The organism is Streptomyces microflavus (assembly GCF_014650075.1).
GTDB classification, from domain to species: Bacteria; Actinomycetota; Actinomycetes; order Streptomycetales; family Streptomycetaceae; genus Streptomyces; species Streptomyces microflavus.
In genome coordinates this window covers 1-57,671 of the sequence record NZ_BMUG01000004.1, presented here as the reverse complement: position 1 = coordinate 57,671, position 57,671 = coordinate 1, and the positions used below count along the sequence as shown (strand labels likewise).

Annotated in this window: 46 protein-coding genes, 2 tRNA genes and 1 pseudogene (1 of these 49 running past the window's edge); 16 read left to right on the top strand and 33 right to left on the bottom strand. The window is 72.2% G+C overall.

The window, feature by feature from the left end; translation table 11 throughout:
- The 6 genes from IE264_RS12565 to IE264_RS12540 all read right to left on the bottom strand — a co-directional run.
- Positions 1-393: the 5' portion of an HD-GYP domain-containing protein gene (locus IE264_RS12565; protein ID WP_032757876.1), read on the bottom strand. 897 nt of this gene lie to the left of the window's left edge; 393 of the gene's 1,290 nt are visible here — the first part of the coding sequence; it begins with the start codon at positions 391-393; its stop codon lies beyond the left edge, outside the window.
- 50 nt (positions 394-443) lie between these two features.
- A complete protein-coding gene (locus tag IE264_RS12560; RefSeq protein ID WP_032757875.1) occupies positions 444-1,832 on the bottom strand; it encodes an HD-GYP domain-containing protein in 1,389 nt (462 codons plus the stop codon).
- Between the two features lie 96 nt (positions 1,833-1,928).
- Positions 1,929-2,249: a mycothiol system anti-sigma-R factor gene (rsrA, locus tag IE264_RS12555; protein ID WP_015611246.1), complete on the bottom strand. Its 321-nt coding sequence runs from the start codon at positions 2,247-2,249 to the stop codon at positions 1,929-1,931.
- Positions 2,246-2,902, bottom strand: a complete 657-nt coding sequence (locus tag IE264_RS12550; protein WP_018510075.1) for a sigma-70 family RNA polymerase sigma factor — start codon at positions 2,900-2,902, stop codon at positions 2,246-2,248. Before IE264_RS12550 ends, rsrA begins: the two co-directional genes overlap by 4 nt.
- A gap of 308 nt (positions 2,903-3,210) precedes the next feature.
- A complete protein-coding gene (locus tag IE264_RS12545; protein ID WP_015611244.1) occupies positions 3,211-3,852 on the bottom strand; it encodes an alpha/beta hydrolase family protein in 642 nt (213 codons plus the stop codon).
- Between the two features lie 49 nt (positions 3,853-3,901).
- Entirely contained in the window at positions 3,902-4,717 is an 816-nt protein-coding gene (locus IE264_RS12540) for an SOS response-associated peptidase (protein ID WP_015611243.1), read from the bottom strand.
- Between the two features lie 53 nt (positions 4,718-4,770).
- Here IE264_RS12540 and IE264_RS12535 point away from each other — a divergent pair, with 53 nt between their 5' ends.
- From IE264_RS12535 to IE264_RS12520, 4 genes are all read left to right on the top strand, one after another.
- Positions 4,771-5,484 (top strand): M50 family metallopeptidase, encoded by a 714-nt coding sequence (locus IE264_RS12535; protein ID WP_032757874.1) that lies wholly within the window; start codon positions 4,771-4,773, stop codon positions 5,482-5,484.
- A gap of 156 nt (positions 5,485-5,640) precedes the next feature.
- Positions 5,641-6,981 carry a 3-phosphoshikimate 1-carboxyvinyltransferase gene (gene aroA, locus IE264_RS12530; RefSeq protein WP_032757995.1) on the top strand — a complete coding sequence of 447 codons (1,341 nt, stop codon included), beginning with the start codon at positions 5,641-5,643 and terminating at the stop codon, positions 6,979-6,981.
- A 3-nt stretch (positions 6,982-6,984) separates the two neighbouring features.
- On the top strand, positions 6,985-8,001 hold the full coding sequence (gene rsgA / locus IE264_RS12525) for a ribosome small subunit-dependent GTPase A (protein ID WP_032757873.1): 1,017 nt from the start codon (positions 6,985-6,987) through the stop codon (positions 7,999-8,001).
- A gap of 146 nt (positions 8,002-8,147) precedes the next feature.
- Positions 8,148-8,471: a DMT family transporter gene (locus IE264_RS12520; RefSeq protein ID WP_015611239.1), complete on the top strand. Its 324-nt coding sequence runs from the start codon at positions 8,148-8,150 to the stop codon at positions 8,469-8,471.
- A 443-nt stretch (positions 8,472-8,914) separates the two neighbouring features.
- Here the strand turns inward: IE264_RS12520 and IE264_RS12510 are convergent.
- A pseudogene (locus IE264_RS12510) lies at positions 8,915-9,427 on the bottom strand (TetR/AcrR family transcriptional regulator); the annotation flags it as partial.
- Between the two features lie 123 nt (positions 9,428-9,550).
- Between IE264_RS12510 and hisN the strand changes: the two are divergent.
- Positions 9,551-10,351 carry a histidinol-phosphatase gene (gene hisN / locus IE264_RS12505; protein ID WP_032757872.1) on the top strand — a complete coding sequence of 267 codons (801 nt, stop codon included), beginning with the start codon at positions 9,551-9,553 and terminating at the stop codon, positions 10,349-10,351.
- A gap of 178 nt (positions 10,352-10,529) precedes the next feature.
- Positions 10,530-10,940, top strand: a complete 411-nt coding sequence (locus IE264_RS12500) for a CBS domain-containing protein (RefSeq protein ID WP_032757871.1) — start codon at positions 10,530-10,532, stop codon at positions 10,938-10,940.
- Between the two features lie 60 nt (positions 10,941-11,000).
- Here the strand turns inward: IE264_RS12500 and IE264_RS12495 are convergent, their stop codons facing one another.
- Entirely contained in the window at positions 11,001-12,470 is a 1,470-nt protein-coding gene (locus tag IE264_RS12495; RefSeq protein ID WP_015611235.1) for a catalase, read from the bottom strand.
- Between the two features lie 127 nt (positions 12,471-12,597).
- Here IE264_RS12495 and IE264_RS12490 point away from each other — a divergent pair, with 127 nt between their 5' ends.
- Positions 12,598-13,017 carry a Fur family transcriptional regulator gene (locus IE264_RS12490; protein WP_015611234.1) on the top strand — a complete coding sequence of 140 codons (420 nt, stop codon included), beginning with the start codon at positions 12,598-12,600 and terminating at the stop codon, positions 13,015-13,017.
- A 128-nt stretch (positions 13,018-13,145) separates the two neighbouring features.
- Here IE264_RS12490 and IE264_RS12485 read toward each other — a convergent pair.
- The 4 genes from IE264_RS12485 to IE264_RS12470 form a co-directional block, all read right to left on the bottom strand.
- A tRNA-Met gene (locus IE264_RS12485) sits at positions 13,146-13,219 on the bottom strand.
- Positions 13,220-13,301: 82 nt separating this feature from the next.
- Positions 13,302-15,500, bottom strand: coding sequence for a tetratricopeptide repeat protein (locus IE264_RS12480; RefSeq protein WP_032757868.1), 2,199 nt, complete (start codon positions 15,498-15,500; stop codon positions 13,302-13,304).
- Between the two features lie 211 nt (positions 15,501-15,711).
- Positions 15,712-15,785 (bottom strand) — tRNA-Met (locus tag IE264_RS12475).
- Between the two features lie 42 nt (positions 15,786-15,827).
- Positions 15,828-18,800, bottom strand: a complete 2,973-nt coding sequence (locus tag IE264_RS12470; protein ID WP_032757866.1) for a UPF0182 family membrane protein — start codon at positions 18,798-18,800, stop codon at positions 15,828-15,830.
- A 137-nt stretch (positions 18,801-18,937) separates the two neighbouring features.
- Between IE264_RS12470 and IE264_RS12465 the strand changes: the two genes are divergently transcribed.
- Positions 18,938-19,498, top strand: coding sequence for a PPA1309 family protein (locus IE264_RS12465; RefSeq protein ID WP_233277148.1), 561 nt, complete (start codon positions 18,938-18,940; stop codon positions 19,496-19,498).
- 70 nt (positions 19,499-19,568) lie between these two features.
- Here the strand turns inward: IE264_RS12465 and IE264_RS12460 are convergent, their stop codons facing one another.
- The 3 genes from IE264_RS12460 to IE264_RS12450 all read right to left on the bottom strand — a co-directional run bounded on the left by IE264_RS12460 (position 19,569) and on the right by IE264_RS12450 (position 22,812).
- Positions 19,569-20,678, bottom strand: a complete 1,110-nt coding sequence (locus tag IE264_RS12460) for a YlbL family protein (RefSeq protein ID WP_032757864.1) — start codon at positions 20,676-20,678, stop codon at positions 19,569-19,571.
- A 401-nt stretch (positions 20,679-21,079) separates the two neighbouring features.
- Positions 21,080-21,541 carry a molybdenum cofactor biosynthesis protein MoaE gene (locus tag IE264_RS12455; protein ID WP_015611228.1) on the bottom strand — a complete coding sequence of 154 codons (462 nt, stop codon included), beginning with the start codon at positions 21,539-21,541 and terminating at the stop codon, positions 21,080-21,082.
- A gap of 113 nt (positions 21,542-21,654) precedes the next feature.
- On the bottom strand, positions 21,655-22,812 hold the full coding sequence (locus IE264_RS12450) for an SDR family oxidoreductase (RefSeq protein ID WP_032757862.1): 1,158 nt from the start codon (positions 22,810-22,812) through the stop codon (positions 21,655-21,657).
- 190 nt (positions 22,813-23,002) lie between these two features.
- Here IE264_RS12450 and IE264_RS12445 point away from each other — a divergent pair, with 190 nt between their 5' ends.
- Together IE264_RS12445 and IE264_RS12440 are read left to right on the top strand one after the other, a co-directional pair.
- Positions 23,003-24,475, top strand: a complete 1,473-nt coding sequence (locus IE264_RS12445) for a zinc-dependent metalloprotease (RefSeq protein WP_032757861.1) — start codon at positions 23,003-23,005, stop codon at positions 24,473-24,475.
- Complete coding sequence (locus tag IE264_RS12440) at positions 24,472-25,011, top strand: NUDIX hydrolase (RefSeq protein ID WP_032757859.1); 540 nt, start codon at positions 24,472-24,474, stop codon at positions 25,009-25,011. Before IE264_RS12445 ends, IE264_RS12440 begins: the two co-directional genes overlap by 4 nt.
- A gap of 78 nt (positions 25,012-25,089) precedes the next feature.
- Here IE264_RS12440 and IE264_RS12435 read toward each other — a convergent pair whose 3' ends face one another.
- The 4 genes from IE264_RS12435 to IE264_RS12420 form a co-directional block, all read right to left on the bottom strand.
- Positions 25,090-25,845: an AIM24 family protein gene (locus tag IE264_RS12435; protein ID WP_015611224.1), complete on the bottom strand. Its 756-nt coding sequence runs from the start codon at positions 25,843-25,845 to the stop codon at positions 25,090-25,092.
- A 16-nt stretch (positions 25,846-25,861) separates the two neighbouring features.
- Entirely contained in the window at positions 25,862-26,542 is a 681-nt protein-coding gene (locus tag IE264_RS12430) for an AIM24 family protein (protein WP_015611223.1), read from the bottom strand.
- 11 nt (positions 26,543-26,553) lie between these two features.
- Positions 26,554-28,161, bottom strand: a complete 1,608-nt coding sequence (locus tag IE264_RS12425; RefSeq protein ID WP_032757857.1) for a TerD family protein — start codon at positions 28,159-28,161, stop codon at positions 26,554-26,556.
- A gap of 138 nt (positions 28,162-28,299) precedes the next feature.
- The gene (locus IE264_RS12420) at positions 28,300-28,923 is read right to left on the bottom strand and encodes a M48 metallopeptidase family protein (protein ID WP_032757856.1); all 624 of its coding nucleotides are present in this window, start codon (positions 28,921-28,923) and stop codon (positions 28,300-28,302) included.
- Between the two features lie 321 nt (positions 28,924-29,244).
- Here IE264_RS12420 and IE264_RS12415 point away from each other — a divergent pair, with 321 nt between their 5' ends.
- Positions 29,245-30,381 carry a ThiF family adenylyltransferase gene (locus IE264_RS12415; protein WP_032757855.1) on the top strand — a complete coding sequence of 379 codons (1,137 nt, stop codon included), beginning with the start codon at positions 29,245-29,247 and terminating at the stop codon, positions 30,379-30,381.
- 63 nt (positions 30,382-30,444) lie between these two features.
- On the top strand, positions 30,445-31,818 hold the full coding sequence (locus tag IE264_RS12410) for an ABC1 kinase family protein (protein ID WP_032757854.1): 1,374 nt from the start codon (positions 30,445-30,447) through the stop codon (positions 31,816-31,818).
- Positions 31,819-31,844: 26 nt separating this feature from the next.
- Here the strand turns inward: IE264_RS12410 and IE264_RS12405 are convergent, their stop codons facing one another.
- The 5 genes from IE264_RS12405 to IE264_RS12385 all read right to left on the bottom strand — a co-directional run bounded on the left by IE264_RS12405 (position 31,845) and on the right by IE264_RS12385 (position 35,847).
- Positions 31,845-32,048 (bottom strand): hypothetical protein, encoded by a 204-nt coding sequence (locus IE264_RS12405; RefSeq protein WP_015611218.1) that lies wholly within the window; start codon positions 32,046-32,048, stop codon positions 31,845-31,847.
- A gap of 195 nt (positions 32,049-32,243) precedes the next feature.
- On the bottom strand, positions 32,244-32,603 hold the full coding sequence (locus IE264_RS12400) for a putative WhiB-interacting protein (protein WP_031123062.1): 360 nt from the start codon (positions 32,601-32,603) through the stop codon (positions 32,244-32,246).
- Entirely contained in the window at positions 32,600-32,968 is a 369-nt protein-coding gene (locus tag IE264_RS12395) for a WhiB family transcriptional regulator (protein ID WP_015611216.1), read from the bottom strand. Before IE264_RS12395 ends, IE264_RS12400 begins: the two co-directional genes overlap by 4 nt.
- Before the next feature lie 162 nt (positions 32,969-33,130).
- A complete protein-coding gene (locus IE264_RS12390; RefSeq protein ID WP_015611215.1) occupies positions 33,131-33,460 on the bottom strand; it encodes a hypothetical protein in 330 nt (109 codons plus the stop codon).
- Positions 33,461-33,627: 167 nt separating this feature from the next.
- Complete coding sequence (locus IE264_RS12385; RefSeq protein WP_015611214.1) at positions 33,628-35,847, bottom strand: ATP-dependent DNA helicase UvrD2; 2,220 nt, start codon at positions 35,845-35,847, stop codon at positions 33,628-33,630.
- A 249-nt stretch (positions 35,848-36,096) separates the two neighbouring features.
- Here IE264_RS12385 and IE264_RS12380 point away from each other — a divergent pair, with 249 nt between their 5' ends.
- Positions 36,097-36,351, top strand: coding sequence for a glutaredoxin domain-containing protein (locus tag IE264_RS12380; RefSeq protein WP_015611213.1), 255 nt, complete (start codon positions 36,097-36,099; stop codon positions 36,349-36,351).
- Between the two features lie 72 nt (positions 36,352-36,423).
- Here IE264_RS12380 and nudC read toward each other — a convergent pair whose 3' ends face one another.
- The 5 genes from nudC to IE264_RS12355 form a co-directional block, all read right to left on the bottom strand.
- Complete coding sequence (gene nudC / locus IE264_RS12375) at positions 36,424-37,380, bottom strand: NAD(+) diphosphatase (RefSeq protein ID WP_015611212.1); 957 nt, start codon at positions 37,378-37,380, stop codon at positions 36,424-36,426.
- Between the two features lie 66 nt (positions 37,381-37,446).
- Positions 37,447-38,844: a dipeptidase gene (locus IE264_RS12370; protein WP_032757853.1), complete on the bottom strand. Its 1,398-nt coding sequence runs from the start codon at positions 38,842-38,844 to the stop codon at positions 37,447-37,449.
- A 10-nt stretch (positions 38,845-38,854) separates the two neighbouring features.
- The gene (locus tag IE264_RS12365) at positions 38,855-42,319 is read right to left on the bottom strand and encodes an ATP-dependent DNA helicase (protein WP_032757852.1); all 3,465 of its coding nucleotides are present in this window, start codon (positions 42,317-42,319) and stop codon (positions 38,855-38,857) included.
- Between the two features lie 50 nt (positions 42,320-42,369).
- Positions 42,370-45,834 carry an ATP-dependent helicase gene (locus tag IE264_RS12360; protein WP_032757851.1) on the bottom strand — a complete coding sequence of 1,155 codons (3,465 nt, stop codon included), beginning with the start codon at positions 45,832-45,834 and terminating at the stop codon, positions 42,370-42,372.
- 232 nt (positions 45,835-46,066) lie between these two features.
- Positions 46,067-46,486 (bottom strand): MGMT family protein, encoded by a 420-nt coding sequence (locus IE264_RS12355; protein WP_031123071.1) that lies wholly within the window; start codon positions 46,484-46,486, stop codon positions 46,067-46,069.
- 221 nt (positions 46,487-46,707) lie between these two features.
- Here IE264_RS12355 and IE264_RS12350 point away from each other — a divergent pair, with 221 nt between their 5' ends.
- The 3 genes from IE264_RS12350 (at position 46,708) to IE264_RS12340 (ending at position 53,013) form a co-directional block, all read left to right on the top strand.
- Positions 46,708-49,584, top strand: coding sequence for a lysylphosphatidylglycerol synthase domain-containing protein (locus tag IE264_RS12350; RefSeq protein ID WP_032757849.1), 2,877 nt, complete (start codon positions 46,708-46,710; stop codon positions 49,582-49,584).
- Positions 49,585-49,716: 132 nt separating this feature from the next.
- Positions 49,717-51,315 (top strand): alpha/beta hydrolase, encoded by a 1,599-nt coding sequence (locus IE264_RS12345; RefSeq protein WP_032757848.1) that lies wholly within the window; start codon positions 49,717-49,719, stop codon positions 51,313-51,315.
- A 117-nt stretch (positions 51,316-51,432) separates the two neighbouring features.
- The gene (locus IE264_RS12340) at positions 51,433-53,013 is read left to right on the top strand and encodes an alpha/beta hydrolase (RefSeq protein WP_032757847.1); all 1,581 of its coding nucleotides are present in this window, start codon (positions 51,433-51,435) and stop codon (positions 53,011-53,013) included.
- 78 nt (positions 53,014-53,091) lie between these two features.
- Here IE264_RS12340 and moeZ read toward each other — a convergent pair whose 3' ends face one another.
- The 4 genes from moeZ to IE264_RS12320 form a co-directional block, all read right to left on the bottom strand.
- Positions 53,092-54,270: an adenylyltransferase/sulfurtransferase MoeZ gene (moeZ, locus tag IE264_RS12335; RefSeq protein WP_015611204.1), complete on the bottom strand. Its 1,179-nt coding sequence runs from the start codon at positions 54,268-54,270 to the stop codon at positions 53,092-53,094.
- Positions 54,271-54,355: 85 nt separating this feature from the next.
- Complete coding sequence (locus tag IE264_RS12330) at positions 54,356-55,180, bottom strand: spherulation-specific family 4 protein (RefSeq protein ID WP_032757845.1); 825 nt, start codon at positions 55,178-55,180, stop codon at positions 54,356-54,358.
- On the bottom strand, positions 55,168-56,133 hold the full coding sequence (locus tag IE264_RS12325; protein ID WP_031123076.1) for an NAD-dependent epimerase/dehydratase family protein: 966 nt from the start codon (positions 56,131-56,133) through the stop codon (positions 55,168-55,170). The genes IE264_RS12330 and IE264_RS12325 overlap by 13 nt, the downstream gene beginning before the upstream one ends.
- Positions 56,134-56,306: 173 nt before the next feature.
- On the bottom strand, positions 56,307-57,539 hold the full coding sequence (locus IE264_RS12320) for a hypothetical protein (protein ID WP_352396414.1): 1,233 nt from the start codon (positions 57,537-57,539) through the stop codon (positions 56,307-56,309).
- Between the last annotated feature and the right edge of the window lie 132 nt (positions 57,540-57,671).

Here is a 57,671-nt window from a genome sequence, read left to right as displayed (position 1 = left end):
CACGGTGAGCACCCGCCGCGCCGCCCGGTCCAGGTCCGGCCCGCCGCCCCGGGCGAGCTGCGGCACGGCGGCCACGAGCTGCGCGGCGACGACCACGGTGACCACCTGGAGGGGCCCGTGCCCGGTCGGCTCCCCCGCGCTGTCCCCGAGCAGGGCGTACGCGAGGGCTCCGGCGGCGGCGAGCGGCGCGGGCTCCCGCTCCCCGGGCGCCCCGCCCCGGCGGGCCAGCTCCCCGAAGGCGACGAGGAGCCCGAAGGCGAGGGCGTGGCCCGGTTGGGTGAGGCCGTATCCGAGGGTGTGGGCCGACGCGGCGAGGGTGAGGCCGAGGGCGGCGCCGCGCAGGGCGAGGAGGGCGGGCGGGGTGCGGCCTCTCCACGGCGTGATGGGCTTCATGGGCGTGCGGCCCTTGGACGGCGTGCGGCGCTCCGACGGCGTGCGGCTTCTCACGGCGACCGGTCCGGGGCGGGTCGGCGGTCCCGGGCCGGCCGACGGTGCTGACCCCGGGCCGTAGGCACCCCGGCCCCCACCCCCGCCCCCGTCTCGTCCGCCGTGACCGCGGTGTCGGCGCCGCTCCAGCCGTGCCGGTCCAGGGCGCGGACGAGCGCCCGCACCATCCGCGGGTCGAACTGGCTGCCCGCACACCGCCGCAGCTCGGCCAAGGCGGCGGTGACGGGCCGCGCGCGCCGGTAGGAGCGGGTCGAGGTCATGGCGTCGAAGGCGTCGGCGACCGCGACGATCCGGGCGGACTCGGGGATGGAGGCGCCGCTGAGCCCGTACGGATAGCCGGTGCCGTCCAGCCGTTCGTGGTGGTGCAGGATCGCGGCGCGGGCCTCGTCCAGGAAGCCGATGGACCGGACGATCTCGTGCCCGTACTCCGGGTGCAGTTCCATGACCCGGCGCTCGTCGGGGGTGAGCGGGCCGTCCTTGCGCAGCACCCGGGTGGGCACGCCCAGCTTGCCGACGTCGTGCAGGATCCCGGCGAAGCGGAGCGCCTCCAGCCGGCCGGGGTCCATGCCGAGCTCACGGGCGATCAGGACGGAGGCCCGGCCGACCCGCTCGCTGTGGCCGCGCGTATAGGTGTCCTTGATGTCGACGGCCTGGACCAGTGCGCGGATGGTGGCGCGGTGGGCGGTGTCCTCGCGGTGGTACTGGGCGAAGACCCAGCTGGAGATGTACATCGGCAGCAGGACGAAGAGCGCCGAGAGCGGCCCGTACGAGCTGCGCCAGAGCACGGCCATCATCAGCCCGGCGAGCGCGTGCACCAGGTGGGGTCCCAGGGCGCGCGGCAGCAGGGTGCGCCAGGAGCGGAGTACGGGCTGCCCTTCGGCCGCCGCGAGGATGAGGCAGTCCAGGGCGGTGAGCACCAGGGAGAAGGTGACGGCGGCCGCGCCCACGGGCAGCAGGGCGTACGGGAGGTCCGGCGTGGCCGCGCCACCCAGGGTCGCGGGGCCGCCGAGCAGTGTGTGGGTCCAGGAGGCGGCCCAGCAGGCGAGGGCGAGCTGGGCGGCCCGCCAGGTCCTGCGGGCCGCGAAGGGCGGCCGGTCCACCCGGCCGGCCAGTGACGCCACAGCCGCGACCAGTGCGGCGGCCGGGGGCGGCAGCAGAAAGGCGGCGGCGGGCAGCAGGGGGAGGAACGATCCGGCACCGGTCCGGACGGAGCCCGGGTCGAAGCGGCGGCCCACCGCCTCGCAGGCGAGGCAGAGGGCGGCGAGCAGGGCCGCCGTGCGCCAGGGGACGGTGGCCTCCGGGCGCAGGGCCGGGAGGGCGCAGCAGGCGGCGCAGACCACCGCCGCCAGGATGCAGACGCGCGCCGCCGCCGGTGTGCCTCTCACGCCCGCACTCGCCCCCCGCTGGTCGCTGGAGGCGCCACGTTAGCGACGCGGCGGGCTCACCGAGCCGCAACGGGGGTGATTAGCACATTCGGGTGACTATTCGCGCGCTGTGGCGGCCTGATCCGTCCCGGCGACGGTGATGTCCTGCTCGGGCACGGCCTCGCCGGCCCTGATCAGGTCGATCCGGCCCATCACCTTGGAACGCAGGTCGGTTGGGACCTCGTCCTGTCCGCAGCACCGCTTGACCAGCTTCTTCACGGCCTGTTCCAGGCCGTACTTCTCCAGGCACGGCGAGCACTCCTCGAAGTGCACCTCGAACTTGGTGCAGTCGCCCTCGGGCATCTCCCGGTCGAGAAACTCGTAGAGATGGTCGAGGACCTCCGAGCAATCCGTCTCGTGCGGCTCTCCGCAGCTCATGAGGTAGAGCCCTTCCGATCGTCCGAGTCACCGGCACCGGCCGCGACGAGCCCGCGCTCACGGGCGTAGTCCTCCAGCATGCCGCGCAGCTGACGGCGGCCGCGGTGCAGCCGGGACATCACCGTACCGATGGGAGTCCCCATGATGTCCGCGATCTCCTTGTAGGCAAAGCCCTCTACATCGGCGAGATAGACGGCGATGCGGAACTCTTCGGGAATCGCCTGGAGCGCCGACTTCACGTCGGAGTCCGGCAGGTGGTCGAGGGCCTGGGACTCGGCCGAACGCAGACCGGTCGACATGTGCGACTCGGCGCGCGCCAGCTGCCAGTCCTCGATCTCCTCGGCGGCGCTGCGCTGGGGCTCACGCTGCTTCTTGCGGTACGAGTTGATGAAGGTGTTGGTGAGGATGCGGTACATCCACGCCTTGAGGTTCGTGCCCTCACGGAACTGGTGGAAGGAGCCGTACGCCTTCGCGTAGGTCTCCTGGACCAGGTCCTCGGCATCGGCGGGGTTGCGCGTCATGCGCAGCGCGGCCGAGTACATCTGGTCGAGAAAACCGAGGGCGTCCCGCTCGAAGCGCGCGTTGCGCTCGGCGGTCGTCTCCGGTGCACGGCCGTCGTCGGTCCCTGTGTCGGTCCCAGTGACCGGACCCACCTCCTCCAACGATGTGGCGGAGCCGAAACCGGACCCGCTCGCCTCGGAGAATAGTCGACCTTGCTTCGAGACGGGCTGTCGATCCTGCTTCGTGGCAGGCTGCCGATCGGATCCGCCCATGGACCGCTCAGGAGTGGTCCTCGCCGCATGCAGCACGGTCCACTCCAGTTCAGCGGCGTTCGAGCGGCTCGGGCAGATGGTCGAACCCATGCGACGGACTCCCTCTCCACGTACGACGTTGTTGTACCGACGTCCCGAACAACAGCGCCCCCGTACGCCGCATTCCCGGGGTCCGGGTCACCCGGGGCTCACCCCAGTGCGGCGAGCCACTTCGCCACCGCGCCGGTCAGGACGCCCATCGCCCCGGCCTCGTCCAGCCCGGACTTCTTCGGTACGGCGAAGCCGTGGTCGCCGTACGGCACCTCCCGCAGCTCGTACGGGCCGGGCGGGAACTCCTCCGGTCGGCCGAACGGGTCGTTGCCGCCCTGGACCACCAGGGTGGGCACGCCGGTGGAGAGCAGCTCGTCCGCCCGGGACTTCTCGGGCCTGCCCGGCGGGTGCAGCGGGAAGCTGAGGGCGAGGACGGCCAGGGCGCCCAGCTCGGCGGCGGTCCGGCAGGCGACCCGGGCCCCGGCGCTGCGCCCCGAGGAGACGACCGGGAGCCCGGGGGCGGCCAGGGCGGGCCACACTCCGCGCCAGCCGGTGTCCAGGGTCTTCGGGGCGGGGGCCATCTTCTTGCCGGCCACCCGCCAGGGCTGCTCCACCAGGGCGACGGTGACCCCGTGTCCGGGCAGGGCGGCGGCCAGGGCCTTCAGGTCGCGGGCCTCGATGCCGCCGCCCGCTCCGTGGCTCGTGGCCAGCAGGAGACGGGGCTCGGGCGCGGGGAACCAGGTGATCCTGGCCTCACCGGCGTCGGTGGTGACGTTCTGCGTACGCGGTTGAGGGCTCACCGCGCCATCCTCTCCCGCACGCCGGTGAGAACAGCGTGGACTCCTCCGTTCAGAACAGCGTGGACTCCTCCGGCGCGGCCAGCTCCTCCAGCAGTTCGGGCCCGTTGTTGCGGACGTTGCTGACGGCGGTGGCGACCGGGTAGGCGCGCATCAGCCCGCCGGGCGGCGGCTCCAGCAGCGCGCGCAGCTCGTCGAGGCCGGTGTGCGTGGGGTCGAGCCAGGTGTCCCAGCGGTCCGGGGTGAGCATCAGCGGCATCCGGGGGTGGATGTCGGCGAGCGCGCCGGGGCCCTCGGCGGGGGCTACGGCCAGGGGCGTGGTCTCGGCCTCGGTGGTGATCACCGAGCACGTCACCCACCAGGCGTTCGCGTGGTCGCCGGGGAGGGTCGGGTCGCGCCAGAACTCGTACAGTCCGGCCATCGCGAAGACCGAGCCGTCGGCGGGGGTGACGAAGTAGGGCTGCTTCCGCGCCCGCTTCTTGCCCTTCTTCTCCTCCAGCTGCCGTTCCTCTGCGCCGGTGACCCACTCGTAGTACCCGTCGGCGGGCAGGATGCAGCGGCGCTGGGCGAAGGCGCGGCGGAAGGACGGCTTCTCGTGCACGGTCTCCGCGCGGGCGTTGATCATCCGGGCCGCGCCCTCGGGGGTCTTCGACCAGGAGGGGACGAGCCCCCACTTCAGGGCGCGCAACTGGCGAACCGGACGCTGGTCGTCCGCGTCCTTAACAGGACGCTCCAGTACCGCGTAGACCTCTTTGGTCGGCGCCACGTTCCAGTCCGGCTCCAGGGTCTCGGTGGGTTCCCACTTCTCGACACCGAAGAGTCCGGTCAGGTCCTCGGGCCGCCGACTCGCTGCATACCGTCCGCACATAAGTGCCAGACTGCCACGACCGCCCGCCCCCGCCGCAAGGAGTCGCCCGGCCGATGAACAGCACCGAACTGGGCGATCTGTGGGATCGCCTCACCGGCACCCAGTCGGCCCCCGAGCAGTGGCTGGTGGTGGTGACGGCCGCCCTGGCGCTCATCGCGGTCGTGCCGAACCCGATATGGCGGCTCGCCCGCAACACCATCACCATCGCCCACGAGGGCGGCCACGGCCTGGTGGCCCTGCTCACCGGGCGTCAGCTCTCCGGCATCCGGCTGCACTCGGACACCAGCGGGCTGACCGTGAGCCGCGGCAAGCCCACCGGGATCGGCATGATCCTCACCGCGGCGGCCGGCTACACGGCCCCCTCGCTGCTGGGCCTGGGCGGTGCCTGGCTGCTGACCAACGGCCGGATCACGCTGCTCCTGTGGATCGCGACGGCGCTGCTCGCCGCGATGCTGGTGATGATCCGCAATGTGTACGGGGCCCTCACCGTCATCCTGACCGGCACGGTCTTCCTGCTGGTGTCCTGGCTGACCTCCTCCGACGTGCAGTCCGCCTTCGCGTACGCGGTGGTCTGGTTCCTGCTGCTGGGCGGAGTGCGGCCGCCCTTCGAGCTCCAGTCGAAGCGGCGGTACGGAGGTGCGCCGGACTCCGACGCCGACCAGCTGGCCCGCCTGACGCACGCCCCGGCGCCGCTGTGGCTGTTCCTCTTCCACGCGGTGTCGCTGTGCTCGCTGATCGGCGGCGGGCGCTGGCTGCTGGGCTGGTGATGCCCGGACCGGGGGGACCGGGGCTGCGAGATCCTGGAGACAAGGGTTCCGAGGCCCTGAAGGGCGACTCCGGTCCGTACCAGTCTTTCGTTACGAGCCGGTTTCCGCCCTTTTCCGCAGGATCCAGGTTCACCCGGAACCACTAAAGTGATGGCCATGACCGAGAGTTCCGTGCACCCTGCCCTCTGGCCCGCCCCTCACGCGAGCGGAGCCGTCGACGCGACCGTCACCGTGCCCGGATCGAAATCGGTCACCAACCGGGCGCTCGTCCTCGCCTCGCTCGCCTCCGAGCCGGGCTGGCTGCGCCGCCCGCTGCGCTCCCGCGACACCCTGCTGATGGCCGAGGCGCTGCGCGCCATGGGCGTCGGCATCGAGGAGACGATCTCCTCCAGCTCCACCGCCTCGGGCGAGCCCGGGATCACGGGCGAGGCCTGGCGGGTCATCCCGGCGGGGCTGCACGGCCCGGCCACCGTCGATGTCGGCAACGCCGGCACCGTCATGCGCTTCCTGCCGCCCGTCGCCACCCTCGCCGACGGCCCGATCCGCTTCGACGGCGACCCCCGCTCGTACGAGCGGCCGCTGACCGGCGTGATCGAGGGGCTGCGGGCGCTGGGCGCGCGGATCGACGACGACGGGCGCGGCGCGCTGCCGCTGACGGTGCACGGCGGCGGGGCGCTGGACGGCGGCCCGGTGGCGATCGACGCGTCGTCGTCCTCGCAGTTCGTCTCGGCGCTGCTGCTGTCGGGGCCGCGCTTCAACCAGGGCGTGGAGGTCCGGCACACCGGCTCCACCCTCCCCTCGATGCCGCACATCCGGATGACCGTCGACATGCTGCGGGCCGTCGGGGCGCAGGTGGACGAGCCGGAGACGGGTGGCGAGCCGAACGTCTGGCGGGTCTCCCCCTCCGCGCTGCTCGGCCGGGACCTGACGATCGAGCCCGACCTCTCCAACGCCCAGCCGTTCCTGGCCGCCGCGCTGGTGACGGGCGGCAAGGTCACCATCCCCGACTGGCCCGAGCGCACCACCCAGCCGGGTGACGCCCTGCGCGAGATCTTCACCGCGATGGGTGGCAGCTGCGAGCTGACCGAGCGCGGGCTGACCTTCACCGGTACGGGCCGGATCCACGGCATCGACGTGGACCTCGGCGAGGTCGGCGAGCTGACCCCGGGCATCGCGGCGGTCGCGGCACTGGCCGACTCCCCCTCCACGCTGAGCGGCGTCGCCCATCTGCGGCTCCACGAGACGGACCGGCTGGCCGCGCTCACCAAGGAGATCAACGAGCTGGGCGGTGACGTCACCGAGACGGCCGACGGGCTCCACATCCGCCCGCGCCCGCTGCACGGCGGCGTCTTCCACACGTACGACGACCACCGCATGGCCACCGCCGGGGCGATCATCGGCCTCGCGGTCAAGGGCGTGGAGATCGAGAACGTGGGCACGACCGCCAAGACCCTGCCGGACTTCCCGGACATGTGGACCGGAATGCTCGGGGCCTAGGACATGCGCCGCTACGGGAAGAACCCCGACGAGGACGACATCCGCGTCCGCCCCAACCGCAAGGGCAACCGGCCGCGTACGCACATCCGGCCCAAGCACGAGGACGCCGAGGACGGCATGGTCCTCACCGTCGACCGGGGCCGGCTCACCTGCCTCGTCGACGGCCGGACCGTGGTGGCGATGAAGGCCCGCGAACTGGGCCGCAAGGCCGCCGTGGTGGGCGACACCGTCTCCATCGTCGGGGACCTCTCGGGCGAGAAGGACACCCTGGCCCGGATCGTGCGCATCGCCTCACGCCGTACGGTGCTGCGCCGCACGGCCGACGACGACGATCCCTACGAGCGCGTGGTCGTCGCCAACGCCGACCAGCTGGCGATCGTGACCGCGCTGGCCGACCCGGAGCCGCGCCCGCGCATGATCGACCGCTGTCTGGTGGCGGCGTACGACGGGGGCCTCACCCCGCTCCTGGTGCTGACCAAGTCCGACCTGGCCTCGCCGGACAAGCTGCTGGAGGCGTACACGCCGCTCGGCGTCCCGTACATCGTGACCAACCGCGAGGAGCTGGAGAACGGCGGCGCGGCGGACCGGGTGCGCGAGCAGTTGAACGGCAAGATCACAGCCTTCGTCGGGCACTCGGGGGTCGGCAAGACGACGCTGGTCAACGCGCTGGTCCCGAAGGACCGGCGGCGGACCACCGGCATCGTCAACGCGGTCACCGGCCGCGGTCGGCACACCACCACCTCCGCGCTCGCGCTGCCGCTGCCCGACGGCCGCGGCTGGGTCGTCGACACCCCCGGCGTACGGTCGTTCGGGCTGCACCACGTCGACCCGTCGCGCGTCATCAACGCCTTCCCCGACCTCCAGCCGGGCACCGAGAACTGCCCGCGCGGCTGCACCCACGACGAGAACCAGCCGGAGTGCGCGCTGGACGCCTGGGTGGCCGAGGGGCACGCCGATCCGGCCCGGCTCGACTCCCTGCGCCGGCTGCTCTCGACCCGGGAGCGGCGCGAGGGCGACTGACCCGGCCCCGGCGCACCGGACCGGCCGCGGTATGACTGCATCCGGCCCTTGCGCTCCGGGCGGGTTTGCGAGAGTTTCAACGATCGGTAAAGGCATAATCGCACCGAACGTGATCCCTCAGTCACCTACGCAGGAGGCAACGGACGATGGCATGGCTGCTGGTCGTGGTCGCCGGACTGCTGGAGACCGGTTTCGCCGTCTGTCTGAAGCTCTCCCACGGGTTCACCCGGCTCTGGCCGACGATCGCGTTCGCCGCTTTCGCCCTGGGCAGTTTCGGCCTTCTGACGCTGGCCCTGAAGAAGCTGGACGTCGGACCGGCGTACGCGGTGTGGACCGGCATCGGAGCGGCCGGTACAGCGATCTACGGCATGGTCTTCCTCGATGACGTGGTCTCGACGCTGAAGCTGGTGTCGATCTCGCTGGTCATCCTCGGAGTGATCGGGCTCCAGCTGTCCGGCTCCACGCACTGACGCCGCCGTCAGCCCTGGGCGGCGGCCTCCCGGATCAGCGGCTCGAACTCGTTCCGTACATAGGTGTCGAACGGCTCCCTCAGCGCGCCGTCGATCACCCGCCGCACCCGGTGCTCCGCGGCGAAGGCCCTGATCGCCGAGCGGGAGGCCGGGCCCACGCCCCCGCCGATGATCAGCACGCCGAACTCACCGGTCCGCAGCAGCGTCAGGGCCTCCTCGTCGGTGCTCACCCCCTGCGCGTCGAAACCGTCCGCGCGCAGCGTGGCCAGTACCGCCGTCACCCTGGCGGGCGTCCTTCCCAGCACCAGCGTCCTCATGGTCGTTCCTCTCCCGTGGGTCGGCATCTGCGCCCCTGAACCTAGAGGCTCAACCGGGCTTGAGGTCAACCCCTGCTCCCCTGTCGTGGCAGCGGCATGGTGCGCCGGGCAGGGCCGGTTACGGCACGGCACGACCACGCAGGAGAGCGCGAGCCTCAGCACGAGCTCGCAGCGCTCCGCGGCCCTGCCCGCCGCCTCGGCCGAGCCCGGCTCCGTAGTCGAGTCCGGCTCCGCGACGGGAAGCGACGCCGCCGCCATCCGGTCCTGCGCCAGTCCCAGCAACCGCGCCGGGCCCGGGACATCGTGGCCGGGGCGCGGCAGCCCTTCCTCCCAGAGCCCCGTGAGCAACCCCTTGACCAGCGGGTCCTCGCGGGCGGCCCGTACGGTCCAGACCGCCACGGCCGCCGAGTGCTCCGGCGCGGGCGCCGTCAGTGCGCGGTCCACGCCGGTCAGATAGCCGTCGGCGGCCTGCCGCAGCAGGGCGGTGGCCAGCCCGTCCTTGGTGCCGAACTCGTTGTAGAGGGTCTGCCGGGAGACACCGGCCAGCGCGGCGACGTCGACCATCCGCACCGTGCGCCAGGGCCGGTCGGCGAGCGCCCTGAGGGCGGCGTCCAGCAGGGCTTCTCGCGCTGTCGGCATCGCCGCCTCCCGCACCCAGGGGCCTGCGGTTCAGAGTTGAGGCGCACATGGCGACTGTCAAGGGTCCGCGTACGGGACGGGGGCCGGTGGCCCCTGCACCGTACGGCTGGATACTGTGACGGCATGCCCGACTACCACGATGATCTGCGCCTCGCCCACGTACTGGCCGACGCCGCCGACGCGGCGACGATGGACCGGTTCAAGGCTCTCGACCTGAAGGTGGAGACCAAGCCGGACATGACGCCGGTGAGCGAGGCCGACAAGGCCGCCGAGGAGCTGATCCGCGGCCACCTCCACCGGGCCCGCCCACGGGACGCGATCCTGGGCGAGGAGTACGGCATCGAGGGCACCGGACCGCGGCGCTGGGTGATCGACCCGATCGACGGCACCAAGAACTACGTACGCGGTGTGCCGGTGTGGGCGACGCTGATCTCGCTGATGGAGGCGGGCGAGAACGGTTTCCAGCCGGTGGTCGGGGTGGTCTCCGCGCCGGCGCTGAGCCGGCGCTGGTGGGCGGCGAAGGGCGCGGGCGCCTTCTCCGGGCGGAGCCTCACCTCCGCGAGCCGGCTGCACGTGTCGAAGGTGGAGACGATCGCGGACTCCTCGTTCGCGTTCTCCTCGCTGACCGGCTGGGAGGAGCAGGGCCGCCTCGACGGCTTCATGGACCTGACCAGGGCCTGCTGGCGGACGCGGGGGTACGGGGACTTCTGGCCGTACATGATGGTCGCCGAGGGTTCCGTGGACATCTGCGCGGAGCCGGAGCTCTCGCTGTGGGACATGGCGGCGAACGCGATCATCGTCCAGGAGGCGGGCGGCCGGTTCACCGATCTCGACGGGGCCGACGGTCCCGGTGGCTCCAACGGGGCCGCTTCGAACGGTCTGCTCCACGACGAGCTGCTGGGCTACCTCAACCAGCGCTACTGAGACCCCTGCCGGTCACCGGGCGCCCCGGGGAGTGCCGCGCGTGCTTGCGCACTCCCCCGGTACGCGCCCGGTCCACCCCTTGTCGACCCGCCCCAAGGGTGCAACTCTGAGAGTCCCCCCACTTGTGAACTTGTGAATCGACTCACAGAGTCGGCGCACCGAGGAGGTGGCTCGTTTCATGCTCGTCCGTGACGCCATGAGCACGGTGGTCCTCACCATCGGCCCCACCCACACGCTCCGCCAGGCCGCCCGGCTGATGTCGGCCCGCCGCATCGGGGCCGCCGTCGTCCACGACCCGGACACCTGTGGGCTCGGGATCATCACCGAGCGCGACATCCTCAACGCGATCGGGGCGGGCCAGAACCCCGATCTGGAGACCGCGTCCGCCCACACCACCACCGATGTGGTGTTCGCCGCCCCGGCCTGGACCCTGGAGGAGGCCGCGGAAGCCATGACGCACGGCGGGTTCCGGCATCTGATCGTGCTGGACGGCAACGGGCCGGTGGGCATCGTGTCGGTGCGCGACATCATCCGCTGCTGGGCGCCGACCCGCCGCCGTACGGTGGCCACCGCCGGGTCGGCGCAGTGACGGCCGATGGGCCGGACCCCCGTGAGGGGATCCGGCCCACCGTCGACGGCAGGCGCCCGGTCAGCCGCGAAGGGCCTGGACCGCGGCTTCCAGCCGCTTGCCGAAGTCGCCGTCCGCCTGGCGGAAGTTGTTGATCGCGCGCTCGGCGATGTCGTCGCGCGAGACCTGGGAGATGAACCCGGCGAGGTTCTCGACCAGCCGGCCCTTCTCGTCCTCGCTCAGGAGCCGGTAGAGGTCGCCGGCCTGCACGAAGTCGTTGTCCTCGGCGTGGCTGTAGGCCTCGTGGTTGCCGGTGTCACCGGTGACCGGCGTGGACTGCCAGAGCGGGCGGTCCGTCTGGAAGGGGCCGCCGAAGCTGTTCGGCTCGTAGTTCTTGGTGCCCTTGTGGCGGCCGTCGTAGAGGTAGCCGTCCCGGCTGTTGGTGCGCGCCTCGGTGGCGTGGGGGCGGTTCACCGGCAGGTGATCGGCGTTGATGCCGACGCGGTAGCGGTGGGCGTCGCCGTACGCGAAGAGACGGCCCTGGAGCATCTTGTCCGGGGACGGGCCGATGCCCGGCACGAAGTGCGCGGGGCTGAAGATCGACTGCTCGACCTCGGCGAAGATGTTCTCCGGGTTGCGGTTGAGCTCCAGCTTGCCGATCTCGACCGGCGGGTAGTCCGCGTGCGGCCACACCTTGGTGAGGTCGAACGGGTTGAAGCGGTACGTCGCCGCGTCCGCCGCCGGCATGATCTGGACCTGCACCGTCCAGGACGGGAACTCACCGCGCTCGATCGACTCGCGCAGATCGCGCTGGTGCGAGTCCGGGTCGACGCCGGAGAGCCGGACGGCCTCCTCGGTGGTGAGGTTCTTGATGCCCTGGTCGGTCTTGAAGTGGTACTTGACCCAGAAGACCTCTCCGGCCTCGTTGTTCCACTGGAAGGTGTGCGAGCCGTACCCGTTCATGTGGCGCAGCGTGGCCGGGATGCCGCGGTCACCGAAGAGCCAGGTCACCTGGTGCGTCGACTCGGGCGACAGACCCCAGAAGTCCCAGACGTTGTCCGCCTCCTGCGAGCCGGTGTACGGGTCGCGCTTCTGGGTGTGGATGAAGTCGGGGAACTTGATGGCGTCCTTGATGAAGAACACCGGGGTGTTGTTGCCGACGAGGTCGTAGTTGCCCTCCTCGGTGTAGAACTTCAGCGCGAAACCGCGCGGGTCGCGCACGGCGTCGGCGGAGCCGAGGTTGCCGGCGACCGTGGAGAAGCGCAGGAACGTCTCCGTCTCCTTGCCCACCTCGGAGAGGAACTTCGCCCGGGTCCACTGCGAGACGTCGCGGGTCAGCGTGAAGGTGCCGTACGCGCCGGCGCCGCGGGCGTGCACGACGCGCTCCGGGATGCGCTCCCGGTTGAAGTGGGCGAGCTTCTCCAGCAGCGCCTGGTCCTGGACCAGGACCGGACCGCCGACGCCTGCGGTCTCGCTGTTCTGGTTGTCGCCTACCGGCGCCCCGGCCTCCGTGGTGAGCGGTCCCTGCGTCACGTGCGCCTCCTGCGTCATGTCTTGTACAAGCCTGTCCCTTGGCGAATGCCGGTCTCGATCCTACAATGGACAATGTCTAAGTCAAGTGAGCATCCAACTTCACACCCGATCGGGACTCGGTCCCCCCACTGTTAGGCTGGGCTCCATGAGCGACCTGCTGGAACGACTCCGTGGACGCGGCTGGCGCATGACGGCGCAGCGGCGTGTCGTGGCCGAGGTCCTCGACGGGGACCATGTGCACCTGACGGCTGACGAGGTCCACGCGAGGGCCGTCGACAGGCTGCCCGAGATCTCCCGCGCCACCGTCTACAACACCCTCGGCGAGATGGTGTCCCTCGGCGAGGTGCTGGAGGTCTCCACCGACCGCCGGGCGAAGCGGTACGACCCGAACGCGCACCGCCCGCACCACCACCTGATCTGCGGCAAGTGCGGCGCCATCCGCGATGTGCACCCGGCGGGCAATCCGCTGGCGGACCTGCCCGCGGACGAGCGCTACGGCTTCACGGTCTCCGGCGTCGAAGTGACGTACCGGGGACTCTGTCCGAGCTGCGCCGCCACTGCCTGAGCACGCCGGGCCCGCCTGTCGAACAGGCGGGCCCGGATCTTTCGGTCCGACGGTTGTGATGGTTGCGGTGATTCCGGACATGACGAAGGCCCGGATCTCTGATCGAGATCCGGGCCTTCGTTCTTCAGTAGCGGGGACAGGATTTGAACCTGCGACCTCTGGGTTATGAGCCCAGCGAGCTACCGAGCTGCTCCACCCCGCGTCGGTGAATGCAACATTACGTCAGCAGGTCGAACGGCGCAAATTCATTCACACCGGCCCCTGGAGGCCGGATTCTCCCAGTGTCACGCGGTGAGCTCCTGGTGCAGGGCGTCGCGCAGCCGGGCCGCACGCTCGGACACCTCGGCCGGGCCCAGCTCCACGGCCCGGGCGCACCAGCGCTGCCCCTCGGTGAGCTCGCCCCGGCGGGCAGCGAGCAGCGCCAGCCGCAGCGCGGCCCGGCCGTGACCGGCGTTGGCGGCGCGGCTCCACCACAGGGCGGCCTCGCGCTCGCTGCCCTCGCGGGCGAGCAGCAGCCCCAGGTTGAAGGCGCCGTTGCGGCTGCCCGCCTCGGCGGCCTCCCGGTACCAGTGGGCGGCGCTCTCCACGTCCCCCCGGGCTGCGGCGAGCATGCCGACCCGGACCTGGGCGCGGCGGTGCCCCTGCTGCGCGGCCCGCTCGTACCACTCCTCGCACTCGGTCTTCTCCGGCATCGGCTCGCCCAGCGCGGGCGGTCCCGGCGGCGGCTGGCGTGCGTCGAGCACCCCGGCCAGCCGGAACGCCGCCTCGGCGCTGCCGCCGCCCGCGGCGCACCGCAGATGACGCTCGGCCTCACGGTCCTCGCCGTCGCGCAGCAGGGCCATGGCGACCTGGAGCGCGGCGTCGGTGTGCCCGGCCGCCGCGGCCCGCTGGTACCAGCCGAGCGCCGTACGGTCCTCGTCACGCCCGGCGTGCAGGATGCCGAGGTTGAAGGCGGCGTCCACACTGCCGGCCTCGGCCGCCTTGGAGAACCAGGGCTCGGCGCCGGTGTGGTCCCCGGCCTGGAGAAGGAGCACGGCGAGCGCGTTGGCGGCCTCGCGGTGCCCGGCGTAGGCGGCGCGGCGGTACCACTGCTCGGCCTGCGGCGTACGGTCCTGGGCGGCGCAGAGCAGCCCGAGGTTGTACGCGCCGTTGACGTCACCGGCGTCCATGGCGGCCCGGTACCAGCGCTCGGCGGTCTGCTGCTCGCCGCGCGCCGCGTGCAGGGCACCCAGCGCGTTGGCGGCGTTGCCGTCGCCGTCCTGGGCAGCGCGCAGCCACCACACGGCGGCGCTCTCCTCGTCGCCCGCGTCGCGCAGCAGGAAGCCCAGGGCGCAGGCGGCCCGGGCCTCGCCGTCCTTGGCGGCGGTGAGGTACCAGCGGCCCGCCTCCTTGAGCTCGCCGCGCTGCTCCAGGATCGCGCCGAGGTGCAGCGCCGCGCGCCGGTGCCCCCGGGCGGCGGCCCGGCGGTACCACTGCTCGGCCTCGCCGACCCGGCCCGTCGCCGGACCGGCGACGGGGCTGTCGCCGCTCTTTCCGCCCTTCGCGCCTGCCGCGCCCGCCGCACTCGGTGTACGGGCGTCGGGCGCGGCCGGGTCGCCGGGGAGGCCGAGGCCGGGCGTGCTCCGGCCGGTGCCGGTCCCCCGGCCCAGGCCGAAGGCGTCGTGCGGGTCCTCGACCGCGTTCCGTTCCAGGGTGCGGGCCAGCCGGTAGGCGGCCTCCCGGTGGCCCTGCTCGGCGGCGGCGCGCAGCCAGCGCTCGGCGCCGATGTCGCCGCGGTGCTCCAGGAGGTCGGCGAGCGCGTAGGCGCCCAGCGCGTGGCCCTGCTCGGCGGACTGCCGCAGCCAGTACTCCGCGCCCGGCTCGTCCCCGCGCTCGCGGAAGTGGCGGCCCAGCGCGTGCGCGGCGGCGGCGGAGCCGGCGACGGCGGCGATGCGCCACCAGCCGGCGGCCTCGTCCGGGTAGCCCCGCTGGTGGAGCAGGACGCCCAGGTTGTTGGCGGCGGCCCGGTCGCCGTCGGCGGTGGCGGCGCGGAGGTAGGTCTCGGCCCCGTCCAGCTCGCCGCGGCGCAGCAGCAGGGCGCCCAGCACGCTCATGGACGCGGTGTCCCCGGCCTCGGCCGCCCGTCGGTGGCGCGCCTCCGTCTCGGCGCTGTCCGCCGCGTCGACGGCGTCCGTGGTACCCGCGTCCGGCGTGGTCACGCCCGTGGCGCCGGTGGCGTGCACGGCGTCCGCGTCCACGTGCCCCACCGTCGCGGTGGTCTCGCTCGTGGTACGCCCCCTGCCCCGGGCCGGCGCCTCGACGGCGGGCCCTGCTTCACCGGCGGTGGTGGCGTCCCGTGGTCCGGGTGTGCTCGCGCCCGCTCCGGCCGCCCCGGCGATGACTGCAGCGAAAGCCGCATCTGCCATCTTGTCCGCCTTCTGGCCGCGCCGCTGCACAAACCGCCCTGTCTCCAACAGAGTTGCCCTGTCCCCCATAAATACCATCGTCGCACCACCTGTAACCCGCGTACACCTGGTATATCGCGGCCAGTGAGGTCACTTCAGCGTTTTGTCGACATGCCCACAGAGAGACAAGTCAAACACGTCGGAACCCAACTGGTGCCCAGCGAACCGCACTTCACGCCCACGGACCGAGAAAGACACGACGACACGACGAAGGCCCGGATCCCATAGGATCCGGGCCTTCGTCTTTCAGTAGCGGGGACAGGATTTGAACCTGCGACCTCTGGGTTATGAGCCCAGCGAGCTACCGAGCTGCTCCACCCCGCGCCGTTGTGTTGAAACCGTACCACGGCGCGGGGTGGCTCCTTCTCAGCTGCCCTGGTCGGCGACCTGCTCGGCCTCTTCGCCCTTCTCGGGCTTCTTGGCCGCGTCGGCTCCGGCGTCCTTCTCCGGAGCCGCGACCTTGTCGCCCTCGGCTCCGGCCTTGGGCTGGGCCGCGGCTGCCCGCTCCAGAGCCTCCTGGAGCGCGTCCTGGGCCTTGCCGTAGGCGGGCCAGTCCTGCTCCTTCAGCGCCGCCTCACCGTCGTTGTACGCCTTCTGGGCGTCCGCGATGGCCTGCTTGAGCGCGTCGCTGCCGGTGGCCGGCGGCTTGGTCGTGTCACCCGGCGGCTCACTGGGGTCCGGCGGTGTGGTGTCGGACTCGCCGTCGACCCCGAAGACCGCGTTGAGCGCGTCTCCCAGGTTGTTCTCGAAGACGATCTTCGAACCGTACGAGGCGGCCACCTTGCGCAGCAGCGGGTAGTTCTGCGTGCCACCGCGTGTGTAGACGGGCTCGATGTAGAGGAAGCCGCCTTCGAGCGGCACCGTGAGCAGGTTGCCGTACTCGATGTCGGAGTCCGTGCCCTTGAGGTTCCTCACGAACTCGGCGACGTCGTCGTTGCCGTTGAGCTCACTCTGTACCTGGCCCGGGCCCTTCACCGTGGAGGTGACCCGGAGCAGTCTCATCGTGCCGTAGTCCTTGCTGGCCGCGTCCGCGTTCACCGCCATGAAGGCGCCGAGGTTCGGGCGCCCCCTGGGGGTGAACGTGGTGGTCAGGGAGAACGCCTGCTGGTCCTGGCCCGGCATCTTCATGGACAGGTAGTACGGCGGGACCGAACCCGGCTCCTTGTTGGTCGGGTCGTCCGGCACCTGCCACGCGTCGGAGCCGCTGTAGAACTGCGCGGGGTCCTCGACGTGGTAGCGGGTGAGCAGCTCGCGCTGGACCTTGAAGAGGTCCTGCGGGTACCGCAGGTGGTCCATGAGCGTCTGCGGGATCTTCGAGCGGGCTTCCACCGTGCCCGGGAACGCCTTGCGCCAGGTCTTGAGGACCGGGTCCTTGGTGTCCCACTCGTAGAGCTTGACCTTGCCGTCGTACGCGTCGACGGTGGCCTTCACCGAGTTGCGGATGTAGTTGACCTGGTTCTGCTGGGCGACGACCGCGCGCTGATTGGTGGTCAGCGAGTCGGCCGTGGTGTCACCGAGCGTCGTACGGGAGGCGTACGGGTAGCCGTTCGTCGTGGTGTAGGCGTCGACGATCCACTGGATCCGGCCGTCGACGACCGCCGGGTAGGCATCCCCGTCGATGGTCAGCCACGGGGCGACGGCCTCGACGCGCTCCTTGGGCGTGCGGTTGTACAGGATCCGCGAGCCGTCACCGATGGCTCCCGAATACATGATCTGCGGCTCGCTGAACGAGACCGCGTACGCGGCACGGTTGAAGGTGTTGGAGAGGCTGACCCCGCTGCCGCCCTTGTAGCTGGTGGTCTTCTCGCCGTCCTCCTCGTAGTCGAGCTCCTTCTGGGGCCCGCCGACGATGGAGTACTGCTCGGTCTTCTCGCCGTAGTAGATGCGCTGCTCGTACTTCCCGAACTCACCGGTGGACGGCAGACCCGACTCCGTGAAGTCCGGGGACCCCGTCGGGTTGGTGCCGGTGGTGGTGCCGCGGGCCGCGATGGCGCCGTAGCCGTGGGTGTACGTGAAGTGGTCGTTGATCCAGTTCCGCTTGGGCAGGCCCTGGATGTTCAGCTCACGCAGACCGATGACCGTGTCCTGCTCCTTGCCGTCCGCGCCCTTGTAGCGGTCGACGTCCAGCGTCTTGGGGAACTGGTAGTAGTTCCTGCGCTGCTGGAGCTGCTGGAAGGCCGGGGAGACGACGTTGGGGTCCATCACGCGGTAGCTGGCGGCCGTGTTGGCGGCGGCCCGCAGCTTGGTGTCGTCGCCCGTGGTGGCCTGGCCCGAGTAGTCCTCCATCTCCGCGTCGGCGATGTCGTACGCATCGCGTGTCGCGTCGATGTTCTTCTGGATGAACGGGGCTTCCTTGGCCTGCTCGTTCGGCTGGACCTGGAACTTCTGCACGATCGCCGGGTAGAGCCCGCCGATCAGGATCGCCGAGAGCACCATCAGGCCGAAGCCGATGACCGGCAGCTGCCAGGTGCGGCGCCACAGCGTCGCGAAGAACAGCACGGCACAGATCGCCGCGATGAAGAACAGGATCGTCTTCGCCGGGAGGTAGGCGTTCGCGTCGACGTACCGCAGGCCCGTCCAGTTGTCCGCGGCCTTGAAGTCACTGGACTTCACCGCGAGCCCGTACCGGTCGAGCCAGTAGGCCACGGCCTTCAGGGAGACGAAGATGCCGAGCAGCACCGAGAGATGACCGGTGGCCGCGGCGGTGGCGCGGGCGCCGGGGCTCGTGATGCGCAGCCCGCCGTACAGATAGTGGGTCAGTGCGGCGGCGATCAGCGAGAGCACCGTCGCCGCGAAGCCGAAGCCGAGCAGGAAGCGGTACCACGGCAGGTCGAAGGCGTAGAAGGAGACGTCCAGCTTGAACTGGGGGTCCTTCGTGCCGAACGGCACGCCGTTGACGTACATCAGCCAGGTGCGCCACTGGCCGGAGGCGGATGCTCCGGCGATCAGACCGACGAGCGCGGTGACGGCGAGCAGCACCCACTTCTTGAAGGGGGCGACGCTCATCCGGTAGCGGTCCAGGCTCTGCTGCTCCAGCGACATCGCGCTCAGCGGCGGCCGGAGCCGGTGCGCGAGCCAGATGTTCAGGCCGATGGCCAGGGCCATCAGCAGTCCGAAGACGAGGAACAGCCCGATCTTGGTCCACAGGGTGGTGGTGAAGACGGAGGAATACGCGACCGACCGGTACCAGAGCCAGTCCGTCCAGAACCCGGCGAACATGACGAAGGCCATGGCGAGAACCGCCAGGACCCCCAAGGTCATGAGCAGGGTGCGGACGCGCCGGGACGGGCGGCCGACACTGATCCGTGGCCCGGTGGGGCCTCCGCCGCGGTCCGGCATCTGGAAAGCCAACGTGCGCACCTCGAAGTTCGCGGTCGTGTGGAGCGGGCCCCAGCGGTCGTAGAGCCCACCTATGCAACTTACTGAAGCTTTACCTAGTTCCCGATACCGGGGCCGAAGGAGGCAGGATATTGCCCATGCCCAACGTTTCCCCCGCAGGACCTCCGATGGCAGCGAGCCCGCTCACCGTCGCCGTCCTCGAAATCGATGCCTATGCCTCCACTCTCGGCTGGGACCAGCCGGCCCGGCTGTTCGCCCTGGTCGACACCGCCCGGCTGCGGGTCCAGGAGCCCGGTCTCGCCGCTCAGCTCGGGCTGGACGACGCCGCCTCCACGACCGCTTCCCTCACACCGATCGAGCAGGAGGAGCTGCCCGCCGGTACCGCCCTGGACGATTTCCTCGGCACCATCGCCTGGCCCGACGCCGTGGTCGGCTGTGCCATGACCGTGGAGCGGCTGATGCTGCCGCCGTCCGCCGAGGCCTCCGTACCGGAGGGTCTCAGCGACAAGCAGCTCACCAAGTGGGTGGCCAAGCACCCCGACCGGCAGGAGGTGCGGATGACGGTGGCCGTGCTGCGGGACGGGGCGCGCGACTCCGCCGTACGGCTGCGCGAGAAGGACTCCCCCACCGAGGTGCTGACCGGTGCCGGTCTGGTGCCGGGGCTCGCCGAGGCCCTCGCGGCGACGTTCGAGTCCTGACGGACCGTCGTCCGGTGCCGGCCTCCGCGCCCGGTTTCCGCCCGGTCCGGGCCGGAACCGGGCGCGTGGGTCAGCCTGCCGAGCAGCTCGGCAGCGCGTCGGTCTTCCCGGCGCTGATCTGCTCCATCGACTTCCGGGCGTCATCGAGGGTCTTGACCCGGACCAGGGTCAGCCCGTCCGGGGTGTCCGACGCGGCCGCGGCGCAGTTGTCGTCGGGCGTGAGGAAGTAGCGGGCGCCCGCCTCGCGGGCCCCGACCAGCTTCATGTTGATCCCGCCGATCGGGCCGACCTTGCCCGCGTCGTCGATGGTTCCGGTGCCCGCGACGAACTTTCCGCCGGTCAGATTGGACGGGGTGAGCTTGTCGATGATGCCCAGGGAGAACATCAGCCCGGCGCTGGGACCGCCGACGTCCGCGAGCTCGATGTCGATCTCGAACGGGAACGTGTGGTCCGTCCCGGCCCTGATCCCGACGATCGCCCGGTCCTCCTCCTCGCCGCCCTGCTCCGTGGCGGGCGCCTTCTCGGTCGTGAGGGTGATCTTCCTGCCGCCCTCGGGGACCCGGCCGGCCTTCTCGGCGGCGGCCGCCTCATCGGCGGGGACGATGGTGAAGGTGACGTCCTCGCCGGGCTTGTGCTTCGTGACGAGCTCGGCGACGTCACCGGGCTCCTTGACCGCGGTGCCGTCCACGGCCTTGATCACGTCACCGGCGTGCAGCTTGCCCTCGGAAGGGCTGCCCTTGACCACGGTGGAGACCACGACCTGAGTGGCGACCGGGATGTCCAGCTCCTTCAGGGCGGCGACCTTGGCGCTCTCCTGGGACTGGCTGAACTCCTCGGCGTTCTCCTGGGTGGACTGCTCCTCGGTCTTGCCGTCCGGATAGAGCGTGTCGTGCGGTACGACGACACTGTCGTGGGCCAGCCAGCCCCAGACGGCCTCGCCCAGGTTCATCCGGTAGTCCGCTCCGGTGACCCGGACCGTCGTCATGTTGAGATGCCCGGATGTCGGGTACGTCTTGCGACCGGTGATCCGCAGGACCGGTTCGCCACGCGCCTCGCCCAGAGTGTTCACCGTCGGCCCGGGAGACATCTCCGAATACGGCACTTTGATCAGCAGGCCTGCGCAGAAGAGCGCGATGAGGATGAGGGTGGAGGCGAGCATCGTCGCGGTGCGGCGTGGCATGGAACGACAGTACGGGAAGGGCCTGTAGGTCCACCGCCGGGGCCGGTCCGTCCGGGGAGCGGCCGAAGCGCGGCGGGGAGGGTGTCACGCGGCGTTCGACGGCCTCAGAGAGCCTCGGAACCGGAGTGCGATTTCTCCATCGCGTCACGGAACCTGGCGTATCCGGCGAGTTCGGTGACATCGCCGGTCGTGCGGTTGCGAGCAGCCCAACTTGCCCATATCGCACCGCCGACAGCAGCGAAAAGTGGAATCAACAGCCAAGCGAGTGCCGCCATCACGACCTCCCTACCCCATGAGCGACCGAGTGATCGATCTGCAGATTAACGATCCGGAAGACCAACGCTCATGGCAGGGGTGCGGTTACGCAAATCGGGGCTGATGCGCACCGGTCCGGTTTGCGCTCAGCAGGCCCCGACCCACTCCTCGGTGCCGTCGGAGAAACGCTGGTGCTTCCAGATCGGAACCTCGTGCTTGAGGTCGTCGATGAGCTTGCGGCAGGCCGCGAAGGCCTCCGCGCGGTGCGGGCAGGCGACGGCGACGACCACCGCCAGATCGCCCACGTCCAGTTCACCCACCCGGTGGACGGCGGCGAGGCCGCGGACCGGGAAGTCGGCGACGACCTTCTCCGCCACTCGGCGCAGCTCGTCCTGGGCCGAGGGGTGGCAGGAGTAGCCGAGCGCACCGACGTCCTGCCCGCCGTCGTGATTGCGCACGGTGCCGACGAAGAGGGCGATGCCGCCCGCGGCGTCGTCCCCGACGGCACGGAAGACCTCGTCGACGGAGAGTTCGCTCTCCCGGATCGCCAGCAGCCGGATGGGGTCCGATGCCGCCTGCTCGCCGGGGTGGTCCTGGGTGCGTGCCATGCCCCCATCGTGCCGTACGGCACGGACATCGCGGAATTGCCTGTTCGACCGGCGGACGGGCGACCGCATTGGAGCCTTCTACGGGACGGCTGCCGGGCCGCTGGGGGGCGCGGTCAGATGCGGCGGCGGGCCTTACGGGCGCGGCGGACCAGGGCGGCCGTGCCGAGCAGGGCGACCGTGGCACCGGCGGCGGTGGCCGTGGCGGCGGTGGCGTCCTTGCGGCCGAGGCGGCGGCCGGCGAGCGTGTGGCGTCCCTCGACCTCTTCGAGGAGCGCTCCGAGGACCTCCTCGTTGGTCCACTTCGGCCGCCATCCCACGTCGTGCAGCCGGCTCACGCTGACCACCCAGGGGTGCATCGTGTACGCGAGGTCACCGGCCGGGGACGGGGTGAGTCCGATGCGGTGCAGCCGGGCGGCCGCCCCCAGGGCGACGGCGGAGGGCAGCTCCATCCGGCGTACGCCGCTGAGCTCCTCGACCTCCTCCTGTTCGAGCCAGCCGTCGCAGCCGACCGCGAACTCGCCGTCGATCTTCTCCAGCGCGGCGTACTCCAGGGCCGTGACCAGGTCGTCGACATGGCAGAACTGCCAGGTGGGGCGCGATCCGGCGACAACCAGGAGACGCGGTGACTCGAAGTAGCGGGTCAGTGCGGTGTCCGTGCCGCCGACCAGGACGGTGGGGCGGACGACGGTGACGTTGAGCCCGGGGTGGGCGCGGGGCGCGCGGCGGCCGAGCCGTTCGATCTCCAGGAGGTCGCCGACCCCGGTGGCCTCCGCGGTGGCGCGCAGTTCGGCGTCCTCGGAGAGCGGCACGTCGTTGTCGGGCAGCGCGCCGTAGACCATCGCCGAGGTGCAGAGCACGACCCGGTGGACCCCGGCGGCGGCCGCGGCGGTGAGGACGGTCTGGGTGCCGCGTACGTTGTACGCGGTGCGGGCGGCGGGGTCGGTCTCCAGGTCGAGATCGAGCGCCAGGTGGACGACGACGTCCGCGCCGCGCAGCTTCTCGGCGATGGCCGGATCGCGTACGTCCAGGATGTGCCAGGCCGCCTCGGAGACCTCTCCGCGGCGTTCGTCGATCGCAATGACCTGTTTGACCTCGTCGGATGCGGCGAGGCGGGCGGTCAACAGCTCACCGACGCCGGTCGCGGCACCGGTGACCGCGACGACGGGGCCCCGGTTTCTGGGGGTCCTGGGGCGTTTCTTCTCGGGTGTGCTCTCGGGCGGGGGGTCGGTCAGGTTTCGCGCTGCGCGAACCTGTGGATCTGGGGAACTCACCGGGCGTCTCCAGCGGTTGTCTTCAGTACGTACCCGAATGACGCGTACGTACCAGGTGGCGTCCATCCTGCCGCAGGCCGGGAGTCGGCGGAGCACTGAGGCCCGAAGCGGGCGTGGTGTCTACGCTGGATGGTGATGTCGGGCAGTCGCCGTCGGTTCGAGCCGGCGGCCCTACGAGCCGAGGAAACCCGTGAGTGACACCCCATTCGGATTCGGCCTTCCGCCGGAGGAGCCGGAGAACGGCGACGAGGGCAAGAAGAAGGACCCCACCGAAGGTGGGCAGAGCGCGGGCGGGCCCGGAGGCCCGTTCGGATTCGGGCCGGGGGCGGGCGGGGACAACCCGTTCGCCGCAATGTTCGGCTCGATGAATCCGAACGATCTCGGCGCGGCCTTCCAGCAGCTCGGCCAGATGCTGAGCTACGAGGGCGGTCCCGTGAACTGGGACATGGCCAAGCAGATCGCCCGCCAGACCGTCTCGCAGGGGACGGCCGACGGCACCAAGGACGCGAGCGTCGGCGCGTCGGAGCGGACCGCGGTCGACGAGGCGCTGCGGCTGGCCGATCTCTGGCTGGACGGCGTGACGTCGATGCCCTCCGGTTCGGTCTCCACCGTGGCGTGGAGCCGCGCGGAGTGGGTCGAGGCGTCGCTGCCGGCCTGGCAGCAGCTGGTCGACCCGGTGGCCGAGCGGGTGGGCCTGGCGATGGGCGATGTGCTGCCCGAGGAGATGCAGGCCATGGCGGGCCCGCTGATCGGCATGATGCGGTCGATGGGCGGCGCCATGTTCGGCCAGCAGATCGGGCAGGCCGTGGGCACGCTGGCCGGTGAGGTGGTCGGGTCGACGGACATCGGGCTCCCGCTGGGTCCGGCGGGCAAGGCCGCACTGCTCCCGCTGAACGTGGCGCAGTTCGGCAAGGACCTCAGCGTCCCGCAGGACGAGGTGCGGCTGTATCTGGCCCTGCGCGAGGCCGCCCACCAGCGGCTTTTCGCCCATGTGCCGTGGCTCCGCTCGCACCTGTTCGGCGCGGTCGAGTCGTACGCACGGGGCATCAAGGTCGACACCAGCAAGCTGGAGGACGTCGTCGGCCAGTTCGACCCCTCGAACCCCGAGCAGCTGCAGGACGCCCTTCAGCAGGGCATGTTCCAGCCGGAGGACACGCCCGAGCAGAAGGCCTCCCTGGCCCGTCTGGAGACGGCTCTGGCGCTCGTCGAGGGCTGGGTGGACGCCGTGGTCCACGAGGCCGCGAAGTCCCGGCTGACCTCGTCGGACGCCCTGCGCGAGACGATGCGCAGGCGCCGCGCCTCCGGCGGTCCTGCCGAGCAGACGTTCGCCACGCTCATCGGTCTCCAGCTGCGCCCGCGCCGGCTGCGGGACGCCTCGCGGCTGTGGGCCTCGCTCACCGACGCCCGGGGTCTTGAGGGCCGCGACGCTCTGTGGGCCCACCCGGACATGCTGCCGACCGCCCATGACCTGGACGACCCGGACGGCTTCGTCCACCACGAGCAGGCCGACTTCTCCGAGCTGGACAAGATGCTCGGCGAGGCCGCGAATGGCCCGCGGAAGCCCGCCGCGGATGACGAGGGCAAGGCCGACGGCGACGGCGACGGCAAGGCCGACGGCGACGGCGACGGCAAGGAAGACGGCAAGGACGGCCGCGACCAGTGACCCTGCGCGACGACGCCACCCTCGTACTGAAGGGTTACGCCCCCGAGCAGGGGGCCGGCCACCAGGCGGAGCTGCGCCAGGCCTACCTGGACCATCTGGCGCAGCACGACGGCGGCATGTGGAAGGCGTGCGGGGCCGGGCACGTGACGGCCAGCGCCCTGGTTATCGATCCCGAGCGGGAGAAGGTGCTGCTCACCCTGCACCGCAAGCTCCGGATGTGGCTCCAGATGGGCGGGCACTGCGAGCCCCAGGACGCCACCCTGGAGGCGGCGGCGCTCCGTGAGGCGACGGAGGAGTCCGGCATCACCGGGCTCACCCTGCTGCCGGGCGGACCGGTCCGGCTGGACCGGCACCCCATTCCGTCCCCCTGCAACTGGCACCTGGATGTGCAGTACGCCGCACTGGCCCCGGCCGGAGCGGCGGAGCGGATCAGCGACGAGTCCCTGGAGCTGCGCTGGTTCGGCTTCGGGGACGTGCCCGAGGTGGCCGACGCCTCCGTCGTACGGCTGCTGGAGGCGACGCGGTCCCGGCTGTAGCGGCGGGCTGTACGGGATGTGCGTAAGGGGCGGCCTCTCTGGAGGCCGCCCCTTACCGCTGTGCTCTGCGGGTGTCGGTCAGTTCCAGGCGTTGTTCTGGTTCTGGCCGTGGGAACCCTGCTGGCCCATGCCGAACTGGGCGCCGGCACCCTGGCCGATCTGGGCGTTCTGCGGAGGCATGACCTCGCTCGGCTGGACCAGCGCGAAGCCTTGGCCCAGGAAGCTGAGCTCCCAGCCCTCCCCGGTGTTGCCGCGACGCCTGAAGACACCCGAGGAGTGCGTCTGGGCCTGCATCTGCACCCGCAGGGCGCTGGACCAGGCCACGATCGCGTCGGCGTCCACGTTGACGTACTTCTCGGGCGTGACCTGCATCATCAAGGGCTGGCCGGACGTCATGAGGGCGACCTTGCCGGAGCCGGAGATGTTGAGCTGGTACTTGCCGCTGCCGGAGATCCCGTACTGGCTGTCCACCGCGATGACCTCGGTGTGCAGCGAGGAGTCGAGCGCGAGGACGTAGGAGCTGTCCACGGTCATCCCCTCGCGGTCGACGTCCACGACGTGGACGTACTGGGCGAGGTTGGCGAAGTAGACCGTGCCCTGGCCGGACACGCGCATCAGGTCGAGGCCCTCGCCGGTGCGCGCGCGGGCGCGCCGCTGGCCCTGGGACTGGTACTCCCCGTCGAAGTCCATCAGGCCCTGGTAGGCGACCATCGCGCCCTTCCGGGCGAGGATGTCGTCCTGGCCGGTCAGCGTCACCCGCAGGAGCTGCGGGTTCTGGATCGCGTACCGGTCCTGGGACTGCTGCTCGGTGTAGCTGAAAAGCGGACTCTGCATGGTGTGTTCCCTCCCCTCAGTTCCGGATCCGCAGGCGGTCCGTACTGTCCTCGCTCGGCTGGACGACGACGATGCCCTGTCCGGAGAAGGCCATCTGGTACGCCTCGCCGCTGCCGCGGCCGATCAGCGCCCCGGCCTTGAAGCTGCGCTTGCCCTTCACCTTGAGGTTCGGGGACCAGGCGACGAGTGCGTCCGGGTCGACGTACGTCTCGTCCTCGCCGCGTCCGCAGTCGACGACGATCGGGGTGCCCCGGGAGGTGATGGCGACCCATCCGGTGCCCTGGACGACGACGTTCCACAGCCCCTGTCCGGCGAACTTGGCCAGCCCCTTGACCTTCTCGACGCCCCAGGTGAGGTGGGCGTCGAAGGCGAGGAGGTTGGTGCCGTTGACGGAGAGGGAGTCGTTGTTCAGGTTGATGACGACCACGTCGGCGCCGTAGTCGGCGAGGTAGAGCAGTCCGTCGCCGGAGCACTTCATGACGGGTGCGCCCTCGCCGGTGATCCACTGGGAGGCGATCTGCCGGACGGCGGGCGGATTGGGCTCGTACTGGATGAACCCCTCGTACGCCACCATCGAACCGGTGCGCGCGTAGAGGTCCTGCCCGGAGGCCATGGCGACCTTGAGCATGGTCTTGCCGTGGTTCTCCATCCGGGCCGTGACGGGGGTCGGGGCGAAGCCCGCGAGTTGCTGGTTCATGACGGGCTCCCTCAGACCTCGTAGGGCTGGACGACGATGAAGTTTCCGGGCGCTCCCCGGAACTGGAGGTTCACGGTCTCGCCGCTGTGCCCCGGGTACGCGTTGCGGCGCAGCCGGACCTGGCTGGAGACGATCACCTGGGACGCGGCCGACCAGGCCACCACCGCGTTGCAGTCGGCGAACGTGGTGGGGGTGACCGGCAGGACGACCGGGGTCCCGTGGGTCTTGATGACCACGGTGCCGGTGCCCTGGAACTGCATGGTGAACAGGGCGCCGCCGGGAATGCCGTGCCCCTCGACCCTTCGGACCTCGTACTGGAGGGACTCGTCGAAGGCGAGGACGCTCTCGGCGGAGACGCAGATGGCGTCGCCCTGGAGCTCGATCGGGTGCAGGTGCGAGCCCTCCTCGGCGAGGAAGACCTGGCCGCGGCCGGTGCAGCGCATCAGCTGCATCTCCTGGCCGGTGGCGTTGCCGACGGCGCGGCCGACGAACCCGGCGCTCTTGTAGCCGAAGTCGACCTTGCCCTGGTACATCACCATGCTGCCCTGGCGGGCCAGCACACCGGCGCCGCCCATGGTCAGGTCGACCCGCATGAGCTGCTGGTTCTGCGGGGTCCAGCGCTGCCCGGTGGCGGTCTCCTTGTACAGCTGGAGGGCCGCCTGGAGCCCGGCGCCGGCCGCCGGAACACCCTGCGGCACACCGGCGGGCTGCTGCCCGAATGCCGGCGGGGCGGGCTGGCCGTACGGAGCCGGGGCGGGCTGGCCGTAGGGAGCAGGCGCAGGCTGGCCGTAGGGCGGCGTGGGCGGGACGCCCTGGCCGGGGACCTGGCCGAACTGCGGCTGCGGCGGCTGGTGACCGGGCTGGCCGTACGGGGCCGGGGCCGGGGGCGCCTGCGGGGTGATCGGTGCCGCGATCGTGGGCGCCGCGTGCATCGGCTGCGGGGCAGGGGCGGGCGCGGGCGGGGCGCCGAAGGACGGCGCGGGCTGCGGGGCCTGGGGAGCGGGCGGGGCCGCGAAGGCCGGGGGCGCGGTGGCCTGGGCCGGCGGGGCGAACCCCGGGGCCGCCTGCGGCGCGGCCGGTGCCTCTTCCTCCTCGGCGACCTCGCCGCCGAAGTTCTTCAGGAGCGCGTCGAGACCGCCGTCGAAGCCCTGGCCGACGGCGGCGAAACGCCAGACGTCCTTCAGGTAGAAGTCACCGAGCATCACCGCGCGCTCGGTGGTGAACTCCGAACCGGTGAAGGCGTATCTGACCACTTCTTCGCCGCCCGCGACGATCCGGATGTACCCGGGGCCGATCTGCGACATCTGTCCGGCACCGTCGAGCGTCGCGGTGAAGGAGAGCTTGTGGATACCGGCCGGAATGCGGTCGAGCGTGACGCGGAAGGACTCGGTGTCGCCGGACTGCGCACCGAGGAGCTGGACCGACTCCTCCGGCGATTTCGGCTGGTTGAAGAAGATGAAATACCGGTCGTCCGAGAGCTTCTCGTCGGCATCCAGACCGAAGCAGCTGATGTCGAAGGTCAGTCCAGGGGCGGCGATCTGCACACCTACGTACAGATCTGTCCCCGGTGTGAGATCACTGATCTTGGCCTTGTGGCCTCGTTGGAATTCCCTGGCCATACGTAACGACCGTCCCCCATCCCGAAGGTGAATGCGTCGCGTCAGGCTAACCGCAAACCGCGACATCCGGCCAAGCCGGTACACACCCGGTACAGAATCACCGAACGCGGCTCACCCGGAGCGCGGAACGGTGCGGTCTCACTCCTCGCGGGCGGCGGGCAGCTGGGGCAGCTGATCGGCCGCCACCACTCCTTCGAGGTAGCCGCGGGCCCGCTCGGTACGCGGATACGCCTCCAGCAGCCGCCAGAACCCCGGGCCGTGTCCGGGAACGAGCAGATGGGCCAGCTCATGGAGGAGTACGTAGTCGACGACGTACTCCGGCATGCCCTGGAGCCGGTGCGAGAGCCGGATACTGCCCTCGGCGGGGGTGCACGAGCCCCAGCGGGTGTTCTGGTTGGTCACCCAGCGCACCGAGACGGGCCGGGTCCTGCCGTCGAAGTACTGGGCGGACAGCCGCTCGGCCCGCTCCGTGAGCTCGGCGTCCCCGAGGACCCGCTTGCTCTCCTGGGCCGCGAGCTTGTCGAGCATCACGCCCACCCAGCGCCGCTCCTCCGCCTCCGACATCCGGGCGGGGATGAGCACGATCGTGCGGTCGCCCTCGCGGTACGCGGAGACCGACTTCCTGCGCCGGGTGCTCCTGCGGACCTCGACCGCGCTCGTCGCCGAGGCGCGGGGCGCACGGGCGGCCGCGCGGGGCTGATGGCTTCCGGCGCTGCGCACGGGGGTCTCCCCGGCCACAGCGGGTGACGGGTCTGCGGGCACACCTCGACGTTACCCGCTGTCAGTGGGGGAAGTCCCGCCTCCGGGTCCGTTCACCACCGATCCCCTCCACTCCCTTCCACTACACGCACCATGTCGCCCGCCATGACCCGCACCATTTGAATGACTAATACCCCCTACCTGTGGATAACTCCGCGCACGCTTCGCCGGGGGCGCGCATTCTGGCAATGGTTCGACGCGGCCGGGAATCCTCCCGGCACGCGGCGGACACGACACAGCAGTCACGACACAAGCGGTCACAACACAGCGGTCACAACACAGAGGGGGAATGCCGTGCGTCTCGGGGGAGAAGTCCCGCATCCGATGCTGAAGCCCGCGCTGCGCCGGGCATGGCGCGGACGGAACACCGTGCAATTCGGGGTGACACCCGCACACGCCGTGACGCTGGGTCCGGTGGACATCGCGACGGGAAGCTTTCTGGAACTGCTCGACGGAACACGGGGCCTGCCACTGCTGCGCGAGGAGGCGCGGGCGCTCGACCTGTCGGACCGTCATGTGGACGTCCTGGTGCGGCGGCTGGCGGAGGCGGGGCTGCTCGACGATCCGCGGGCCGGCGGGCCGCAGGCGGATGTCCTGCGCCACCGGGCCGAGGTGATGGAGCGTCAACGCCCCGATGTGGCCTCGCTCTCCGTCGTCCACCCCGGTCCGGGCGAGGGTCTGCGCCGGATGGCGGCCCGGCGGGCGATGCGGGTCCAGGTGCGGGGTGCGGGCCGGGTCGGTGCGTCGATCGCCGCGGTGCTGTCCGGTTCGGGGGTGGGCCAGGTGGAGGTGCTCGACGGGGGCCGGGCCGAGCCGGGCGACGTGGCGCCGGCCGGACTTCCGCCCGCGGCCGTTGGGGAACGGCGCGATGTGGCGGCCCGCCGGCTCGTCCGCCGGGCAGCCGCCGGGCCCGCGCCCAGGTCGGCGGGGGCGGACCGGAACCCGGCGGGTGGGCAGCCCGGCCTGTCACTGATCGTCGTCGCGCCACGGGACGGCCTCTCGGTGTACGCGCCGGTCCCGGACACCGCGGCTCCGTGGATCGCGTCCGGCACTCCTCATCTCTACGCGGGAGTGATCGAGGCCACCGGAGTGGTCGGACCGCTCGTGCTTCCGGGCGGCACCGGCTGCGCGGGGTGTCTGGAGCTGCACCGCGCAGACCGGGATTCGCAGTGGCCCCGGATGCTGGCGCAGTGGCGTTCGGGGCGGCGGGGGGCGGTGCCCGCCTGCGATCTGGCGCTGGCCACGGCGGTCGCCGGACTCGCCGCGGCACACGCCCTGTCCTTCCTCGACGGCGAGCTGCCGGCCAGTACCGGGGCGCGCTGGGAGGCCGCGCTGCCCCTGCTGGACTGGCGGAGCGAGCGGATCGGCCCCCATGCGGACTGCTCCTGCGGAGCGGCGACGGGCACCGAGGGGGCAGGGGCCTCCGGCTCCGTTCCGGCGCAGGACACAATGGCCGGGTGACCGCCGTCGACGGGTGACTCCGGAGGATCAAGCGGCACGGCAGTCTGGGAACTGGAGGGGCACATGTCTGATCTTCCCCGGAAGGCGGTTACGCGTACCGCCAAACTGGCCGCGCTCCCGCTCGGCTTCGCCGGCCGTGCCACATGGGGTCTGGGCAAGCGGATCGGCGGCAGGTCGGCCGAGCTGGTCGCCCGCGAGGTGCAGCAGCGCACGGCGGACCAGCTGTTCAAGACCCTGGGAGAGCTGAAGGGCGGGGCCATGAAGCTGGGCCAGGCTCTCTCCGTCTTCGAGTCCGCCCTCCCCGAGGAGGTCGCGGGCCCCTACCGCGCCGCGCTGACCAAGCTGCAGGAGGCCGCGCCGCCGCTGCCCGCCCACACCGTCCACGGGGTGCTGGCCGAACGGATCGGCGAGGACTGGCGGGAGTACTTCCTGGAGTTCGAGGACAAGCCGTCGGCCGCCGCCTCGATCGGACAGGTGCACCGAGGGGTGTGGCACGACGGCCGTGAGGTCGCCGTGAAGGTGCAGTATCCCGGTGCGGGCGAGGCGCTGCTCTCGGATCTCACCCAGCTCAGCCGCTTCGCCCGGCTCCTCGGCCCCCTGATCCCCGGCATGGACATCAAGCCGCTGATCAAGGAGATGCGGGACCGGGTGTCGGAGGAGCTGGACTACGAGCTGGAGGCGCAGGCCCAGCGGGTCCACGCGACGGAATTCGCGGACGATCCCGATGTGGTGATCCCGGGGGTGGTGCACCAGTCCGACCAGGTGCTGGTGACGGAGTGGATGGACGGGATCCCGCTGGCCGACGTCATCGCGGACGGTACGGCGGAGCAGCGGGACCGCGCGGGACAGCTGCTGGCCCGTTTCCTGTTCTCGGGTCCGGCACGCACGGGCCTGCTCCACGCCGACCCGCATCCGGGCAACTTCCGGCTGCTCCCGGAGGAGGAGGGTGCCTCGGCCGGTGCGTGGCGGCTGGGGGTGCTGGACTTCGGCACGGTCGACCGTCTTCCGGGCGGGCTGCCGGGGACCATCGGTGAATCCCTGCGGATGACGCTGGAGGGCAACGCGGCCGCGGTGTACGGGCTGCTGCGCGAAGAGGGGTTCGTGAAGGAGTCGATCGAGCTGGAGCCGGACGAGGTGCTCGACTATCTGCTCCCGATCATCGAACCGGCGCAGGTGGAGGAGTTCACCTTCTCCCGGGGCTGGCTGCGGGACCAGGCGGCCCGGATAGCCGACCCGCGCTCCCCCGCCCACCAGCTCGGCAGGCAGCTGAACCTCCCGCCGTCCTATCTCCTGATACACCGGGTGACGCTCTCCACGATCGGGGTGCTGTGCCAGCTCGGTGCGGCGGTCCGGCTGCGGGACGAGCTCGAAGCGTGGCTGCCGGGGTTCGTCGCGGAGACCGAGGAGCCGGAGCCGGTTGCGGAGGGCGGCGCGTAGGCGCCGGTCACCACCAGGACGGCGGGTCACCACCAGAGGGAGTCGAGGCGGCTCTCGATCGCTCTGATGTGGAGGCGGGCGCAGGTCTCGCAGAAGTGGAGGCGGCGGCCGTCCTCCACGGCGGAGAGCCAGGTCAGCGGGACCGTCCCGCCTTCGGCGGCGGTGCCGCAGCGGGCACACACCACCGCTTCGGCGGCCGGTTCTTCGGGGGGATGCGTCTCCTCGTCCACCTCGTGACGATATCTCCGTCACCGGGGCCCGGCAGTACAACGCACCGCGGGGCCGTCCTTGTTCGGACGGCCCCGCGGTGCGTTGTACTGCCGGGTGGTGGCTCCTCACCGGGCAGAGCGGTTGCCCGGTGAGGAGCCGTGGTGCTCCGTCGAGGAGCGTCGGTGCTCCGTCGTGGAGCGGAGAGGTGGGGCCTCTCAGTGCATGACGGCCATGGCCAGCGCCCGGCGGGCGCGCAGCGAGGCGCGCTCCGCTCGGCGCTGCATCCTGCGGGCGGCGACGAGGCGCACCGCTTGGCGGTCCACCTCGGCCTCCCGCAGGCGGTCGTGCATATGGGCACGAGCCAGGGCTTCTGGGATGAGTTGCATCTCGCGGGTCCTGTTCTGACGCGAGTCGTTCGCGCCGATGATGGTGACGTCGGGGGTTGCGGAGCCGACGGGCTCCTTCGTGGGGGTGATCATTGGTGCCTGATTCCGGGGGTCATGGGTCTGGGGACGGTCGATGGTTCCGAGGCGCAGCCACCGTGTGGGGGCGGGGACGCCACAGCCGGCGGTCACGCTGCGACCGGGTTCTTGCGCGGACGGCCACGCGGCCGCTTGCGGGCCACGACGACACCCTGGACGAAGAGCTCGCCGCCCCAGACGCCCCACGGCTCGCGCCGCTCCTTGGCACCGGCGAGGCAGGCCTCGACGAGCGGGCAGGTACGGCAGAGGGACTTGGCGTACTCGACGTCGGCCGGGGACTCGGCGAAGAAGACCTCCGGGTCGTACGAGCGGCAGGGGACGGGTACGCCGAGGTTCTCGATGGCGTCGTCGAGCGCGGTGAGCGCGGTGAGGGGGAGCAAGGTGGAGTCCTCCGTGGAGCCGGGCGGGGAGATCGAGTCGGACTGCGGTACTGACGGGGCGTGCGCTTCGAGTTGCACGGTGGGTGGTGTCCTCGTCTGGTCGTGCCGGCCTGTTGGCCGGTTGGCGGCTGGTACTGCTGGCCCGAGGCGCCTTCGGTGTCCCGTCCGTTCGGACAAAACAAAAGGGCCGCGGATCCCGAGTGGGGTTCCGCGGCCCTGAGGCGCCGGCCTGATGCTGGATCAGGCTGGATCGCTCCAGGGTTCAGGCCCACGGAAGGCCCACATCGTGTGGTGGTGCTGCGTCTGCTTCTTGGCTCCGGCACCGGCTGCCGCAAAGGCATAGGCCTGAGCCTGTGCATCCTTCGCTACTGCTGCCGCCGGTGCCTCGATCGGTCGCTCATTGCGCTCTCGCACCACGGGGAGGCTCGCCAGAGACAGCGGGCTGACGGCGGAGACGCCGGACAGACCGGTGGCACGGAGCGAAGCAATCGGGGAGCGGGTGAGGCCGAGCGAGCAGGTGGAGACGACCGAAAGACCGGTCATTTTCTGGGTTTCGATGATGCTGATCACTTCAATCGCCTCCTCTCGGCGTCTCAGGGGGACCGGCCGGAGCCGGTCCTGCGTATTCGGATAAGTACAGCACGGATTCAGGGCTTCAGAGAAGTCGCTGTTCCCGTGGTTAAGAACCTATGGTGACGACTGGGGCGGGCGCAAACTATTTTCTGGACGAGTTTTTCTCAACTCTCCCCGCCACCATCGGCGGACCCCTCACCGACCGTCTCACCTGCACAGATGGCGAGTACGTCGGCTCCGAAACGGGTCAGCTTCCGGTTCCCGACGCCGGCGATGACGACCAGCTCCCCCTCGGTGGACGGCGCGGCCTCGGCGATGGCCATCAGGGTCTTCTCGGTGAAGACGCAGTAGTCCGGCTGGCGCAGCCGGGACGCCTGGGCGGCGCGCCAGTCGAGCAGCCGCCCGTAGAGCGCCTCGTCCATGTCGGAGGGGCACTCCTCGCACCGCATCAGCTTCATCTCGCCCGCATCGGTGAGGGTCCGGCCGCAGACCCGGCACCGCACCGTCTGCCGGGGCTTGCGTTCGACGGCCGCGGTCCGCTCGGTGGCCGCGGACCGGCCGGAGCCCCGGTCGATCCCGCCGCCGCCGCCGGCTCCGCCCCGGGCGCCGAGCGCCGCTGAGCCCGGGCGCAGGCCGTTCAGGAACCGGGTGGGCCTGCGGCTCGCCCGGCCGCCGGGAGAGCGCGACAGGGACCAGGAGAGCGAGAGGTGGAGGCGGGCCCGGGTGACGCCGACGTACAGCAGGCGCCGCTCCTCCTCGACCTGCTCGTCGGTCTTGGCGTAGGCGATCGGCATCATGCCCTCGGTCAGGCCGACGAGGAACACCGCGTCCCACTCCAGGCCCTTCGCCGAGTGCAGCGAGGCCAGCGTCACCCCCTGGACCGTCGGGGCGTGCTGGGCGGCCGCCCGTTCGTCGAGCTCGCGGACCAGGTCGGTCAGGGTCGCCCCCGGCTTGGCCGCCTCGAAGTCCTCGGCCAGCCGGACCAGCGCGGCCAGCGACTCCCAGCGGTCGCGCACCGCCCCCGATCCGGCGGGCGGGCGGGTGGTCCAGCCCTTCGTGGAGAGCACCGCCCGCACCTGGGACGGCAGCCCCTCCGCCCCGTCGAGCAGGGAGTCGTTGCGCCCGGCGCGGGCCGCGCCGCGCAGGGCGGTGCCCGCCTCGCGGACCTCCGCCCGCTCGAAGAACCGCTCGGCGCCGCGCAGCTGGTAGGCCACGCCCGCGTCCGCGAGGGCCTGCTCGTAGACCTCGGACTGCGAGTTGACCCGGTAGAGCACGGCGATCTCCCCGGCCGGGACGCCCGCCGCGATCAGGTCGCGGATGCGCCGGGCGGTGGACTCGGCCTCGTGGGGCTCGTCCGGATACTCCGTGTAGACCGGCTCGGGGCCCTTGTCCCGCTGCGAGACCAGCTCAAGACGGTGATCGGCGGCCTTGCCGCGGGCCTGGCTCAGCAGCCCGTTGGCGAGGTGGACGACCTGGGGCGTGGAGCGGTAGTCCCGGACCAGCTTGACCACCGTCGCGCCGGGGTGGCGGGTGCGGAAGTTCAGCAGGTGGTCGGGGGTGGCCCCGGTGAAGGAGTAGATCGTCTGGCTGGCGTCGCCGACGACGCAGAGGTTGTCCCGGTCGCCGACCCAGAGGTCGAGCAGCCGCTGCTGGAGCGGGCTCACGTCCTGGTACTCGTCGACGACGAAGTGCTGGTACTGGCCGCGCACGTGGTCGGCGATGTCGTGCCGGTCCTGGAGGATGCCGACGGTGAGCAGGAGCACGTCCTCGAAGTCGATCACCGAACGGTCGCGCTTGAGCTGTTCGTACGTGGAGTAGATCTGGGAGAGGACCGCCGGGTCGCGCGGGGCGTCCCGCTGGGTCTTGGCGACCGCGGCCGGGTAGTCGGCGGGCACGGTCTGGGTGACCTTGGCCCACTCGATCTCGCTGGTGACGTCCCGCAGCTCGTTGCGGTCGAGCCGGAGATCGCAGCGGGCGGCGGCCTCGGCGACCAGCTGCACCTTCCGTTCCAGCAGCCGGGGCAGCTCACCACCGACTGCTTTCGGCCAGAAGTACTGGAGCTGCCGGAGCGCCGCCGAGTGGAACGTCCGCGCCTGGACACCGGTCGCGCCGAGCTGCCGGAGGCGTCCGCGCATCTCGCCCGCGGCCCGGTTGGTGAACGTGACGGCGAGGATCGTGGCGGGCTGGAGGATGCCCGCCCGCACCCCGTACGCGATGCGATGGGTGATCGCGCGGGTCTTGCCCGTGCCCGCTCCGGCCAGCACGCACACCGGTCCGTGCAGGGCGAGAGCCACCTCGCGCTGCTCGGGGTCGAGCCCGTCGAGCACGGCGTCCGGGGTCTCGGGAACCTGCGGGAAGAGGGTGGAGTGCGTTGCTGCTGTCACCCCGCCATGCTGCCAGGTCCCGAGGGGCGGATGCGGCGGTTGTCCACAGGGGTGAGGTATTCGTCGTACTGATACAGGACGGCCGACGCCTGATACGGAACGGCCGGCGCCCCGGCGGGACCGACTCCGGGAATGGTGGCCGCCTCCCGTACGTTCCACTCGGTGCGGGAAGGCGGCCCAGGCCGCCGGGCCGCATGTGACGCTGCCGGCCGCGCAGCGGGACGGACGAGACAAGGGAGCGCCAGCGACATGGCGGGCACTGTGACGATGTACAGCACCACCTGGTGCGGCTACTGCCGTCGGCTCAAGGGCCAGATGGACCGCGAGGGCATCGCGTACAACGAGGTCAACATCGAGCACGACCCGGATTCGGCGGCGTTCGTCGAGAAGGCCAATGGCGGAAACCAGACGGTCCCGACCCTGCTGATCGTCTCCCCCTCCGGCACCGAGTCGGTCATGACGAACCCGTCCCTGGCCCAGGTGAAGCAGGCTCTGGCCGCCTGACGCCGAGCGCTCGGCGCACCCGGCTTCCACCACTGCCCCCGGCATCCGCCGGGGGCAGTGGTGTTTCCGCGTTCAGTTCGTGCGGCTCTGGCTGCCCGGCCGGGGCAGCGGCTTCCCGTACCAGAGCTCGATGAGGCGGGCGGCGATCGAGATGCCGAACGGGGGCATGACCTCGCCGGACTCGAAGGCGGCCCTGAGGTCCTCGCGGGAGAACCAGCGGGCCTCCTCGATCTCCTCGCCGTCGACGTTGATCTCCGAGGAGGTCGCCCGCGCCATGAAGCCCAGCATCAGGCTGGAGGGGAAGGGCCACGGCTGGCTGGCGACGTACTCGACCTCGCCGACGGTGACGCCCGCCTCCTCGTACACCTCGCGGACCACGGACTGTTCGATCGACTCCCCCGGCTCGACGAATCCGGCGAGCGTGGAGAAGCGGCCCTCGGGCCAGTGGACCTGGCGTCCCAGCAGCGCGCGGTCCTGGTCGTCGGTGACGAGCATGATGACCGCCGGGTCGGTGCGCGGGTAGTGCTCGGCGCCGCAGGCCTGGCAGCGGCGGATGTGCCCGGCCGCCGCGATGACGGTCCGCTCGCCGCAGCGGGAGCAGAAGCGGTGCAGGCGCTGCCAGTTCTCCAGGGCGACCGCGTGCACCATCAGGCCCGCGTCACGGGGGCCGAGGAGAAGTCCCGCCTCGCGGAGTCCGGCGGGGCGGGCCGACTGGTCCATGCGGCCGGGCAGCGAGTCCTTCTGGAGCGCGAAGTAGCTGACGCCCTCCTCATCGGTGCCGAGGAAGTACCGGTGGGTCTCGGTGACCGGGGCCTCGAAGGCCGGGGTCATCACGATCGAGGTGCCGCCCTCGGGGGTGTCGTCGATCAGCACCTGCCCGCCGGAGACGACGAAGACGCGGGTCGTCGGGTGGCTCCACGCCACGGCCAGCCACGCCTCGTCGAGGCGGTGGTGCGCCGCGCGGTCGATGCCGCTGGGCGCGGTGAGGCCGATCGGACGGTCTGCGGTGGCGTTGTCGAAGGTGCTCACAGGTGCTTCCTACTCCCCCTGGGTGGATCGGGTGTGCGGAGGTGGGGCGGGTTCATCGGCCGGGGTTCATCGGCCGAGCGCCGTGGCCAGTTCGCCCCACAGGTACGCGGTCGTCTCCACGCCCTTCAGCAGCAGGTCCAGCTCGACCTTCTCGTCGGGGGCGTGCCAGCCGTCGGAGGGTACGGAGATGCCGAGGAAGAGGACGGGGGCGCCGAGGACGTCCCTGAGGTCGGCGGCCGGGCCCGAGCCTCCTTCACGGGTGAAGAGGATCTTCTTCTGGAAGGCGCGGCCCATCGCACGGGCCACCGCCTGGAGGGCGGGGTGGTCCAGCGGGGTCAGACAGGGCCGGGTGGCGGGCTGGAAGGTGATCCGGTGGCGGATGCCCGCCGGGATGCGGGACTCCACCCAGGCGCGGACGGCCTGCTGTACGCGGTCGGGGTCCTGGCCGTCGACCAGCCGGAAGCTGATCTTCACCAGGGCGGAGGAGGGGATGATCGTCTTGCTGCCCGCGCCCTGGTAGCCGCCGCCGATGCCGTTGACCTCGGCGGTGGGGCGGGCCCAGACGCGCTCCAGCGTGGAGTACCCGGCCTCGCCCGATGCGGCCTGCGACTTCGCCGTACGCAGCCAGGTCGCCTCGTCGAAGGGGAGCTGGGCGAAGAGGGCCCGCTCGGTCCCGGTGAGGTCGGTGACCCCGTCGTAGAAGCCGGGGACGGCGACCTTGCCGTCCTCGTCGTGGAGGGCGGCGACCAGGCGGGCGATCTCGGTGGCCGGGTTGGGGACGGCTCCCCCGAACGAGCCGGAGTGGATGTCCTGGGCCGGGCCCCGCAGCTCGATCTCGCACTCGGCGAGGCCGCGCATGCCGGTGCAGACCGTCGGCGTCTCCTCGTCCCACATGCCGGTGTCCGAGACGATCACGGCGTCGGCGGCGAGACGGGCCGCGTGCTGCTCGGCCAGGGCGCGGAAGTTGGGGGAGCCCGACTCCTCCTCGCCCTCGATCAGCAGCTTGAGGTTCACGGCCGGGGTGGTGCGGCCGGTCGCGGCGAGGTGGGCCCGGACGCCGAGGGTGTGGAAGAAGACCTGCCCCTTGTCGTCGGCCGCGCCGCGTCCGTACATCCGGCCGTCGCGGATCACCGGCTCGAACGGGTCGGTCGCCCAGCCGTCCTCGCGGGCGGCGGGCTGCACGTCGTGGTGGCCGTAGACCAGCACGGTCGGGGCGCCCCGGTCCTCGCTGGGCCACTCGGCGAAGACCGCCGGGGCGCCGGGGGTCTCCCAGATCTCGGTGACCGGGAAGCCGGTCTCCTTGAGCTTGGCGCTCAGCCACTCCGCACTGCGCCGTACGTCCCCGTCGTGCTCCGGCTGCGCGGATACGGACGGGATGCGCAGCCACTCGGCGAGGTCGTCGAGGAAGGCTGCACGGTGCTGTTCGGTGTACGTACGGACGGCGCTGTCCGGGGTCTCGCTCATGCTCTTGAGCCTATCCGTCCTGCGGGGCGGGCTCGTCCAGCAGGATCCGCTCCAGCTCCGCCCGGCCCGGCAGACCCTGCGGGTGGACGGTCTCCCCGCTGCGTACGTAGAGGAAGGTGGCGGTGACGGCGTCGAGCGGCAGATCGTGCAGCTCGGCCCAGGCCAGCCGGTAGACGGCGAGCTGGAGCGGGTCGGCGGTGCGGTGGCGGGTGGTCTTCCAGTCGACGATCTCGTAGGTGTCACCCGTGCGGTACACGGCGTCGATACGGCCCCGGATCACCCGGCCCGCGAGGGTGATCTGGAACGGGGTCTCCACCCGGTACGGCGTGCGCCGGGCGTACGCGGTGCGCTCGAACGCCTCCTTCAGCTCGGCGAGGTCCCGCTCGTCGGCGATCTCCGCGTCGCTCTCGTCGCCCCCGGGCAGCTCGTCGGGGCCGAGCATGGGCAGCGGCAGCTCCTCGTACCGGGACTCCACCCAGGCGTGGAACCGGGTGCCCCGGCGGGCGGCGGGCTGCGGCGGCCGGGGCATCGGCCGGGCCAGCTCCTTGGCGAAGGCGTCGGGGTCCTCGGCCAGGTGGAGCAGCTGGGTGGCGGAGAGCGAGGCGGGGACGAGGACGTCGTGCACGGTGGCGCGGGCACGGCGCAGCTCCCCGGCCAGGGCGTCGAGGTCCCGGTCCCAGGAGGCGAGGGTGCGGGTCTCCTCGGGGGTGAGCGGTTGCGCGGGGCCGGTCTCCTCGGGGTGGCGGGCGGCGGGAATGTGCGGGAGCTCGTCCGGGGCGGCCGGGGTGTACGGGGGCGTATCCGGGGCGGCCTCGGCGTGCGGGGGTGCCTCCGGGGGGCGTTCGGTGGGGAGCGCGTCCCAGTCCCAGTCCTCGTCGAACGGTGCCTCGTCCGGCGGTGCCTCATCGAGAGGTACGTCGTCGGGTTCGGGGGCGTACGCCGGTGCCTGCTCGTCCCCGTGGAGGGCCAGGCTCTCCAGGTGGGCCAGGACCGTGTCCCGGGCGGCGCGGCGGCGGGCGAGGGCCGTGGCGTCGAGCGGGAGCGGCCAGGCCAGGTCGGTTTCGGGCGCCGCGAGGGCCGGGTTCTCCTCGTCCTCGGCGGGCTCGTCCGCCCACGCCTCGATCTCGCCGTGGCCCGCCGCGCAGTGCTCGTACAGCGCCTCCAGGAAGGCCGACGGGCCGCGTGTCTTCTTCTGGGACGGGCCCCACCAGTGGCCGGAGCCGAGGAGCAGGGAGCGGGGGCGGGTGAAGGTGACGTAGCCCAGGCGCAGTTCCTCCGTGTGCTGGTGCTCCTTCATCTCCTCCTTGAACGCCTTCATGCCCTTGGCGTCGAACGTGTCCAGCTCCGGGAGCGTCGCCGCGTCGCCGCGCAGGGCGTGCGGGAGCACCTTGGCCTGGGCGGTCCAGGCGTCCCGGGCCCGGTCGCTGGGGAACTGGCCGGTGACCAGTCCTGGCACGGCGACCACGTCCCACTCCAGGCCCTTGGACTTGTGCGCGGTGAGGACCTTGACGGTGTTCTCGCCGCCGGGCAGCGCGTTGTCGAGCCCCTTCTCGTACTGCGCGGCGGTCCGCAGGAAGCCGAGGAAGGCGAGGAGCGACGCCTCGCCGTCCAGGGAGGCGAAACGGGCCGCTGTGTCCAGGAAGTTGGCGAGGGTCTCGCGGCGGCGGGCGGCCAGCGCCTGCGGGGACGCCGACAGCTCGACCTCCAGGCCCGTGGTGGCCAGGACGCGGTGCAGGACGTCCATCAGGGGATCGGCCAGCGAGCGGCGCAGGTCGCGCAGCTCGCGGGCGAGGCGGGCGAAGCGGATGCGGGCCTCCGCCGAGAACGGCAGCCCGTCGTCCGTCGTGTCCCCCGCGATCAGGAAGGTGTCCAGGGCGTCCGCGAGCGATATCACCTCGGCCGGGTCGGTGCCCTCGACGGCCTCCGCGAGCCGCCGGTCCGGGTCGGCGTCGTCCCCGTGGGCGGCCCGGTGGACGAGGAGGCGGGCGCGGCGGCCGAGGAGCGCGAGGTCACGGGGGCCGATGCGCCAGCGCGGTCCGGTGAGGAGGCGGACCAGGGAGGCGTTGGCGCCCGGGTCCTGGAGGACCTCGCAGACGGCGACCAGGTCGGCCACCTCGGGCAGGTGCAGCAGCCCGGCCAGGCCGACCACCTCGACCGGGATGTCCCGGGCGACCAGGGCCGCCTGGATCTGCGGGAAGTCCCCGGCGGTGCGGCACAGGACGGCGATCTCACCGGGCGGGGTGCCGGTGCGGACGAGGTGGGCGAGGGAGTCCGCGAGCCAGTCGATCTCCTCGGTGTGGGTGGACAGCAGGGCGCACCGGACCATCCCGTCGCGCTCGGCCCCCGGTGCGGGGCGCAGCGCCTCGACGCCCTCGTGCATCGCGCGCAGAGGCTCCGCGAGGCCGTTGGCGAGGTGGAGGAGGCGGCCGCCGCTGCGCCGGTTCTCGCTGAGGCTGTAGCGGGTGGCGGGGGTGCCGTCGGCGTGCGGGAAGTGCTCGGGGAAGTCGTCGAGGTTGGCGACGGAGGCACCGCGCCAGCCGTAGATCGCCTGGCAGGGGTCACCGACGGCGGTCACCGCGTGGCCGGTGGCCGTGGCGGACGTACCGCTGCCGAACAGCGCCGACAGCAGCAGGCGCTGGGCCACCGACGTGTCCTGGTACTCGTCGAGCAGCACGACCCGGAACTCGTCGCGCAGGATCGCCCCGACCTCGGGCCGGGTCAGGGCCAGCTCGGCGGAGAGGGCGATCTGGTCGCCGAAGTCCAGGAGGTCCCGGCTCCGCTTGGCGGTCCGGTACCGCTCGGTGAGGCCGAGGAGGGAGCGGCGGGCCTCGGCGGTCTCGGGGATCTTGCGCAGGTCGGCGTTGCTGAGCTTGGCGGTGGCCAGCTCCCGCAGCAGCTCGGTGTCGTACGTGTCCAGCGCCCCGGGCCGTACGAGGTGTTCGGACAGCTCCCCGTCGAGCGCCAGGAGGTCGCTGACCAGGGTGGGGAAGGAGCGGGTGAGCGCCGGATACGGGCCGGGCGCCTCACGCAGCACCTTTGCCGCGAGCTGGTAGCGGGTGGCGTCGGCGAGGAGGCGGGTGGACGGCTCCAGGCCGATGCGGAGGCCGTGCTCGGTGAGGAGGCGGCCGGCGAAGGCGTGGTACGTCGAGATCGTGGGCTCACCCGGCGGGTTGTCCGGGTCGATGACCTCGGGGTCGGTGACCCCGGCGGCGACCAGCGCCTTGCGGACGCGCTCGGCCAGCTCGCCCGCCGCCTTGTTGGTGAAGGTGAGGCCGAGGACCTGCTCGGGGGCGACCTGGCCGGTGCCGACGAGCCAGACCACGCGTGCGGCCATCACCGTGGTCTTCCCCGACCCGGCTCCGGCCACGATCACCTGCGGGGCGGGCGGCGCGGTGATGCAGGCCGTCTGCTCCGGGGTGAAGGGGATCCCCAGGAGCTCCTTGAGCTGCTCGGGATCGGTGATGCGTGAGGACACGTGGGAAACGGTAACCGGAGCCACTGACAACCCGGTACCAACCGGATCCCTCAGTCCACCACCTGGCGCCCCTCCGGCTGTGCGCTGCACGAGGCGCGGAAGGTGCAGTGGGAGCAGTGGGTGCCGGTGGTGGGCGTGAACCGTTCGTCCAGGACCTTCCCGGCGGCGGTGGCGAGCAGGTCGGAGACCCACTCCCCCGCCAGTGGCTCCTGCGCCTGGACCTTGGGGAAGGCGTCGCCGCCCTCCTTCTTGGGGGCGGGCTGGCGGAGCTGGACCAGTTCGGCGCCGCCGGGTTCGGGCCGCCGGCCGTCGAAGACCTCGTCGACCGCGCCCTCGCGCACGGCCAGCTGGTAGACGGCGAGCTGGGGGTGGGTGGCGACCTCGTCCTTGGTGGGCGCGCCCTTGCCGGTCTTGAAGTCGACGACGTACGCCCTTCCCTCGGCGTCCTCCTCCACCCGGTCCATGGAGCCCCGGATGCGGACGGCGTACTCGCCCGCCTCCAGGGTCACGTCGAAGTCGTGCTCGCTGGCGGTGGGGGTGCGGCCGCCGCGGTCCAGGACGTGCCACTTCAGGAAGCGTTCCAGGGCGGCGCGGGCCTGGTCCTTCTCCTGCTCGGACTTCCAGGGGGCGTCGAAGGCGAGGCCGTTCCAGACGGAGTCCAGGCGTTCCATGAGGACGTCGAGATCGGCGGGCGTACGGCTGGAGGCGACCTCGTCGGCGAGTACGTGGACGACGTTGCCGAACCCCTGGGCGGCGGTGGCCGGGGCGTCGGCCTTCACCTCGCGGCCCAGGAACCACTGGAGGGCGCAGGTGTTGGCGAGCTGGTCCAGCGCGCTGCCGGAGAGGGTGACGGGCTGGTCGCGGTCGCGCAGCGGGACGGCGGAGCGGGTCGGTTCGTCCAGGCCCCACCAGCGGGACGGGTGGGCGGCGGGCACGAGCGCCTGCCCCTCGTCGTCGGTGAGCGCGGCGAGCCGGGCGAGACGGTGGGCGGCGGCGTCGCGCAGGGCGTCGGAGGCGGCCGGGTCGACCGTGGTGGCGCGCAGCTCGGCGACGAGCGCGGCGACGGCGAGGGGGCGGCGGGGGCGGCCGGTGACATCGCGGGGTTCGACGCCCAGCTCGGTGAGGAAGCGGGAGGGCTGGTCGCCGTCGTCGGCGGGGGCCTTCACGGCGGTGACGACCAGGCGCTCGCGGGCGCGGGTGGCGGCGACGTAGAAGAGGCGGCGCTCCTCGGCGAGGAGTGCGCCGGGCGTGAGGGGTTCGGCGAGCCCGTCGCGGCCGATCCGGTCCGCCTCCAGGAGGGAGCCCCGGCGGCGCAGGTCGGGCCAGAGCCCTTCCTGGACCCCGGCGACGACGACGAGCCGCCACTCCAGGCCCTTGGAGCGGTGGGCGGTCATCAGGCGTACGGCGTCGGGGCGGGCGGTCCGCCGGGAGAGGGTGTCGGCGGCGATGTCCTGGGCGTCGACCTCCTCCAGGAAGTTGAGCGCCCCGCGTCCGCCGGTGCGCTCCTCGGCGCGCGCGGCGGTGTCGAAGAGGGCGCACACCGCGTCGAGGTCGCGGTCGGCGTTGCGCCCGCCCGCCCCGCCGCGCAGCGCGGCCCGCTCCAGCCTGCCCGGCCAGGGGGTGCCGTTCCACAGGGCCCACAGGGCCTCCTCGGCGGTGCCGCCTCCTTCCAGCAGCTCGCGGGCCTTGCGCAGGAGCGCGCCGAGGCGCTGCGCGCCATGGGCGAACGCCGGATCGTGGGTGACCAGGCGTTCGGGCTCGGCGAGGGCGCGGGCCAGCAGCTCGTCGGAGGGGGCGGGGACCCGGATTCCGGCGGCGCGCTCCTCGTCGCGCAGGGCCCGGCCGAGGCGGCGCAGGTCGGCGGCGTCCATGGAGCCGAGGGGGGAGGTGAGGAGCGTGAGGGCGGTCTCGGTGTCGAGCCAGGGGGCGGCGACCGTGGCTGCATCCGGCCCGTCCTCCGGCTCCCCCGGTCCCTCCTCCTGCTCCTCCCGCCCGTCCTCCGGCTCCCCCGGTCCCTCCTCCTGCTCCTCCGGCCCGTCCTCCGGCTTCTCCGGCCCGTCCTCCTGCGCCTCCGGCTCGACGGGACGGTGGTGCAGCGCCGCCGTCGCCACCGTCCGCAGGGCCGTCAGCAGCGGGGCGACGGCCGGTTCGTGGCGGAGGGGGAGGTCGTTGCCGTCGACCTCCAGGGGGACGCCGGCGGAGGTGAGGGCGCGGCGGACGGCGGGCAGCGAGCGGCCTCCGGCCCGTACCAGCACGGCCATCTCCCGCCACGGAACCCCGTCCTCCAGATGGGCGCGGCGCAGCAGGTCCGCAATGTTCTCCAGCTCCGTGGAGGCGGTCGGGTAGGTGTACGTCTCCACCCGGCCGCCCTCCCGGACGGCGTGCAGCTCGCGGTGGGCGCGGACGGTGTCGGCGGGCAGCCGGGTCAGCGGCATCCGGCGGGTGAGCAGCCGGGTCGCGGCGAGCAGCTCGGAGCCGGAGCGGCGGGAGGTGGTGAGCACGCCGACGGGGGCGGGGGTGCCGTCCGCCCGCCGGAAGGTGTCGGGGAATTCGAGGATGCCGTTCACATCGGCGCCCCGGAAGGTGTAGATCGACTGGTCCGGGTCCCCGAAGGCCACCAGCGTCCGGCCGCCGCCCGCGTCCGCCCCGCGCCCCCGGTTCCCCGCCAGCGCGTGCAGCAGGCGCACCTGCGCGGGGTCGGTGTCCTGGTACTCGTCGACGTACACGGCGTCGTACGCCCCGGCCAGCTGCGCGGAGACCTCGGGGCGCTCCGCGAGCAGGACCGCGCGGTGCACCAGCTCGGCGTAGTCCAGGACGCCCTGCGCGTCGAGCACGTCCAGGTACTCGGCGAGGAACTGGGCCGCCGCGCGCCAGTCCGGGCGGCCCGTGCGGCGGGCGAAGGCGGCGAGCGCGTCCGGGCCGAGCCCCAGTTCGCGGCTGCGGGCGAGCACGGCCCGCACCTCGTCGGCGAAGCCGCGGGTGGTCAGGCAGGCGCGCAGTTCGTCGGGCCAGCTGACGTGGTCCAGGCCCGCCTTCTCCAGGTCTAGCTGGCCCGCGAGGAGATCGCGGACGGTCACGTCCTGCTCGGGCCCGGAGAGCAGCCGCAGTGGATCCGCGAAGAGATCGGCGTCCTGGTGGGCGCGGACCAGGGCGTAGCAGTAGGAGTGGAAGGTGGTGGCCTGCGGGCCGAGCGCCGCGCCGAGCCGGGCCGCCATCCGGTCGCGCAGCTCGACGGCGGCTTTGCGGCTGAAGGTGAGGACGAGGATGCGGGCGGGGTCGGCGCCCGCGTTCACCCGGGCCGCCACGGACTCCACGAGCGTGGTGGTCTTGCCGGTGCCGGGTCCCGCGAGGACGAGCAGCGGTCCCGTGGCGTGATCAACCACAGCGCGCTGGCCTGCGTCCAGGAGAGGAGGCTCCACGGAACCGGGCGGGGTGCGCACCAGGCGGTACGCGCCCGTGGTCCGCGGCCGTGACTCACGGTGCGGACTGTGCCGGGTGGAAGAGGAGGAGCTCACGTGGATCGCCGGTCCTGGTGGGTTTACGGGTCGTACAGGTCATACGAGTACAGGTCATACGGGTCATACGGGTCATGGAGACCGAGCAGGGCATGAGGGACGACGAGAGGGGGCGCGCGTGGAGCGCGGTGTCGACGCTACGCCAGCGGGGCCGCGGGAGGCGGCGGGTGCGCTGCGTCTCTCGTCACGCGCTCGGCCGCGCCCTGCCGGAGGCGGGTGCCTGCGTCGGCCGTCAGGTGTGAGTTTCCTCGCCCTGACCGCCGGTGGGACCGCCATCACCTCCCCCGCCGCCGTCCCAGCGCGCGCGGCGCATGTCGAGCTTCGGAAGGTGCCCGTCCGCCCGGCGCGACGCCTCGCGCAGCGGGGTGCCCTCCGCGCGGTAGTGGTCCAGCGCCCGCAGCTCGTGGCCCGGGAGCAGCGCCCCGTCCGCCCGCACGACCCGCCACCACGGCACGGCGGAGCCGTACAGCGCCATGACCCGGCCGACCTGCCGGGGGCCGCCGTCGCCCAGCCACTCCGCGACATCGCCGTACGTCATGACCCGGCCCGGCGGGATCAGGTCGGCGACGTCGAGGACCCGCTCCGCGTACTCCGGCAGCTCGGCCGCCGGGGCGGCACCGGGCCCGCCCCCGCCCGTCTCGTCCTGGCTCATCCGTCCCATCCTGCCGTACGCCACCGACAGCGCGGCCGGAACGGTATCGGTACGGACACCGAGCGTGCGCGCAGGTGCAAAGGGGCGTATGTTGCGCATCCCGCGCCCGTGCGACGCACCCTGATGCCCCCCTCCGTCTCCGGGCCGTGCCACCATCATCCGGGCGGTGACCGGTGATACGAGACCACGAAGACGAACCAGAGGCGACGAAGGAGCAGGGCGTGCAGCCACCGAAGGCGGCGGACGCCTCCGATGCCGGAGAGCGCCCGTCGAGTGCGCCGGATCGCGCCGAGAGTGCGCCGGAGCCCGCCGGTGCGGTGCGGGCCGACGGTCCCAGCGCCACCACCAGCGGTCACCTGACCGGCTCCACGCTCGCCTCCGCCGAGGCCGCCCTGACCGACCGGGTCTCCGGTGACGAGCCGCTGCTCCCCGCCCGGGTGCACCGCCCCTCCGACCTGATGCGGCTGCTCATCGGCATCGCCGCGATCGCCGTGCTGTTCGCGATCGCCGCGTTCGCCCAGGGCACCACCACCGGCCTTGAGGACGACATCTCCAAGGGCACCGAGCAGGCGCCCGATCTGCTGATCAAGATGGCCGGTCTGGTCTCCAGCATCGCCGTGCTGCTCGTACCGGTCGCCTTCGCCATCGAGCGCCTGATCAAGCGGGACGGGCTGCGCATCGCCGACGGCGTGCTCGCCGCCGTCCTCGCCCACGGCGTCACCCTCGCCACCGATCTCTGGGTCTCCCGGTCCGCGCCCGGCACCATCCAGGAGGCGCTGACCCAGCCGCAGCCGGGCGCCGGGCTGACCGACCCGGTGCACGGCTACCTCGCCCCGGTGATCGCGTACATGACCGCGGTCGGGATGGCGAGACGGCCGCGCTGGCGGGTCGTGCTCTGGGCGGTGCTGCTGCTCGACGCGTTCGCGATGCTCGTCGGCGGGTACACCACCCCCTTCTCGATCATCCTGACCGTCCTGATCGGCTGGACCGTGGCGTACGGAACGCTGTACGCGGTCGGCTCCCCGAACGTCCGCCCCACCGGCCAGCACCTGATGGCGGGGCTGCGGCACGTCGGCTTCCGGCCGGTCGCCGCGATGCGCACCGAGGACGCCCCCGACAACGACAACACCGACCAGAACGACCGGGGCCGGCGGTATCTGGTCACCCTGGAGGACGGGCCGCCGCTGGACGTGACGGTCGTCGACCGGGAACAGCAGGCCCAGGGGTTCTTCTACCGGGCCTGGCGCCGGCTGACACTGCGCGGGATCACCCAGCGGCGCTCGATCCAGTCGCTGCGGCAGGCGCTGGAGCAGGAGGCGCTGCTCGCGTACGCGGCGATCGCCGCCGGGGCCAACGCGCCCAAGCTGATCGCCACCTCCGAGCTGGGCCCGGACGCGGTGATGCTCGTCTACGAGCACATCGGCGGCCGGTCGCTGGACCAGATGGAGGACGAGGAGATCACCGACGACCTGGTGCGCAGCGCCTGGCGCCAGGTGAAGGCCCTCCAGTCGCGCCGGATCGCACACCGCAGGCTGACCGGTGACGCGCTGCTGGTGGATCGTTCCGGCAAGGCGTTCGTGACGGACCTGCGCGGCGGTGAGATCGCCGCCGGTGACCTGGTGCTGCGGATGGACGTGGCGCAGCTGCTGACCACCCTGGGGCTGCGGGTGGGGGCCGAGCGTTCCGTCTCCGGCGCCCTGGCCGTGCTCGGCCCGGATGCCGTCGCGGACTGTCTGCCGCTGCTCCAGCCGATCGCGCTGAGCCGCTCCACCCGGGCGACGCTGCGCCGGCTCGCGCGGGAGCGTTCGCAGCAGGAGCGCGAGGCGGTGCTGGAGGCCTCACGGGCGGCCAAGGAGGCGCGGGTCCAGGACGCGGCGGAGGCCGCCGCCGAGCGCACGCCGGAGCACGAGGCGGAGCGGACGTCCCTGGAGAAGCCGGACCACACCTCCGACCGGACGTCCGAGCCCAAGGCCGGTCAGCGGGCCGGGCACAAGGCCGAGCGCAAGTCGCTGCGGACCGAGAAGCAGGCCGAGAAGCAGGCCGAGAAGCGTGCCGTGGACGATGCGATGGAGGAGGCCAGGGAGGGGGATCTGCTGGCCCAGATCCGCCGCCAGGTGCTGCTGATCCGGCCGCAGGCACCGGTCGAACCGGTCCGCCTGGAGCGGATCAAGCCCCGTACCCTCTTCAGCTTCATCGCCGGGGCCATCGCCGCGTACTTCCTGATCTCCCAGGTCACCCAGGCCGACTTCGGGGTGCTCGTGGAGCAGGCGGAGTGGGGCTGGGTGGCCGCGGCGCTCGGCTTCTCGGCGCTCAGTTACGTGGCGGCGGCGATGAGCCTGCTGGGCTTCGTGCCCGAGCGGGTGCCGTTCCGCAAGACCGTTCTGGCGCAGGTGGCCGGTTCGTTCGTGAAGATCGTCGCCCCGGCTGCCATCGGAGGCGTGGCGCTCAATACCCGCTTCCTGCAGCGCGCCGGAGTGCGCCCCGGTCTGGCCGTGGCGAGCGTCGGGGCCTCCCAGCTCTTCGGGCTGGGCTGTCACATCCTGCTGCTGGGTCTGTTCGGCTATCTCACCGGCACGGAGAAGACCCCGGACTCGCTCACCCCCTCCCGTACGGTGATCGCCGGTCTGCTGACGGTCGCGGTGCTGGTGCTGGTGGTGACGGCCATTCCGTTCCTGCGGAAGTTCGTGGTGACGCGGGTGCGCTCGCTGTTCGCCGGGGTCGTGCCGCGCATGCTGGACGTGGTGCAGCGGCCGCAGAAGCTGGTCACCGGGATCGGCGGGATGCTGCTGCTGACCGGCCTGTTCGTGCTCTGCCTGGACGCGTCGATCCGGGCGTTCAGCGGCCCGGACGTGACCCAGCTGAGCTACGCGAGCATCGCGGTGGTCTTCCTCGCGGGCAACGCGATCGGCTCCGCGGCGCCCACCCCGGGCGGGATGGGCGCGGTCGAGGGCGCCCTGACGCTGGGCCTGATCGCGGTCGGGCTGCCGATGGAGGTCGCGGCGCCGGCGGTGCTGCTGTACCGCGTGATGACGCTGTGGCTGCCGGTGCTGCCGGGGTGGATCTGCTTCAACCAGCTGACCCGGAAGGGCGAGCTCTAGGGCGTGTCCGGCGGATCGGGCGCGGACCCGGTCAAGATCCGCCGGACACACCCCAGGCATCCGGCAGGGCGCACCACCCGCATGGACCGCGCCCCAGCGCGCTCCACGGCGCCCCGCCGCACGATGGAACGCATGAGGACTTCCCCCGCTCTGCGTGCCGCCGCCCTCGCCGCCACCGCCACCGTGCTCCTGCCCCTGGCCGGCTGCTCGGACGGCGACGACTCGGGCGGAGAGGGCTCGACGCCCACCGGGGCCTCCACCGCCTCCCCCACCGCCACCTCGAAGGAGCTGGCGTCGCAGAAGCTGGACTGGTCTCCCTGCCCGGCGCCGAACGTGGCGCAGGGCGGTGGTGAGTCGCCCACGCCGCTGCCCGGCGGCGCGGTCTGGGAGTGCTCCTTCATGGACGTACCGCTGGACTACGCGGAGCCGGACGGCCGGACGATCGAGCTGGCCCTGATCCGGGGGAAGGCCAAGGACCAGAAGCGGCGGATCGGGTCGCTCCTGTTCAACTTCGGCGGGCCCGGCGCGTCCGGTGTCGCGACTCTGCCGGCCTTCGGCGCGGACTACGACAAGCTCCGCACCCGGTACGACCTGGTGAGCTTCGACCCGCGCGGGGTGGGGCGCAGCGAGGGCGTGGAGTGCGCGGACGACGCCCAGCTGGACGCCCTCTACCAGGAGGACTCCACACCGGACGACGCGGCGGAGGAGAAGGAGTTCGTCCAGGGCCAGAAGGACTTCATCGCCACGTGCAAGAAGAACTCCGGCCCCGAGCTCCCCTACGTGGGCACGACGAACGCCGCCCGCGACATGGATCTGATGCGCTCGGTGCTCGGTGACGACAAGCTGCACTACTTCGGCATCTCCTACGGCACCGAGCTCGGCGGCGTCTACGCCCACCTCTTCCCGGACAAGGTCGGCCGGGCGGTCTTCGACGCGGTGGTCGACCCCACGAAGGACGCCGAGCAGTCCTCCCTCGGCCAGGCCCAGGGGTTCCAGCTCGCCTTCGACAACTTCACGAAGGACTGCGCGGACCGCGGCGACACATGCGCCCTGCCCGGCGCCACCGGGGCGGAGGTCGAGGAGTGGATCGCCGACTTCCTGGCGAAGCTGGAGAAGGAGCCGGTCGACGGGCTCGGCGACCGGGTCCTGACCCAGACGCTGGCCACCACCGGCATCGCCTCCGCGCTCTACTCCAAGGAGACCTGGCCACTACTGGAGCAGGGGCTGGACGAGGCCGACGGCGGTGAAGGCGCCCTGCTGCTCGCGCTGGCCGACTCACTGAACGGCCGCTCCGACGACGGGCGGTACGACAACTCCAACGCCGCCAACATCGCGATCAACTGCGCCGACAGCGAGCAGCGCTTCAGCCTGGAGCAGACGAAGGCGGCCCTGCCCGCCTTCCGCAAGGCGTCACCGACGTTCGGGGAGTACCTGGGGTGGGGGCTGATGAGCTGCACCGGCTGGCCGGTCGCGGGCGCCTGGGTGACCCCGGACGTCAGCGCCCCCGGCTCCGCGCCGATCCTGGTCATCGGCAACACCGGTGACCCGGCGACCCCGTACGCGGGCGCGAAGGCCATGGTGGAGAAACTCGGCAAGGGAGTAGGCGTCGAGCTCACATACAAGGGCGAAGGCCACGGCGCGTACAACAGTAAGAACACGTGCGTGCAGGGGGCCGTCGACGGCTATCTCCTGAACGGTACGGTGCCGAAGTCCGGCACGGTCTGCGAGTGATCCCTTCTTGTGACCCGGCTCCCGACGCCCTGTCAGAGGCGCCGATTAGCATGGCGGAACATCACAAGTGCCCGACGCATACCACCGGCTTCGGGCCACGGGGAGGGAAGCCGGATCATGCGTGCGCACCGACGGGCCGTACGGGCGGGAGCGGGCCTGCTGGCGGCGGCACTGCTCGCCGGCTGCTCCCTGCTGTCCACGGAACCAGAACCGTCCGCGACGGCCGACGGCCGCCCCGGTGACGTCTCCGCTTCGCCGTCGCCGGACCTGAAGGAGACGCCGAAGACCCCGCCCCTGCCCGCCGCCCTGACCTCCCAGCGCCCCGACTGGCAGCGCTGCGAGGCCCCGCGTGGCGGCAGCGCGCCCGGCTCCGCCTGGCGCTGTACGAGCGTCGAGGTGCCCCTGGACTACGCGAAGCCGACCGGCGAGACCATCTCCATCGCGCTGATCCGCAAGCAGGCCCGCGACAAGGACCGCCGGATCGGCTCGATGCTGTTCAACTTCGGCGGCCCGGGTGGTTCGGGCGTGGACATACTGCCGCGCGCAGCTTCCTCGTACGGGAAGCTCAACTCCCGCTACGACCTGGTGGGCTTCGATCCGCGCGGGGTGGCGGCCAGCTCCGGGGTGAGCTGCCGCACCGACGAGGAGCAGGAACAGGCTGCCCGGAGCGTCGACCTGACCCCGGACACGGCGGCCGAGGAGGCGGCGTTCGTCAAGGACGGCGCGGACTTCGGCGCGGGCTGCCTGCGCCGGTCCGGCAAGGTCCTCCCGCACGTCGGCACGTCCAGCGCGGCCCGCGACCTGGACCTGATCCGCCAGGTCCTCGGCGACGCCAAGCTGTCGTATTTCGGCTTCTCCTACGGTACGGAGCTGGGCGGGACGTACGCGCACCTCTTCCCGCAGAACGTGGGGCGCACCGTCCTGGACGCGGTCGTCGACCCCACGGCCGACGGCATCGGGCACGCCCGCAACCAGGCGACGGGCTTCCAGCGGGCCTTGGAGAACTACCTCAAGGACCGCGGCCAGGACCCGAAGGCGGGCTCGGAGCGCATCGCCCGGCTGCTGGCCCGGATCGACAGGAAGCCGCTGCCGACCGCGTCGGGCCGTGAGCTGACCGAGTCCCTCGCCATCACCGGCATCGTCACCCCGCTCTACTCGCAGTCCGGCTGGCCCACGCTGACGGCCGCGCTGGACGAGGCGGAGAACAAGGGCACGGGCGACGGTCTGCTCCGGCTCGCCGACTCGTACAACGGGCGTGACGAGGAAGGCCGTTACGACACCCAGAGCCACTCCCAGCGGGCCATCTCCTGCGCCGACTCCAAGGCCCGCCCCACGGTGGACGAGGCCCGTGCGCTGCTGCCGGAGTTCCGCAGGCTCTCCCCCGTGTTCGGGCCGTTCCTGGCCTGGGACACGGCGGGCTGGTGCGCCCAGTGGCCGGTCGAGGGGGAGCACGAGACGCCGGAGACCAGTGCGCCGGGCGCGGGCCCGATCCTGGTCATCGGGACGACCGGCGACCCGGCCACCCCGTACGAGGGTGCGCAGCGGATGGCGGACGAGCTGGGCAAGGGCGTCGGCATCATGGTGACCAACAAGGGCGAGGGGCACGGGGCTTACGGCCAGGGCGACTGCGTGACCTCGACGGTGGACGACTACTTCCTGGACGGGAAGGTTCCGCAGGACGGCACGACCTGCGGGTGACGCGTACGGGAAAGGGGCCGGTCCGCCTGGCGTGGCGGTCCGGCCCCTTCTCCGTATGTACTGATGGTGCCGCGTGCTCTAGTAGATCGGCTTCTCGGGCTCGATCTGGTTGACCCAGCCGATCACGCCGCCGCCGACGTGCACCGAGTCGGCGAAGCCCGCCGACTTGAGGACCGCGAGGACCTCGGCGCTACGGACGCCCGTCTTGCAGTGCAGGACGATACGGCGGTCCTGCGGGAGGTCCTGGAGGGCGTTGCCCATGAGGAACTCGTTCTTCGGGATCAGCTTCGCGCCGGGGATCGAGACGATCTCGTACTCGTTCGGCTCGCGGACGTCGATGATCTCGATCTTCTCGTCCGCGTCGATCCACTCCTTGAGCTGCTTGGGAGTGATCGTGGAGCCGGCCGCCGCCTCCTGGGCCTCCTCGGACACGACGCCGCAGAAGGCCTCGTAGTCGATGAGCTCGGTGACGGTCGGGTTCTCGCCGCAGACCGCGCAGTCGGGGTCCTTGCGGACCTTGACCTGGCGGTACTGCATCTCCAGGGCGTCGTAGATCATCAGGCGGCCGACCAGCGGGTCACCGATGCCGGCGAGCAGCTTGATCGCCTCGGTCACCTGGATCGAACCGACCGACGCGCACAGGACACCCAGCACGCCGCCCTCGGCGCAGGAGGGGACCATGCCCGGCGGCGGGGGCTCCGGGTAGAGGCAGCGGTAGCAGGGGCCGTGCTCGGACCAGAACACGGAGGCCTGGCCGTCGAAGCGGTAGATCGATCCCCATACGTACGGCTTGTTCAGCAGCACCGCCGCGTCGTTGACCAGATAGCGGGTGGCGAAGTTGTCCGTGCCGTCCACGATCAGGTCGTACTGCGCGAAGATCTCCTTCACGTTCTCGGCTTCGAGCCGCTCTTCGTGAAGGACCACGTTGACGTACGGGTTGATGCCCAGCACGGAGTCCTTGGCGGACTGCGCCTTGGACCGGCCGATGTCGGCCTGGCTGTGGATGATCTGGCGCTGCAGGTTCGACTCGTCGACCTCGTCGAACTCCACGATGCCCAGCGTGCCGACACCGGCCGCGGCCAGGTACATCAGGGCCGGCGAGCCGAGACCGCCGGCGCCCACACAGAGCACCTTGGCGTTCTTCAGGCGCTTCTGCCCGTCCATCCCGACATCCGGGATGATCAGGTGGCGGGAGTACCTGCGGACCTCGTCGACGGTGAGCTCAGCAGCTGGCTCGACCAGGGGTGGCAGCGACACAGGAACCTCAACAATGCAGGTGGTCGGATTTTACGTACTTCGACTACGTACGGTTGTTCTTCCGGTAACACTGCCACGCCCCCTCTCATTCCGAGATACCGGGTCCGATCCGCGAGACGATTTCGTCCCAGTACCTGGGCAGCGCCGCGAATGGATCGGTTTGTCCGCTCCGTCCGTCCCGGTCCGTGAAGAAGATCGTCCCGGCGCCCTGCCAGCGGGCGATGCGCATCGCCTCGACGAGATGGGTGCGCGGCACCCCGTGGACGAAGTGCGCGAACCGCTCCGGCGGGTAGTCCGCCGTCCACTCGGCCACCTGCGACCAGCGGTAGTCGGTCCACGGGCCCTGGAAGGTGACCAGTTGGTCGGCCGCCTCCGCATAGCCGGGATACGGGTGGACGCCGTGGCCCAGCACCAGGCGGCCGCCGTCGTCCGCGCTGTCGCTCTCCGCCAGCAGGGCGTGGAGTGTGCCGGTGAGACGGCGGACGGCGGGCAGTTCCGCCCGCTCGGCGGGGCAGCGGGCCAGATAGAAGCCGCCGACCCGGTACCAGTCGATGAAGGCCCGGGCGTCGGCGATCAGCTCGTCGAACGGCCGCCCGCCGTAGGCCAGATCGAGGTGGCCGAGGAGCCGGCCGCCGCAGGCGCGTACGGAGTCGTCCGGGGCCTCGCCGTGCAGGGCGCGCTCCCGGGCGTTGCGGAGTCTGCCCGCGGCCTCCAGGCAGTGCGGGTCGGGCCGGGTGCCGGGGCCGTCCGCGATGTTCAGGACGGCCCAGTGCAGCGGGGTGCCGGGGCGGACCAGCTCGGCCCACTCGGCGGGGGCGAGCAGGGGGTGGGCGTAGCCGGGGACGCCGAAGCCGAGCTGTTCGCCGCCTGCGGTCCTGCGGGCGTCGGCGGGGGCGGTCAGATACGGCATGCCGCCTCCATCCAGATGTCCGCGAGCGACTCCTCCAGGTTGATCCGGGGGCGCCAGCCGAGCCGGTCCCGCGCGGTGCGGACGTCGGCCTGCTGCCAGGCGCCGCAGCCGTCCGGGTAGGGGGACGGGGTGGCGGAGAGGTGCTCCATCACCGACTCGGCGGAGGTGCGCGGGGCGCCGATCGGCAGGCGCGCGGGGGGCGTGTCCAGCTCGTGGAGTGCGCCCGCGTACCCCGCGACTCTCGCGAGGACCGCGGCGGCGTCGCGGAGGCGGACGGCGCGCCCGGTGCCGATGTTGACGACGCCCTGGGCGGCGGAGAGCGAGGCGGCGTGGACGGCCCGCGCCACATCCCGTACGTCGACGAAGTCCCGCTGCACGCCGAGGCCGCTGAGCTTGAGCTCACCGTCGCCGGACTGCATGGCCCGGCGCATCGCCTCGGCGAGGCGGCCGAGCGGGGAGCCGGCCGGGGTGCCGGGGCCGACGGGCGAGAAGACCCGGAGCACGACGGCGTCGAGGCCGGAGCCCAGGACCAGTTCGGTGGCGGCGAGCTTGCTGACGCCGTACGGGCCGCCGGGGCGCGGGATGGCGTCCTCGGCGGTGGAGGAGCCGGGCTGCGAGGGTCCGTACTCGGAGGCGCAGCCGACCTGGACGAGCCTGGCCCCGCAGCCGCTGCGGCGCAGGGCCTCGCAGACGGTGGCGACGGCGACGGTGTTGTGGCGGGTGAGGTCCCGGGCGCCGCCGCGGGTGGCGCCCGCGCAGTTGACGACGACTCCGGGGTGGACGGCGTCCAGGAAGCGGGTGAGGGCTCCCGGGCTGCCGCCCGCGAGGTCGAACCGGACGTCGGCGTCGTCGCCGCGGCCGAGGGCCGTGAGGTGGACAGCGGGGTCGGCGAGCAGACGGTCGGCGACGAAGCGGCCGAGGAATCCGTTGGCTCCGAGCAGCAGCACCCTCATCGCGCACCGCCTCGGTGCCGACGGCGGGCTGCCGGTGCGGGGGACTGGGGGGTCATGGCGGGTTACTCCTTGGTCGGTCAGTCAGTTCGTGCGGTGTCGGACAGGGCCCGCGGCGTCGGCTCCGCGGGAGTTGTGCGGTGGTGCGGTGGTGGGTGGTACGTCGGTGGGGGCGGCTAGGCCCCGGTGTGGGGGTGGGTGTGGGCGGAGGCCCGGGAGAGGGCGGCGGAGGCGTGGAGCAGGAGCCCCAGGGCCGCCGCGCCACAGGCGAGGGCAGGTACGGATCCGGGGCCGCCCGCCGCGACGAGGGCGTGCACGGGCCGGGCCAGCGGTTCGAGGCCGGGCAGCCGTCCGGCGAGGACGAGGGCGGGGGCGGCGGCCTCCACGGCGCAGGCGGCGGCGAGCGCGACGGTGCCCGGTTCGGGCAGTCCGTGCGCGGCGAGCAGCCGGGCCAGGAAGAACAGGACCCCGAGGGCGGCGGCGGAGACCGGCGTCCCCGTGCCGCCGAGGCCGAGATCGGCCAGGAACAGCAGGGGCAGCAGGGCGCAGAGGAAGAGGACGACGGCGGCCAGGAGCAGGGGGCGCACTCCCGCGCCGAACTCCTCCAGTGCGCGGCTGCCGGTGAGTTTGCGGTGGGCCTGGACGGTGAAGAAGTGCGCGCACCAGGCTGCCGGGGCGACGGCCGCGGTGAGCCCGAGCAGTGGGGCGGGTGCCGCCTCCCACGGGCCGTCCGGGCCGCCGCTGACGACCTGGGCGATCAGCTCCTCGCCGTACACCGCGAAGCTCAGGAGCCAGCAGGCGTACATCCCGGCGCGGCCCGCTCCTTCGGGGGCGCGCAGCGGGCCCCGGCCCAGGCAGAACCGGAGCGCCAGGCAGGCCAGAAGTGCGCCGGTGACGATCACGGTGGCCCGCGCTCCCCCGCTGAGCGCCCCTTCGGTGACCAGGAGCAGCCCGGCGGTGGCGAGGCAGGCGGCGCCGGGCAGCAGCGCGAGCAGCGTCCACCCGGGGCGGGCCTCGGTGTCGGGCCCGGGCGGCGGGGGCACGGCCACGGCGGACCCGGCGGGCCGGGCCGGGGTGCGGGCGTACAGCTCCTCGGCGAGCGCGAACACGTCCCGGTGGCGGTAGCGGGCGGCGGTGCGGTCGGTGAGGCCGTGGGCCTCAAGACCGGCGGCGATCTCCAGCGGGCTCACGGCCCGTTCGCACAGGTCGCGGTGGTGGTGCATCAGGGACTTCACGGGGTCGGCGGGGCCCCGGCGCGCGGGGGTGGCGGGCCTGCGCTGCGGAGCGCGCGGCGGGATCTCGGCGGGGCGGGCGGGGAGGGGGGCGGCGGACGCGGGGGGTCCGGCGGGCCGGGCGGACCCGGTGGTTCCGGACGCGGAGGTTCCGGATACGCCTGGCCTGGCGGACACCGAGACCCCGGGCCCGGCGGCCCCTGAGGCTCCAGACGTGACGGACCCGGCGGACGCAACGGAGCCGGCGGCTCCGGCGGACCCGGCGGACGCGACGGAACCGGCAACCCCGGCGGACCCGGCGGACGCGAC

What these genes read in the sequence shown, in the direction of transcription:
- rsrA (WP_015611246.1), bottom strand. Translation starts at nt 2,249, where the DNA reads ATGAGCTGCGGAGAGCCGCACGAGACGGATTGCTCGGAGGTCCTCGAC.
- IE264_RS12540 (WP_015611243.1), bottom strand. Translation starts at nt 4,717, where the DNA reads ATGTGCGGACGGTATGCAGCGAGTCGGCGGCCCGAGGACCTGACCGGA.
- IE264_RS12535 (WP_032757874.1), top strand. Translation starts at nt 4,771, where the DNA reads ATGAACAGCACCGAACTGGGCGATCTGTGGGATCGCCTCACCGGCACC.
- aroA (WP_032757995.1), top strand. Translation starts at nt 5,641, where the DNA reads ATGACCGAGAGTTCCGTGCACCCTGCCCTCTGGCCCGCCCCTCACGCG.
- rsgA (WP_032757873.1), top strand. Translation starts at nt 6,985, where the DNA reads ATGCGCCGCTACGGGAAGAACCCCGACGAGGACGACATCCGCGTCCGC.
- IE264_RS12520 (WP_015611239.1), top strand. Translation starts at nt 8,148, where the DNA reads ATGGCATGGCTGCTGGTCGTGGTCGCCGGACTGCTGGAGACCGGTTTC.
- hisN (WP_032757872.1), top strand. Translation starts at nt 9,551, where the DNA reads ATGCCCGACTACCACGATGATCTGCGCCTCGCCCACGTACTGGCCGAC.
- IE264_RS12500 (WP_032757871.1), top strand. Translation starts at nt 10,530, where the DNA reads ATGCTCGTCCGTGACGCCATGAGCACGGTGGTCCTCACCATCGGCCCC.
- IE264_RS12495 (WP_015611235.1), bottom strand. Translation starts at nt 12,470, where the DNA reads ATGACGCAGGAGGCGCACGTGACGCAGGGACCGCTCACCACGGAGGCC.
- IE264_RS12490 (WP_015611234.1), top strand. Translation starts at nt 12,598, where the DNA reads ATGAGCGACCTGCTGGAACGACTCCGTGGACGCGGCTGGCGCATGACG.
- IE264_RS12480 (WP_032757868.1), bottom strand. Translation starts at nt 15,500, where the DNA reads ATGGTATTTATGGGGGACAGGGCAACTCTGTTGGAGACAGGGCGGTTT.
- IE264_RS12470 (WP_032757866.1), bottom strand. Translation starts at nt 18,800, where the DNA reads ATGCCGGACCGCGGCGGAGGCCCCACCGGGCCACGGATCAGTGTCGGC.
- IE264_RS12465 (WP_233277148.1), top strand. Translation starts at nt 18,938, where the DNA reads ATGCCCAACGTTTCCCCCGCAGGACCTCCGATGGCAGCGAGCCCGCTC.
- IE264_RS12460 (WP_032757864.1), bottom strand. Translation starts at nt 20,678, where the DNA reads ATGCCACGCCGCACCGCGACGATGCTCGCCTCCACCCTCATCCTCATC.
- IE264_RS12455 (WP_015611228.1), bottom strand. Translation starts at nt 21,541, where the DNA reads ATGGCACGCACCCAGGACCACCCCGGCGAGCAGGCGGCATCGGACCCC.
- IE264_RS12435 (WP_015611224.1), bottom strand. Translation starts at nt 25,845, where the DNA reads ATGCAGAGTCCGCTTTTCAGCTACACCGAGCAGCAGTCCCAGGACCGG.
- IE264_RS12430 (WP_015611223.1), bottom strand. Translation starts at nt 26,542, where the DNA reads ATGAACCAGCAACTCGCGGGCTTCGCCCCGACCCCCGTCACGGCCCGG.
- IE264_RS12425 (WP_032757857.1), bottom strand. Translation starts at nt 28,161, where the DNA reads ATGGCCAGGGAATTCCAACGAGGCCACAAGGCCAAGATCAGTGATCTC.
- IE264_RS12415 (WP_032757855.1), top strand. Translation starts at nt 29,245, where the DNA reads ATGCTGAAGCCCGCGCTGCGCCGGGCATGGCGCGGACGGAACACCGTG.
- IE264_RS12410 (WP_032757854.1), top strand. Translation starts at nt 30,445, where the DNA reads ATGTCTGATCTTCCCCGGAAGGCGGTTACGCGTACCGCCAAACTGGCC.
- IE264_RS12380 (WP_015611213.1), top strand. Translation starts at nt 36,097, where the DNA reads ATGGCGGGCACTGTGACGATGTACAGCACCACCTGGTGCGGCTACTGC.
- IE264_RS12370 (WP_032757853.1), bottom strand. Translation starts at nt 38,844, where the DNA reads ATGAGCGAGACCCCGGACAGCGCCGTCCGTACGTACACCGAACAGCAC.
- IE264_RS12355 (WP_031123071.1), bottom strand. Translation starts at nt 46,486, where the DNA reads ATGAGCCAGGACGAGACGGGCGGGGGCGGGCCCGGTGCCGCCCCGGCG.
- IE264_RS12345 (WP_032757848.1), top strand. Translation starts at nt 49,717, where the DNA reads ATGAGGACTTCCCCCGCTCTGCGTGCCGCCGCCCTCGCCGCCACCGCC.
- IE264_RS12340 (WP_032757847.1), top strand. Translation starts at nt 51,433, where the DNA reads ATGCGTGCGCACCGACGGGCCGTACGGGCGGGAGCGGGCCTGCTGGCG.
- IE264_RS12330 (WP_032757845.1), bottom strand. Translation starts at nt 55,180, where the DNA reads ATGCCGTATCTGACCGCCCCCGCCGACGCCCGCAGGACCGCAGGCGGC.
- IE264_RS12325 (WP_031123076.1), bottom strand. Translation starts at nt 56,133, where the DNA reads ATGAGGGTGCTGCTGCTCGGAGCCAACGGATTCCTCGGCCGCTTCGTC.